At 54.9% G+C, this 57,230-nt stretch carries 46 protein-coding genes, 14 pseudogenes and 3 other annotated features (1 of these 63 running past the window's edge); of the genes and pseudogenes, 31 read left to right on the forward strand and 29 right to left on the reverse strand.

Features of this window, described 5'->3' with window-relative positions; all coding sequences use genetic code 11:
• The 3 genes and pseudogenes from AC4ANE_RS27675 to AC4ANE_RS27685 all read left to right on the forward strand — a co-directional run.
• A partial coding sequence (locus AC4ANE_RS27675; RefSeq protein WP_460409061.1) for a replication initiation protein occupies positions 1–1,314 on the forward strand: 1,314 nt, incomplete at its 5' end.
• A 138-nt stretch (positions 1,315–1,452) separates the two neighbouring features.
• Entirely contained in the window at positions 1,453–1,878 is a 426-nt protein-coding gene (locus AC4ANE_RS27680; RefSeq protein WP_010209623.1) for a LexA family protein, read from the forward strand.
• Positions 1,856–2,098, forward strand: a pseudogene (locus tag AC4ANE_RS27685) (Y-family DNA polymerase); the annotation flags it as partial. The gene AC4ANE_RS27680 and the pseudogene AC4ANE_RS27685, both read left to right, overlap by 23 nt.
• Before the next feature lie 180 nt (positions 2,099–2,278).
• Here AC4ANE_RS27685 and AC4ANE_RS27690 read toward each other — a convergent pair.
• The 7 genes from AC4ANE_RS27690 to AC4ANE_RS27720 all read right to left on the reverse strand — a co-directional run bounded on the left by AC4ANE_RS27690 (position 2,279) and on the right by AC4ANE_RS27720 (position 14,111).
• Entirely contained in the window at positions 2,279–3,487 is a 1,209-nt protein-coding gene (locus AC4ANE_RS27690; protein WP_460409062.1) for an IS91 family transposase, read from the reverse strand.
• 1 nt (position 3,488) lies between these two features.
• The gene (locus AC4ANE_RS27695) at positions 3,489–3,752 is read right to left on the reverse strand and encodes a hypothetical protein (RefSeq protein ID WP_460409064.1); all 264 of its coding nucleotides are present in this window, start codon (positions 3,750–3,752) and stop codon (positions 3,489–3,491) included.
• Between the two features lie 269 nt (positions 3,753–4,021).
• Entirely contained in the window at positions 4,022–11,104 is a 7,083-nt protein-coding gene (xopAD, locus tag AC4ANE_RS27700; RefSeq protein WP_460409066.1) for a XopAD/skwp family type III secretion system effector, read from the reverse strand.
• 535 nt (positions 11,105–11,639) lie between these two features.
• Positions 11,640–12,278 (reverse strand): recombinase family protein, encoded by a 639-nt coding sequence (locus tag AC4ANE_RS27705; protein WP_031597920.1) that lies wholly within the window; start codon positions 12,276–12,278, stop codon positions 11,640–11,642.
• Positions 12,279–12,318: 40 nt separating this feature from the next.
• Positions 12,319–12,738, reverse strand: coding sequence for a type II toxin-antitoxin system VapC family toxin (locus AC4ANE_RS27710; protein ID WP_002556053.1), 420 nt, complete (start codon positions 12,736–12,738; stop codon positions 12,319–12,321).
• Entirely contained in the window at positions 12,735–12,992 is a 258-nt protein-coding gene (locus AC4ANE_RS27715; RefSeq protein ID WP_003381346.1) for a FitA-like ribbon-helix-helix domain-containing protein, read from the reverse strand. The genes AC4ANE_RS27710 and AC4ANE_RS27715 overlap by 4 nt, the downstream gene beginning before the upstream one ends.
• A gap of 372 nt (positions 12,993–13,364) precedes the next feature.
• Positions 13,365–14,111 (reverse strand): hypothetical protein, encoded by a 747-nt coding sequence (locus tag AC4ANE_RS27720; protein ID WP_460409068.1) that lies wholly within the window; start codon positions 14,109–14,111, stop codon positions 13,365–13,367.
• A 95-nt stretch (positions 14,112–14,206) separates the two neighbouring features.
• Here AC4ANE_RS27720 and AC4ANE_RS27725 point away from each other — a divergent pair.
• Positions 14,207–15,429 (forward strand): IS3-like element IS51 family transposase gene (locus AC4ANE_RS27725; protein WP_095178853.1). Its coding sequence is split into 2 segments (ribosomal slippage): positions 14,207–14,492 and positions 14,492–15,429, totalling 1,224 coding nucleotides; the frame shifts between segments, so codons are not numbered across the junction.
• Positions 14,485–14,601: a sequence feature (AL1L pseudoknot), on the forward strand. It overlaps the preceding gene by 117 nt.
• A 36-nt stretch (positions 15,430–15,465) precedes the next feature.
• Here the strand turns inward: AC4ANE_RS27725 and AC4ANE_RS27730 are convergent.
• From AC4ANE_RS27730 to AC4ANE_RS27740, 3 genes are all read right to left on the reverse strand, one after another.
• Positions 15,466–15,597, reverse strand: coding sequence for a hypothetical protein (locus AC4ANE_RS27730; protein ID WP_460409069.1), 132 nt, complete (start codon positions 15,595–15,597; stop codon positions 15,466–15,468).
• Between the two features lie 361 nt (positions 15,598–15,958).
• Complete coding sequence (locus AC4ANE_RS27735; protein ID WP_004666803.1) at positions 15,959–16,240, reverse strand: hypothetical protein; 282 nt, start codon at positions 16,238–16,240, stop codon at positions 15,959–15,961.
• Positions 16,240–16,923, reverse strand: coding sequence for an AAA family ATPase (locus tag AC4ANE_RS27740; RefSeq protein WP_002556051.1), 684 nt, complete (start codon positions 16,921–16,923; stop codon positions 16,240–16,242). The genes AC4ANE_RS27735 and AC4ANE_RS27740 overlap by 1 nt, the downstream gene beginning before the upstream one ends.
• 334 nt (positions 16,924–17,257) lie before the next feature.
• Here AC4ANE_RS27740 and AC4ANE_RS27745 point away from each other — a divergent pair.
• The 3 genes and pseudogenes from AC4ANE_RS27745 to AC4ANE_RS27755 all read left to right on the forward strand — a co-directional run.
• Positions 17,258–17,518 (forward strand): annotated as a pseudogene (locus AC4ANE_RS27745) (TraR/DksA family transcriptional regulator); the annotation flags it as partial.
• A gap of 37 nt (positions 17,519–17,555) precedes the next feature.
• A complete protein-coding gene (locus tag AC4ANE_RS27750; protein WP_005620871.1) occupies positions 17,556–17,777 on the forward strand; it encodes a hypothetical protein in 222 nt (73 codons plus the stop codon).
• 10 nt (positions 17,778–17,787) lie between these two features.
• Positions 17,788–18,084 carry a hypothetical protein gene (locus AC4ANE_RS27755; protein ID WP_031599208.1) on the forward strand — a complete coding sequence of 99 codons (297 nt, stop codon included), beginning with the start codon at positions 17,788–17,790 and terminating at the stop codon, positions 18,082–18,084.
• 635 nt (positions 18,085–18,719) lie between these two features.
• On the opposite strand, the pseudogene AC4ANE_RS27760 reads toward AC4ANE_RS27755, so the two are convergent.
• Positions 18,720–18,938: pseudogene (locus AC4ANE_RS27760) on the reverse strand (recombinase family protein); the annotation flags it as partial.
• Positions 18,939–19,332: 394 nt separating this feature from the next.
• Between AC4ANE_RS27760 and xopAF (AC4ANE_RS27765) the strand changes: the two are divergent.
• From xopAF (AC4ANE_RS27765) to AC4ANE_RS27780, 4 genes are all read left to right on the forward strand, one after another.
• Positions 19,333–20,175: a XopAF/AvrXv3 family type III secretion system effector gene (gene xopAF / locus AC4ANE_RS27765; RefSeq protein ID WP_002556048.1), complete on the forward strand. Its 843-nt coding sequence runs from the start codon at positions 19,333–19,335 to the stop codon at positions 20,173–20,175.
• A 273-nt stretch (positions 20,176–20,448) separates the two neighbouring features.
• Positions 20,449–21,045 (forward strand): recombinase family protein, encoded by a 597-nt coding sequence (locus tag AC4ANE_RS27770; RefSeq protein WP_057425230.1) that lies wholly within the window; start codon positions 20,449–20,451, stop codon positions 21,043–21,045.
• Positions 21,035–24,061, forward strand: a complete 3,027-nt coding sequence (locus AC4ANE_RS27775; RefSeq protein ID WP_085708135.1) for a Tn3-like element ISPsy30 family transposase — start codon at positions 21,035–21,037, stop codon at positions 24,059–24,061. Before AC4ANE_RS27770 ends, AC4ANE_RS27775 begins: the two co-directional genes overlap by 11 nt.
• 593 nt (positions 24,062–24,654) lie before the next feature.
• Entirely contained in the window at positions 24,655–25,002 is a 348-nt protein-coding gene (locus AC4ANE_RS27780) for an N-acyl amino acid synthase FeeM domain-containing protein (protein WP_489981740.1), read from the forward strand.
• Here the strand turns inward: AC4ANE_RS27780 and AC4ANE_RS27785 are convergent.
• Positions 24,969–26,190: pseudogene (locus tag AC4ANE_RS27785) on the reverse strand (IS3-like element IS51 family transposase). The gene AC4ANE_RS27780 and the pseudogene AC4ANE_RS27785 overlap by 34 nt on opposite strands.
• Positions 25,796–25,912 (reverse strand) — a sequence feature (AL1L pseudoknot). It overlaps the preceding pseudogene by 117 nt.
• A 150-nt stretch (positions 26,191–26,340) precedes the next feature.
• Here AC4ANE_RS27785 and AC4ANE_RS27790 point away from each other — a divergent pair.
• The 3 genes from AC4ANE_RS27790 to AC4ANE_RS27800 are packed head-to-tail and all read left to right on the forward strand — an operon-like array spanning position 26,341 to position 28,095.
• The gene (locus AC4ANE_RS27790) at positions 26,341–26,598 is read left to right on the forward strand and encodes a hypothetical protein (RefSeq protein ID WP_460409071.1); all 258 of its coding nucleotides are present in this window, start codon (positions 26,341–26,343) and stop codon (positions 26,596–26,598) included.
• 46 nt (positions 26,599–26,644) lie between these two features.
• On the forward strand, positions 26,645–27,778 hold the full coding sequence (locus AC4ANE_RS27795) for an MFS transporter (RefSeq protein WP_058887150.1): 1,134 nt from the start codon (positions 26,645–26,647) through the stop codon (positions 27,776–27,778).
• Between the two features lie 17 nt (positions 27,779–27,795).
• Positions 27,796–28,095 carry a hypothetical protein gene (locus tag AC4ANE_RS27800; RefSeq protein WP_082301236.1) on the forward strand — a complete coding sequence of 100 codons (300 nt, stop codon included), beginning with the start codon at positions 27,796–27,798 and terminating at the stop codon, positions 28,093–28,095.
• 152 nt (positions 28,096–28,247) lie between these two features.
• On the opposite strand, the pseudogene AC4ANE_RS27805 reads toward AC4ANE_RS27800, so the two are convergent.
• The 3 genes and pseudogenes from AC4ANE_RS27805 to AC4ANE_RS27815 form a co-directional block, all read right to left on the reverse strand.
• Positions 28,248–29,283: pseudogene (locus tag AC4ANE_RS27805) on the reverse strand (IS110-like element ISPsy16 family transposase).
• Between the two features lie 161 nt (positions 29,284–29,444).
• Positions 29,445–29,720, reverse strand: a complete 276-nt coding sequence (locus tag AC4ANE_RS27810; RefSeq protein ID WP_015060661.1) for a type II toxin-antitoxin system RelE/ParE family toxin — start codon at positions 29,718–29,720, stop codon at positions 29,445–29,447.
• Positions 29,720–29,992, reverse strand: coding sequence for a CopG family ribbon-helix-helix protein (locus AC4ANE_RS27815; RefSeq protein WP_015060662.1), 273 nt, complete (start codon positions 29,990–29,992; stop codon positions 29,720–29,722). The genes AC4ANE_RS27810 and AC4ANE_RS27815 overlap by 1 nt, the downstream gene beginning before the upstream one ends.
• Positions 29,993–30,305: 313 nt before the next feature.
• Here AC4ANE_RS27815 and AC4ANE_RS27820 point away from each other — a divergent pair.
• A pseudogene (locus AC4ANE_RS27820) lies at positions 30,306–30,422 on the forward strand (IS110 family transposase); the annotation flags it as partial.
• Between the two features lie 39 nt (positions 30,423–30,461).
• Here the strand turns inward: AC4ANE_RS27820 and AC4ANE_RS27825 are convergent.
• Positions 30,462–31,684 (reverse strand): IS3-like element IS51 family transposase gene (locus AC4ANE_RS27825; RefSeq protein WP_095178853.1). Its coding sequence is split into 2 segments (ribosomal slippage): positions 30,462–31,399 and positions 31,399–31,684, totalling 1,224 coding nucleotides; the frame shifts between segments, so codons are not numbered across the junction.
• Positions 31,290–31,406: a sequence feature (AL1L pseudoknot), on the reverse strand. (Overlaps the previous gene by 117 nt.)
• A gap of 97 nt (positions 31,685–31,781) precedes the next feature.
• On the opposite strand from AC4ANE_RS27825, the gene AC4ANE_RS27830 reads away from it, so the two are divergent.
• The 4 genes and pseudogenes from AC4ANE_RS27830 to AC4ANE_RS27845 form a co-directional block, all read left to right on the forward strand.
• A complete protein-coding gene (locus AC4ANE_RS27830) occupies positions 31,782–32,042 on the forward strand; it encodes a hypothetical protein (RefSeq protein WP_460409073.1) in 261 nt (86 codons plus the stop codon).
• Between the two features lie 12 nt (positions 32,043–32,054).
• Entirely contained in the window at positions 32,055–33,035 is a 981-nt protein-coding gene (locus tag AC4ANE_RS27835; RefSeq protein ID WP_044424202.1) for an IS5 family transposase, read from the forward strand.
• A gap of 387 nt (positions 33,036–33,422) precedes the next feature.
• Positions 33,423–34,019 (forward strand): recombinase family protein, encoded by a 597-nt coding sequence (locus AC4ANE_RS27840; RefSeq protein ID WP_057425230.1) that lies wholly within the window; start codon positions 33,423–33,425, stop codon positions 34,017–34,019.
• A pseudogene (locus tag AC4ANE_RS27845) lies at positions 34,009–34,521 on the forward strand (DUF4158 domain-containing protein); the annotation flags it as partial. The gene AC4ANE_RS27840 and the pseudogene AC4ANE_RS27845, both read left to right, overlap by 11 nt.
• Positions 34,522–34,620: 99 nt before the next feature.
• Here AC4ANE_RS27845 and AC4ANE_RS27850 read toward each other — a convergent pair.
• Positions 34,621–34,893 (reverse strand): annotated as a pseudogene (locus AC4ANE_RS27850) (Tn3 family transposase); the annotation flags it as partial.
• A gap of 214 nt (positions 34,894–35,107) precedes the next feature.
• On the opposite strand from AC4ANE_RS27850, the pseudogene AC4ANE_RS27855 reads away from it, so the two are divergent.
• The 4 genes and pseudogenes from AC4ANE_RS27855 to AC4ANE_RS27870 all read left to right on the forward strand — a co-directional run.
• Positions 35,108–35,269, forward strand: a pseudogene (locus tag AC4ANE_RS27855) (helix-turn-helix domain-containing protein); the annotation flags it as partial.
• A gap of 93 nt (positions 35,270–35,362) precedes the next feature.
• Positions 35,363–35,635, forward strand: a complete 273-nt coding sequence (locus tag AC4ANE_RS27860) for a hypothetical protein (RefSeq protein WP_007253133.1) — start codon at positions 35,363–35,365, stop codon at positions 35,633–35,635.
• 187 nt (positions 35,636–35,822) lie between these two features.
• On the forward strand, positions 35,823–36,503 hold the full coding sequence (locus tag AC4ANE_RS27865; protein ID WP_007253132.1) for an Abi family protein: 681 nt from the start codon (positions 35,823–35,825) through the stop codon (positions 36,501–36,503).
• Positions 36,504–36,544: 41 nt separating this feature from the next.
• Positions 36,545–37,051 (forward strand): hypothetical protein, encoded by a 507-nt coding sequence (locus AC4ANE_RS27870; RefSeq protein WP_460409074.1) that lies wholly within the window; start codon positions 36,545–36,547, stop codon positions 37,049–37,051.
• Positions 37,052–37,133: 82 nt separating this feature from the next.
• Here the strand turns inward: AC4ANE_RS27870 and AC4ANE_RS27875 are convergent, their stop codons facing one another.
• The 3 genes and pseudogenes from AC4ANE_RS27875 to AC4ANE_RS27885 form a co-directional block, all read right to left on the reverse strand.
• Positions 37,134–37,487 (reverse strand): hypothetical protein, encoded by a 354-nt coding sequence (locus tag AC4ANE_RS27875; protein WP_231993712.1) that lies wholly within the window; start codon positions 37,485–37,487, stop codon positions 37,134–37,136.
• Positions 37,488–37,651: 164 nt separating this feature from the next.
• Positions 37,652–37,921 carry a hypothetical protein gene (locus tag AC4ANE_RS27880; RefSeq protein WP_032494242.1) on the reverse strand — a complete coding sequence of 90 codons (270 nt, stop codon included), beginning with the start codon at positions 37,919–37,921 and terminating at the stop codon, positions 37,652–37,654.
• Positions 37,922–38,337: 416 nt separating this feature from the next.
• Positions 38,338–39,127: pseudogene (locus tag AC4ANE_RS27885) on the reverse strand (RHS repeat-associated core domain-containing protein); the annotation flags it as partial.
• A 106-nt stretch (positions 39,128–39,233) separates the two neighbouring features.
• Here AC4ANE_RS27885 and AC4ANE_RS27890 point away from each other — a divergent pair.
• Positions 39,234–40,214: an IS5 family transposase gene (locus AC4ANE_RS27890; protein ID WP_044424202.1), complete on the forward strand. Its 981-nt coding sequence runs from the start codon at positions 39,234–39,236 to the stop codon at positions 40,212–40,214.
• A gap of 139 nt (positions 40,215–40,353) precedes the next feature.
• Complete coding sequence (locus tag AC4ANE_RS27895; RefSeq protein ID WP_460237255.1) at positions 40,354–41,613, forward strand: IS256-like element ISPsy17 family transposase; 1,260 nt, start codon at positions 40,354–40,356, stop codon at positions 41,611–41,613.
• A gap of 61 nt (positions 41,614–41,674) precedes the next feature.
• Here the strand turns inward: AC4ANE_RS27895 and AC4ANE_RS27900 are convergent.
• From AC4ANE_RS27900 to AC4ANE_RS27915, 4 genes and pseudogenes are all read right to left on the reverse strand, one after another.
• A pseudogene (locus tag AC4ANE_RS27900) lies at positions 41,675–43,279 on the reverse strand (RHS repeat protein); the annotation flags it as partial.
• Positions 43,276–44,769, reverse strand: coding sequence for an RHS repeat domain-containing protein (locus tag AC4ANE_RS27905; protein WP_081023342.1), 1,494 nt, complete (start codon positions 44,767–44,769; stop codon positions 43,276–43,278). The pseudogene AC4ANE_RS27900 and the gene AC4ANE_RS27905, both read right to left, overlap by 4 nt.
• 17 nt (positions 44,770–44,786) lie before the next feature.
• A pseudogene (locus AC4ANE_RS27910) lies at positions 44,787–44,990 on the reverse strand (hypothetical protein); the annotation flags it as partial.
• Positions 44,987–46,504: a DUF6531 domain-containing protein gene (locus AC4ANE_RS27915; protein ID WP_460409077.1), complete on the reverse strand. Its 1,518-nt coding sequence runs from the start codon at positions 46,502–46,504 to the stop codon at positions 44,987–44,989. The gene AC4ANE_RS27915 and the pseudogene AC4ANE_RS27910, both read right to left, overlap by 4 nt.
• A gap of 462 nt (positions 46,505–46,966) precedes the next feature.
• Here AC4ANE_RS27915 and AC4ANE_RS27920 point away from each other — a divergent pair, with 462 nt between their 5' ends.
• The 5 genes from AC4ANE_RS27920 to AC4ANE_RS27940 all read left to right on the forward strand — a co-directional run bounded on the left by AC4ANE_RS27920 (position 46,967) and on the right by AC4ANE_RS27940 (position 52,615).
• Positions 46,967–47,542 carry a recombinase family protein gene (locus tag AC4ANE_RS27920; RefSeq protein ID WP_031599078.1) on the forward strand — a complete coding sequence of 192 codons (576 nt, stop codon included), beginning with the start codon at positions 46,967–46,969 and terminating at the stop codon, positions 47,540–47,542.
• A 4-nt stretch (positions 47,543–47,546) separates the two neighbouring features.
• The gene (locus AC4ANE_RS27925; RefSeq protein ID WP_057446565.1) at positions 47,547–50,600 is read left to right on the forward strand and encodes a Tn3 family transposase; all 3,054 of its coding nucleotides are present in this window, start codon (positions 47,547–47,549) and stop codon (positions 50,598–50,600) included.
• On the forward strand, positions 50,551–51,264 hold the full coding sequence (locus tag AC4ANE_RS27930; protein ID WP_002556089.1) for a YecA/YgfB family protein: 714 nt from the start codon (positions 50,551–50,553) through the stop codon (positions 51,262–51,264). The genes AC4ANE_RS27925 and AC4ANE_RS27930 overlap by 50 nt, the downstream gene beginning before the upstream one ends.
• 220 nt (positions 51,265–51,484) lie before the next feature.
• Positions 51,485–51,772, forward strand: coding sequence for an HU family DNA-binding protein (locus AC4ANE_RS27935; protein ID WP_004667956.1), 288 nt, complete (start codon positions 51,485–51,487; stop codon positions 51,770–51,772).
• A gap of 144 nt (positions 51,773–51,916) precedes the next feature.
• Complete coding sequence (locus AC4ANE_RS27940) at positions 51,917–52,615, forward strand: GNAT family N-acetyltransferase (protein WP_031598793.1); 699 nt, start codon at positions 51,917–51,919, stop codon at positions 52,613–52,615.
• Between the two features lie 190 nt (positions 52,616–52,805).
• On the opposite strand, the pseudogene AC4ANE_RS27945 reads toward AC4ANE_RS27940, so the two are convergent.
• From AC4ANE_RS27945 to xopAF (AC4ANE_RS27960), 4 genes and pseudogenes are all read right to left on the reverse strand, one after another.
• Positions 52,806–52,985: pseudogene (locus AC4ANE_RS27945) on the reverse strand (IS91 family transposase); the annotation flags it as partial.
• A 93-nt stretch (positions 52,986–53,078) separates the two neighbouring features.
• Positions 53,079–53,603: a T3SS effector HopA1 family protein gene (locus AC4ANE_RS27950; protein WP_460409031.1), complete on the reverse strand. Its 525-nt coding sequence runs from the start codon at positions 53,601–53,603 to the stop codon at positions 53,079–53,081.
• Positions 53,604–53,673: 70 nt separating this feature from the next.
• Positions 53,674–54,654, reverse strand: a complete 981-nt coding sequence (locus AC4ANE_RS27955; RefSeq protein ID WP_044424202.1) for an IS5 family transposase — start codon at positions 54,652–54,654, stop codon at positions 53,674–53,676.
• A 76-nt stretch (positions 54,655–54,730) separates the two neighbouring features.
• Positions 54,731–55,573, reverse strand: a complete 843-nt coding sequence (gene xopAF / locus AC4ANE_RS27960; RefSeq protein ID WP_002556048.1) for a XopAF/AvrXv3 family type III secretion system effector — start codon at positions 55,571–55,573, stop codon at positions 54,731–54,733.
• Positions 55,574–56,001: 428 nt separating this feature from the next.
• Between xopAF (AC4ANE_RS27960) and AC4ANE_RS27965 the strand changes: the two are divergent.
• Positions 56,002–56,468 (forward strand): annotated as a pseudogene (locus AC4ANE_RS27965) (IS3 family transposase); the annotation flags it as partial.
• A 131-nt stretch (positions 56,469–56,599) separates the two neighbouring features.
• Here AC4ANE_RS27965 and AC4ANE_RS27970 read toward each other — a convergent pair.
• Positions 56,600–57,230 carry the 3' end of an amidase family protein gene (locus AC4ANE_RS27970; RefSeq protein ID WP_002556047.1) on the reverse strand. The gene runs 710 nt beyond the window's last position, so 631 of the gene's 1,341 nt are visible here — the last part of the coding sequence; its start codon lies off the right edge, out of view — the gene reads right to left on this strand; the stop codon is at positions 56,600–56,602.

A 57,230-nucleotide genomic window follows, 5' to 3' on the forward strand; every position in this document is an offset into this window, starting at 1 on the left:
ATGAGCCACGACCACGCGATCAGTCTTGCCCGCGCGACCTCACCCACGGCCAACGCCGATCCGCTGGCCAGCAGCACCCACCTGCCGCCTGCCCGTTTCTTCGAAGACGGCACTGCGCTCAACCGGTTATTGCTGGAAGCGCCGTACATGGCGCGGTGCAGTGACGACAAAACCGCGACTCGCGTCCGTCCTCGTGAATACGCGCTGCGTTATCCCTATATGCAGGTCAATCGCCCCGGCATGGTGTCTTGGCTGGTGTTCGACCTGGACCATGCCAACGCATTAGCCTGGGACGATGCTGGGTTGCCCGCGCCTAACCTGATGGTGCGCAACCGCAAGAGCGGTCACTCCCAGCTGTTCTATGCGGTGCCGTCCGTATGCACCACTGAGAATGCACGGACCAAGCCCATTCAGTACATGAAAGCGATCTATGCCGCGTTTGCCGCTCGCCTCGACGCGGACGTGGACTACCACGGTGGCCCTGTGGCCAAAACACCTGGCCACCCTTGGTGGGAGACGACCGAATTTCATAGCCACGTGTACGAACTGGGCGAACTGGCGAGCGCGGTGGAGTTGACCGTCAAACCCTGGGCCACAGCTCCCAAGCTTGACCAGGTCAGCCATTCGCGGCACTGCATCCTGTTCGAGCAGCTGCGTTATTTTGCGTACAGCATCGTCAATCGCGAGCGCGAGCTGGGTTCGTTTGAGTCCTTCATGCGCTCGCTCGATGCATATGCCTACAACCACAACAGCTTTCTAAAGCAGGGGTTTTCGGAAAACCTGCCGCTGTCATCGATACGTGCCACGGTCAAATCCGTAGGTCGCTGGACGTGGGATCGGTACACCGGTGATCGTCGCTGCCATCGAGGCGCAATGCAGCTCGATGGCAGCTTGTCGCTCACCGAACGGCAGAGCCTGGCGGCCAAGCGCACCAATGAGCTGCGGCACAAAGCCACAGAATCGAAAATCCGTGCTGCGTGCAGGCAGCTTCAAGACCAGGGCAAGGCACTGGTACGTTCTGCCATTGCAACACTTGCCGGCGTTTCGGTGAGAACGGTGGCCAGCTACACGCACATCCTCACTGAAGTCGCCCAACCATCCACTGTGAGTGTTCTCAGGGCTACCCGTCAGCCTGCCAAGGCTGCGACTGGGGCACATGGCCCAGTCGATTCAACTACCCCACAACCCGCTCCGGGCCAGGCTGCAAATCGTCGCGCTCCAGGTGTGCAATCCGGTGTACATCAGATATCTGCGGTGCCGAAGGGGCCGCAAGCTGGAGAGCCGTTAAAAAAGGAACATGACGATTGTTCATGATGGGGAGTGCGCGAATGATTTAAGTGCGGCCTGACAGTGGTCTATGTGCTGTTGGTCGGCTTGAGTTGACGGGTGATGGCAGCGCGCCGTTAACTGTGCGTCCATACAGTTAACTCTGTTCTCAGTCAGGTTTGCTTCATGAACGTCAAAATACTCGGTCGGTTGTGCGAGTCCGGAAAGGTCATACCCTTCTACACTTTCAAAATCCCTGCCGGTTTTCCTAATCCTGCTGCGGACCACATCGAACAGGACTTTTCATTCGACCGACTGATGGATTTGCGTGCGCCTCACATCTACGTGGCCAAGATCGATGGCGACAGCATGGAGGGCGCAAAGATTTTTCATGACAGCCTGGTGGTCGTAGATCGTTCGCGAAAGCCGTCCAGTGGCAGCATCGTGATCGCGGCACTGAATAATGAGCCACTGTGCAAAATTCTCATCCTGCAGGGCGACCATGTGGTGCTGAAGTCAGCCAACCCTGCCTATCCGCCTCGGCATATCCTGGAAGGTGAAGAGCTGTCGATATGGGGCGTTGTGCGACATGGCGTCACAAGCTTTGAGTAACAAGCCAACGCCGGTGTTTGGACTGGCAGATGGGAACGCGTTCTACGCGAGCTGTGAGCGAGTGTTCCGACCCGACCTGGCCAAGGTGCCTATCGTGGTTTTGAGCTCAAATGACGGCTGTGTCATTGCACGCAGCTACGATGCAAAACCTTACGTGAAGATGGGGGCGCCTTATTTTCAGATAAAGGACGTGCTGCGACAGTACGGAATTCAGGCGTTCATGCATAGGAATTTCAAAATGCCTATGCATGAACCTGACGCTGTGAAGGAGGCGTCATGCCTTCATAGCGATGCGTAGGAAGACGCTGATGCGTTACTTATGCAGTGAAAATCCCTATAAATAAGCGTTAACGCAGGTTATTTAACCGCGAAGCTTAGGTGCGGACGCACCTTCCCCCTGTCAGGGCTTCACGTACCTCATCTGCGCGATCGCCTGAGCGTTGAGGATCAGTCCCTGCACCGTCAGCCCGCTGATTGCCGCCGTGTATACCATCCGTGCGCCACACAGCACGCAACGGAACGGATCGACGTTTAGAAAGGCTTTGGCCATCGGCGCAAAATACAGCTTTGGTACCGGTCCTGGCGTCGCCATCTTCAGTGCTTCATACACCTTCGGCAGGTATTTCCCACACACCCGATTGGCCAGAAAACCAAAATACCGGATCATCCGGAAATGCTTTTCCGGGATGTGCTGCACCACCCGGCGCAGCATGTCGGCCTGGCTCAGCGTTTCCTGCTGATAGGTCTGCGTGCGGTGATCCAGGTAGGTAAAGCTCAACGTGGCCCCGCAGGTGTAATGGGCCAGACGACTGCCCGAGATCGGCGGTTTTTTCAGGTAGCGGCCCAGGTAATTGACGGTCTTTCGGCCGTTTTCCGTCTTCTTCGACAAGTGGATGTGCCAGTGCTGGCCGCCAGCGGTCAGTATCAGACGGCGCCAGTCGCTTTCACAGAGGATGTGGGCCAGCTGCGGCGGCATCGTCAATTGCGAAAGCGGCTGTCCCAGCAGGTAATCGCGCACCAGCCACATCCAGCGCCGCCGCAGGGCCTCTTTGTGGAACGACAGATTTTTCCAGACGCCCTGCTCATCCAGGCCGCCCGCGGTCACCGACAGGTGGACGTGGGGATGCCAGTTGAGCCGCCGGCCATAGGTGTGCAGCGCCCCGAAAATCCCGACGCGCAAACCGCGCCGCTTGGCGGCGTAGATCAGGTTATCGGCCGCCAGCCGAAACAGCGCATCGAGCAGCCAGCGGTTGTAGAAGAACAGGGGCCACAGCGTGTCGGGCAGCGTGAACACCAGATGCTGCCAGGGGCAGTCGGGCAGACGGTTGTTTTGCACGGCGATCCACTGGTCGGTGGCCTTTTTGCCGCAGGAGGGACAGGCCCGGCAATGGCAGGTGTTGCACAGGTATTTGACGTGCGGGCAATGCTCATTGGCACAGGTGTAGTGTTTGACGCCCAGTATCGAGGTGCCGCAGGCGAGCATTTTGCTGATCGACTCCACTTCGATGTGGCGCAGACCGCCGGCCTCCAGCAAACCTGCCCAGCAGCCGTTGGCCGTGAAGAGGTTTTTGAGCGGTCGAGGTTTGTAAGCAGGCGGTGCAGAGGCCACGTCAGCAGGATGGCTCCTCATCGTGGTGAATGACGGCGGTGATGGCAAATCCGCCTGGCCCTTCTCTCATCGAAACGCTTACGCAAGAAGCGTCGGGAAACCTGTCGTTCAGATACGCTGTCTGGCAGCAACTACAAAGATCGACATCGAAGGAAAAGTCGGTATCGGGCACGAAGGTAGTATGCCCGGCGCGTTGGAGACGGGTCTGCTTTGCCTTGGCTTTTGCCCGGTTCGCCCGTTTACGTTTTTTGGTTTCTGACGCCATGTGTAAGCCTGTGCTGAGGAGGGATCGACTCAATTTCGGCTATGATAACCGATTTCGAAATCCCACAATTTGCAGCCGCAGGCTGCCCTGTTCTGTAGCTGCTCGATCCGGTCGTCCGTAGCGTTGTAACGAACGTTTCCCCAGAGCCGCGCGTCGAAGTCGTCGGCCAGCTTGTTGAATACAGGTGTAAGCGACTCTTGCTTGCTTGCGGCAACGTCGAACAATATTTGTGCTGGCGATGCGTTTGCATTGAATCGCGTTGGCGTCCTCTACTGTGACAGCGCCACTTGCGGTGTGCTGCTCACGCCTGCACGGAATTTTGCGGCGTCTTTGCGATTGTTTGGTTGGGATTTGAAAGCCGCAGCTTTCATTGCCAAGGCCGGGACGTTCTCCTCCTCCCAGTCGTCGATATCGTCGCACTCTGGCGGCGAAGGCACGAGTCTGAAGGCGTCTTGCGCGGGCGCCTGCACTTCTCGCTGATCAGTCAGTGGGGCGCCCTGAAACTGCAGCGCATGGCTGTGCTTGTAAAGATCATGGAATTGCTCCTTGAGCCTGAAGGTGTCGGGCGTGTGGAACTGGATCTCCCAGAGCGCACCTTCGGGACTGCGCATCGTGACATTGACCGCTTTGAAGGCTGGCCGGTGCTTGGCAAACAGGTTGTTCAGCTTGACGCGCACATGGCCCTGATCGTCCAGCGAGGCCAGCACACCGCGCAAGCCAGCGGTGAAGTGCTGCGGATCCAGTACCACGCTGTAGCGCAGCGCGTCGTTCACGCCGGCCACGGCATCTTCCAGGGTCTTGTTTTTCAAAGCCATCTGCTGCATTAGCTTTTCTTTCAACGAGCCGACCGACTTCAGTTGATGGTCCATGCCCGCCAGTTGCCCAGCATGGGACTCGGCGACGCGCCTCAGCATGCAAGTTACCTTAGGTTCCATCTCGCGAGCACGCGTCAGTAAGCTCTGCGCCTCAAGCGCAATGTCCTCTGGCTGCACGGCGCGCAGGCGCTCGGCGGGCGGTGGCGGTGGGTCGATCAGGCCTGCTTGCTGCAGCGAGTGTAGCGCGTCTTGCATGACGCCCGCAGCCATCGTCGGCATGTTCTGCAGGTCCACCTGGGTCTGCTCGGCGTCGAAGCGACCATCATGCATGGCCCGAGCAGTCACCTTGCCATACGGTACGCTGCGAACCCGATCAGCGAACCCTCGCTCGGATCGTTCGCACGACTCCACGATCTTGGCGAACAGCGCCGTGCCGGTGTCAGACTTCAGCGCATCGGTGCCCACCTTGATCGCGATGGTGAAGAGGTTGCGCATGCTCAGTTCCGGCTCGCCGGGGATGAGCCCCGGTTGCCCGGCCGGGAACTGCGCGTGCGAGAGCCTGCACACCGGGTAGTTGTCGATGATGGCGTGAATCCGTGCCTCAGTATCAGGCGCAGCAAGGTACGCCTGGGCGAGGCGTGGGAAGGCCTCGCCCAGCGCATCCGGCACTTCGGCACGCGATGATGCCCCCGGCTCCAGTCGAAGCAGTTGTGCATGCAGGAGCTCGGCGGCTTCACGTGCCTCGGGCAGGTGGGCGCGCCCGATGGCGTTGTATGCCTGGTTGCGCAGTTCCGTCAACACCTGAGGATCTCTGGCTTTGCCGTCGAGTGCTACACGTAGACCGTTACGCAGGTCGCGCTCAATGCCGTCATAAGTGCCGAACATCATATTGCGCGCCATTGCCTCACGCAGGTGGTCAGGCTGCGCCATGAAGCGCGCTGCCAAGGTGCTGGCCGCCCCCATGATCTGGCCTCCACGTTGCAGAGACATGATCTCGGACAGCCGCCCCGCCTGGTAATGGCCGTTGTCAGGATCAATGGCCGGCGTGGCCGTTTTCGGCGGCTTGAAGGAACGTGGCTGGCCGCGGCGTACCTCGCGATCAGCCATCTCGCGCGAAATCAGCGCGGCCAGCTTGGGGTAGCCCGCGTACACGAACGCGTCGTCGCCGTCGGTGTCCATGTTGCGCTTGCGCAGTTCCGGGATAGGCAGTGCGCCCATGCGTCCGGGCTCCACGATGTCCTTGAGCCGCAGGCTGCCGGTGCTGAGCATGTCCTGCGGCACGGCACTGCGGTCGCGACCGGTCGTCCAGCGCGATAAGGTCTTGAGGTCCTCCTTCGAGCAGGCCAGATCCATGTCCGCAAAATTGGCTGGCCAGTTCTTTGATGGCACCACGATGAGCATGCCCTTGCTGTGCAGCATCTCGGCATCGCTGCCCGATCTGTCGTCGAAGCCTGTGTAGCTGTACTGGATACCAAAGGACTGCGAGAGGAATTCGGCGGTGGCGTCGCTCTGCGCCACTGTCGCGACGCGTTCTTCCGGCACGGGCAGCAGGTTCTCCTTGTCGTAGGGCGGCTTGCCGATCAGCAAGGCGCCGCCTGCGGCGTCGAAGGCCTGGCTGCGCTCGCTCGGTAGGTGCACCTTGTCGTCGGCAGCAGGCACCGCCCTGACTCTTTGGCCCTGGTAGCCGCCGCTGGTGGCCAGTTCGTACAACGTGAGTTGACTCAACTCCGACGGCAGCGCCTGCAACCGGCTCTGCATCGCCTCGCGCGCCTCCTGCAGTGCCGCCTCGTCACGTGGGAAGTGCTGCAGCGCCTGCGGTGCCAGCCGCGTGGGTCCCTTATCCTTGGCAATCAGGTCACGCTGCTTCTGGCTGGCCTCACCGGCCTGCACTGCTTGCCAGGCAGAGAAGTACTCACGGAAGGCCGGTATGCGTAGTGCCACCTCCAGCTTCAGGAAGCCGCAACCATCGTTGGGGCACAGCGCCAATGCATGCCCGTCCGGTGCTGTTGGCTTGAACGGGTGCGCAGGGCCGCTGACGTCTTCAAAAAATCCCAGACGCAGTGTGCCCTCAATGACGTGATCGGTCGGCACCATCTCTAGTAGCGAGCGCTGCATCCGCGACCAGTCTTCGCGCTGCGGGGCAAGCTTGGCGATGAGCTGCATCAGGCTACTGCCCGGCGCGGTGTCTGTATAGCGCATTGCCGGCAGCAGCGACGGTGCTCCGGATGTGCCGGACAGCAACTGGGCGGGGCGACTCGTGTTGCCTCGCGTGGCGCGGCTGCCGCCGAACATGTCAAAGCGCCAGGGTTCGTCCTGGTAGGTGAGCGTACGCGCGAGCATGAACGTCGAAATCGCCCCAGGCAGTTGGACCTCCACCAGCGGCAAGCCCGTCAGCCGTGTAAACAGCGAGTACGGCTTGTTCGTTTCGGTCGCATTGGTCGACACTTCCTTGCCACGCAGATCGACCACGATGTGGGTCGTGCTGCCGTTGCCGGGTGCCGGCGTGACGGGTTCGCCGGGTTCCGACCGCATGCTCAGGCGCCCGGTGTCAAGGTCGAACTGGCTCGGTGGATGGGCCTGCGTAATCTTCTTCGCTTCCTTCGCGAGGCGCAGGTCCAAGGCGTCAAATACGATGTCACCGGCCTCGATCTGCGCGATCAAGTTCCAGCTCATCTCGCCGAGGTCCTCCTCGATGGCCTCGCGTGTCCGCTCCAGCGTCCTGTCAACCCATTTCCCCAACTCTTCGCGACGTTGGCGAATTTCCTGGCGCGAGCCTTCGATGTGGCGCGGCTTGCATTGCCGGCTCACCATGCTGTAAGCCTTGAGCACCTGGAAGAAGGTCAGCGCCGGGCATCGAGTGGCGTACTGTTCGAGGTCGGTCGAAGACGGCGGGACACCGCCGGTAAGGTACAAGTCGATCTTGCGCTCGATGATGGGCTGCAACGTATTGAACACGCGCAATGCGTGCCCCCGATGGCGAGAGGTCAACTCTGGGCTGCGGATCAACGGCAAAAATCCCATGCACAGGCTGCCGAGACCCTCAAGGTTGGTTTCCCGTAATCCGTCGTCCTGCGCGAGCACCGCAACCCGCTCCAGGGCCGACCGCGCCAGCGGACGCATCTGGCGATGGAGTTGCGCCGATGAAAGGGCCTTGAAGAGCATACCAATGTCTTGCGCGGAGGCAGACTCAAAACGCTCACGGTGCAGCTCCAGGTGCCCGGCCATTGCCAGCAGTTTGGCGCGTCCCAAAATCTGGAACTGTTCCTCATCCAGGTGCAGCAGACGGGACATCGCGTTGGCCACCATGGCGAGCTCACCCATCTCGAACTGCTGCCACGGCAACTCTGCCGAGCCGGCGCGTTCGGCGAGCAGCAACACTGCCGGATGACACGCCGGCCTTCCGAGGCATCTGCTCAGCGCATTGAGCAACACAGCCACGTGGTGCCCATCCATGGCTTGTCGCAGATCGTTGTCCTCCGCCAGCCTGCCTGCCAAGACATCGGTGGCCTTCTCGCAGTTCGCACGTTCGGGCCATTTGCTCAAGGCGTTGAGTGCTTGAGTCACGCCGATAGGACTGAGGGCGTTGCACAAACCGCGCTCGTCGGCCAGCCGCCAGGCCAGCGCGTTGGCAGCGTCCGCGCAGTCCGGCGTGTCGGGCCATTTGCACAGGGCGTTGAGCGCGTTAGCCAGTTCTTGCGGGTTGAGGGCGTTGCGCAAGTTGCGATCATTGGCCAGTCGCGAGGCCAGCGCGTTGGCAGCGTCCGCGCAGTCCGGCGTGTCGGGCCATTTGCTCAGGGCGTTGAGCGTGTTGGCCACGCCTTTCGGGTTGAGGCCGTTGAGCAAGTTGCGATCATTGGCCAGTCGCGAGGCCAGCGCGTTGGCAGCGTCCGCGCAGTCCGGCGTGTCGGGCCATTTGCTCAGGGCGTTGAGCGCGTTGGCCATGTGTTGCGGGTTGAGGGCGTTGCGTAACTCGCGATCATTGGCCAGTCGCGAGGCCAGCGCGTTGGCAGCGTCCGCGCAGTCCGGCGTGTCGGGCCATTTGCTCAGTGCGTTGAGCGCGTTGGTTATGTGTTGCGGGTCTAGAGCATTGCGCAATTGGGACTCGACTTCCAGTCGCCCGGCCAGCGCGTTGGCAGCGTTCTTGCAGTCCGGCGTGTTGGGCCATTTGCTCAGGGCGTTGAGCACGTTAGCCACGCCTTGCGGGTTGAGGGCGTTGCGTAACTCGCGATCATTGGCCAGTCGCGAGGCCAGCGCGTTGGCAGCGTCCGCGCAGTCCGGCGTGTCGGGCCATTTGCTCAGGGCGTTGAGCGCGTTGGCCATGTGTTGCGGGTTGAGGGCGTTGCGTAACTCGCGATTGTTGGCCAGTCGCGAGGCCAGTGCGCTGGCGGCGTCCGCGCAGTCCGGCGTGTCAGGCCATTTGCTCAAGGCGTTCAACACGTGGGCTACGTCTTGCGGGTTGAGGGCGTTGCGTAACTCGCGATCATTGGCCAGCCGCGAGGCCAGTGCGTTGACGGCGGCAGTGCAATTCGGCGTGCCAGGCCATTTGCCCAGGGCGTTCAACACGTGGGCCACGTCTTGCGGTTTGAGGGCGTTACGCAAGTTGCGATCATTAGCCAGTTGCGAGGCCAGCGCCTTGACGGCGGCAGTGCAGTCCGGCGTGTCGGGCCATTTGCTCAGGGCGTTGAGCGCGTTGGCCACGCCTTGTGGGTCGAGGGCGTTGCGCAAACCGCGCTCGTCGGCCAGCCGCAAGGCCAGCGCCTTGACGGCGGCAGTGCAGTCCGGCGTGTCGGGCCATTTGCTCAGGGCGTTGAGGGCGTTGCCCAGTTCTTGCGGTTTGAGGGCATTACGCAAGCTGCGATCATTGGCCAGTTGCGAGGCCAGCGCCTTGACGGCGGCAGTGCAGTCCGGCGTGTCGGGCCATTTGCTCAGGGCGTTGAGGGCGTTGGTCAGTTCTTGCGGGTTGAGAGCATTGCGCAAACCGCGCTCGTCGGCCAGCCGCGAGGCGAGTGCGTTAGCGGCGTCCGCGCAGTCCGGTGTGTCGGGCCATTTGCTCAGGGCATTGAGCACGTTGGCCACGCCTTGCGGGTCGAGGGCGTTGCGCAAACCGCGCTCGTCGGCCAGCCGCGAGGCCAGCGCCTTGACGGCGGCAGTGCAGTCCGGCGTGTCAGGCCATTTGCTCAGGGCATTCAATGTGTTTCCGAATTCTTGCGGTTTGAGGACGTAGCGCAAGTTGCGATCATTGGTTAGTCTCAAGGCCAGTGCGTTGGCCGCGTCCGCGCAGTGCGGTGTGTCGGGCCATTTGCTCAGGGCGTTGAGCGCGTTCGCGACGCTCTGCCCATCCATCGCATGACGCAAGCGGCTTTTGCTTGCGAGCATATCAGCAAGCAAGTACGCCATGGATTGGCAGTCCGGATTGTCGGGCCACTTGCTGAAGGCATTAAGTGCCAGGCCGATGTTCTGCGCGTCCAGCGACGACCGGGCAGGATGGTTACGTTGCAGGTGACGTGCCAGACGAGCCACCGCGCGTTCACACCTGCCGCTGTTGAAGTTCTTGGCGAAGGCGTTCAGGAGTAGGACTGAGTGGCGGCCATCCAGTCCCGATAAATCATCTGCCTGATTGAGCTGTCCGGCGATCCACGCGATTGCATCCATGCACGCTTGCTGGTTTGGGTGCTTGCTCAGCTTGTTGCCCACATGGGCCAGCTGCGTCAGAGATGCACCGTCAAACCACTTGGTCTTGCAGAGATACTGCGCCGCAACCTCCGTGCAACGATCGAGCTCGCTATGCGTTACGCCTGCCCCTGTGGCCCGCCTTGCATTGGCAATCATCAGAAGGTATTTGTCGAGCCACTGCGCATTGGTTTGCGCGTTGACGTTCTCATCCAGGAAAGGCAGCGCCAGCCCGCAACTGATGTGACGCGCCAGCGCGTTTTTCTTTGCCACCGACACGCACAAGCGAGCGTTGTGGTTCTGAGGTACTCGGCTGGGGGCACTCAGCCATTTCCGATACTGCTCTCGCTGTTCCTGCAGCTGCTCTTTTGCAGCTGGATCGAGCTGATGTTCGGCCTGGTGAAGATCCGCCGCCGTCCACTCCAAGTCATGCATTGGCCGCTTTGGCTGCCGATACGGCTCTCGCTCTTCCCGAGGTCGTTTTCCTGCCGCCCGGTCGAACGTGTGTTCGGCCAAGCGCGCCTCCCAGCCATGCGTTGTTCTTTGTGGCCTACGATGCGATGACGATGCACTGACGTCAGCGGGCGCTCTGTCATGGGGCCGCTCGGACTTGGTACGATGTCGGTCGGTGATATCGTTGCGCAAGTGCGCGTGAATGGCAGGCTGTTGCCGAGCGTCCCTGTCCCGTGCGCGGCCACCGGCTCCAGGTTCATCCTGCTCCACCCGTCGCCGTTTGGCCGGCTGCCGCTCATTGCAACTGGTGCCGGTACTGGCTTCCGGCTGATCCCCGGTCCGCTTGAGCTGGTCCTCTTCACTGAAAGACCGGTTTGTGCTCAATGCGTTTAGATTGACGTTGGGGATTTTCATGCCTGCAATTAGTCCATCCGAACGTAGTCGTTGTCACGGTTGAGTTGCACTGGGCCGTGGTTCTTGGCGGTCAAGGCGTTGTTTACTGACGCAATACGACCTTTAGCTCTTGCACCTGATCTTCGTACCGACGCTGATATTTGAGCGAGGATCCGCTCCTCCAACATGGCCACCTCAGTGGCGCGTCCAGCCAAGGTGCCGTTTGGCCGCTTCACGCCTCGCGTTCGAACTGCAGTGATGTCTCTGCGCGGCTGTGTAATGAGCGAGCCAGCCTCTTGCCGGGCCTGCTGAGCGGTTGGCTATTTTTGCAGCGTTGCCTTAAAGAAAGAGGGTTTTGACCGCTGACGCTGAAGTTATGTAGCCACCGAATTTTCATTAAAAGTGTCGCGTTGTGTGGCCTTTTGGACGGATTCGGTTCCTTGCGAACGTGGGCCAACGCCAAAGCTTTTAAACGTCGGTGGGTGGCATATCAGGGAGCAACGAAACATCAAACGCGCGACGCCCGGGAGACCGTGCGTGAAAACGAGGGTTCTTGCTACATTCGGACCTTAACTTTAGCCTGGTTCTGTGCCCAGACACGCTTTACCTGGCTGACACTGACCCCGGCCAGCCTTGCAGTTTCCGCAATGCTACATCCACCGCTTTTAAGAGCGATGACCCGTTCATGCATTTTGGTATCCGGTTTACGCCCAGCGTATCGACCGGCGCCCTTGGCCAAGTCGATGCCTTGGCGCTGTCGCTCTCGCCGGTCCTCGAAGTCGTCACGCGCTATTTGCAAGGCCACACGCAACAGCATGTCTTGTACGCCTTGCAACACCACCTTGGCGACACCACTGGACGCCTCGGTCAATTGCGATAGATCGACGATTCCAGGCACTGCCAGGCGTGCGCCCTTAGCCCTGATCGCGTCCACAAGTTTTTCTGCTTCGACCAGAGGAAGACGGCTGATTCGGTCGATCTTTTCCGCAATGACGACTTCACCCGGTTGCAGGTCCTCAATCATGCGCAACAGCTCGGGACGGTCGGATCGAGCGCCCGAGGCTTTCTCGCGATAGACCGCAGCTACGTAGTAGCCTGACTCTCGAGCATTGCCAATAATCGCTTCTTGGCGCTGCAAGTCCTGGTCTTCGGAACTGACACGCAGGTACACCCGCGCAACGTTGAGAGTCGTCATACTTTAATCCTTTAGATACGTTCCTGATTCAACACGACGTTTACGTTTCCCAGGGGTTAATGACGTTCAACCCGGCAGCCTCAAAAGGGCCAGTGTCACGGGTGGCGACGGTGAAGCCGTTGGCGAGGGCGATGGCTGCAATGAAGGCATCTGCCGTTTCGACCGCCAACCCGGCTGCGCGGGACTTGGCCAGCAGCTCGGCATAAGCCTTCGTACAAGTCATATCGAACGACAGCACCCTATTGGCGAACATCGGCAGCAGGTGCTTTTCCAGGTTTTCACGCAAGCTATCCTGGCGTTTTCCGACAGGCATCAGCGCGATACCTGCACGCAACTCGGCTACGGTGATGGTGGACAGATAAAGCGTTTCCAGCGCTTGTGCGTCGATCCAGTCAAGGACGTGGGCATTGGGCTCTCGGCGCTGCGGTTCTGAAATTACGTTCGTATCGAGCAGGATCATTCAAAGCTCACCGCACGGGCCGGAGACGTGATGCGCGTGTTCTCAAACAAGGTATGTTCTTTATCGGTCAGACCACCAACCTCACGGGCAATAGAAGCCAGGAACGAGCCAAGTTTCACACGTCCCTCGGGTCTCGCCGCCCGCTCCAAGATGTCGCGTATTTCGGCCTCGGTGCTGCGCCCGTGCAGGGCAGCTTGGATGCGGATGGCCCGATGCACTTCATCGGGTAGATTTCTTACGTTCACGTTTGCCACTTGGTAGTTACCAGTTTTTGCCATCAGTGCTATCACTATATGCTTTTGATACCATAAATCAAGAATGCTAGGAAGGTCCATTTAGGTACACCCATAGAGCCATAGCTGATAAGCCATGGCTCTATGGGTATAACAGCAAGCCTATAGAGCCATCTTGGAAAGAACCACCCTTTTGAACCATACCGAGCGCGAGTGGCGGGGTTTAGGTTGTTTTTCTGTTCCGTTACTCCCCAAACCCCGTGGTGGAAGATTCCGGCCATTACGACGACTGAAATCAGCTTAACGTACTGTAAAATCCGTTTTTTGAGGCGACCCCTAAAGGGACGGTTTTTTTATAACCATCGTATTCTGTGGTTTAGGCGGGGTGGGGGTCTAGCGTTGGTTGGGTTCGGCAAATACCAGAGATAGATGATCGATACTTGATAGCTCGGCTCGGTATACCTCAAATTGGCTGCCGTCTCTATTCTCCACGGTGCTTCTGAGCGGGTAGGCGCCGACAAAGAACGCATGTACCTGTTCTCCGGCCTTGATCGCTTTCTCCAACTCATCAATTTCTGTCAGAAAAGCCTTTCGGCGTCGGGACTCGTCGATACGCTTCTGTGGAACATACGCCCAGATACGGTATCGCTTCTTGTTCACCCACACCAATTCGGTAAAGCGCAGGCCCACGCCTTTGCCTGCGTATAGTCGTAGATCATCGATCAGGCCGTGATAGATCAGTCCGGTTTCGTCTTGGAAATACTGGATATTCTTGAAAAAGCGGGTAAAGGTTTTGGTCTTGTCTGCAATGGTCAAGAGCTGGTTCTTGCTGGCGTTATCTTCGGACAGGTAGCAATCCACCACCAAATCCAAATAGCGCGTGCGGGTACTCGTCTTTCGCCTGCTGCCTGTCTCGTCATCAGTCCCGCTGGTCGTGGTTTCGCCTCCCCCCGCAGCGCCTTTACGGGGACAAGGAGATAAATCTAGCTCAGTTGGGAAGTCGCTGGGTTTGAAGTCGTCCTCTTGCCCCGCTGGCGAGCGGCTCGGGGCACTGGATGCGCCAGGCTGTAGAAAATCACAATCTGATGCATGTGTATCTTTAGTGCGAAAGTGCAGCGCCCGTTTTGATTTGCGCGCCATGTATATACCGACGGGGGTGAGTAGTGCGCGGCAGCGCTGATCCTCTGAACCGCCCCGGGTTTCTCGGAGACTCCAACCTTTGAGAGGATGGAGCGATGAAAAAACTACCGAAGTATTCCCCAGAGGTCCGTGAGCGGGCCATCAGGATGGTTTTCGAACACCTTCCTGAGTACGAGTCGCAGTGGGCCACCATCAGTGCCATTGCCCCCAAGATCGGCTGCACGCCCGAGACATTACGGCTGTGGGTTCGCCAATCTGAGCGCAACAGCGGCCAGCGTGATGGGCTGAGCACAGTCGAACGTGAGCGAGTCAAGCTCTTGGAGCGTGAGAACCGTCAGTTGCGTCAAGCTAACGAGATCTTGCGTAAGGCCTCAGCCTATTTTGCCCAGGCGGAGCTCGACCGCCCATTCAAACGATGAAGACGTTTATTGATGAAAACCGCCAGTCTTACGGGGTCGAGCCGATTTGCAAGGTGTTGCCAATCGCCCCGTCGACGTACTACCGGTACGCTGCTCAGCAGGCTGACCCCAGCCAGCAGTCAGCGCGTGCGCAGCGTGACCAGGAACTGGGTGAGCACATCCAGCGAGTCTGGGATGAGCACTTCCAGGTATATGGCGTGCGCAAGGTCTGGCGACAATTGCTGCGTGACGGACTGCAAGTCGCCCGCTGTACGGTGCAACGTCTGATGGGAGAGCTGGGCCTGCAAGGCGTGGTACGCGGCAAGCCCGTCAAGACGACGGTCAGCGACCAAGCCAGGCCGTGCCCGCAGGATCATGTCAACCGTCAGTTTGTGGCTGAGTGCCCGAACGCCCTATGGGTATCGGACTTTACCTACGTCAGTACCTGGCAGGGTTTTGTTTACGTGGCCTTCATCATTGATGTCTTTGCCCGATTCATCGTCGGTTGGAAGGTGTCCAGTTCAGCGCGTACCGATTTTGTACTCGATGCACTGGAGCAAGCCCTTTACGCCCGTCGCCCAGTCAAGCAGGGTGGACTCATTCACCACAGTGACCGTGGCGTGCAGTACGTGTCCATTCGCTATACCGAGCGTCTTGTCGAAGCCGGTATTGAGCCATCGGTCGGGAGTGTCGGTGACTCTTACGACAATGCTTTGGCTGAGACCATCAATGGTCTTTACAAGGCTGAAGTGATTCATCGACGCTCTTGGCCCACACGGGGGGCGGTGGAGCTGGAAACCCTGAAATGGGTGGACTGGTTCAATCACCGCCGCCTGCTGGAGCCAATCGGTCATATTCCACCGGTCGAAGCAGAAGCAATCTATTATCAGCAACTCACCGAGTCTGCCCAGGTGGCATGACTCAAACAAAAGGGTCTCCGAGAAACCCGGGGCGGTTCACTCGCAGAGAAAGGTCAACTCTTGTGCATAGTGCTCGCCGTCTTCGTTGGTATAAAGATCGCGTGCTTGGTAGGGCGACAACAATTTTTTGAGTTCTTCGCAGTGGGCGCGGCCAAACTTCATCGCCATGGTGCGGGTCTCCATTCGCCATAGGCGGTAAAAATACATTCTCAGAGCCTGTTCAGTAGGGCTTGAGCAGCTTCTTGATCGAGGGGGCTTTCATGATTCTGGCAGTCTGTTAACCGTAGGAATATTTTATCACGTCTTAGTTAGGGGTCGGTTCCGGCTGGGGGGCGAGATAACACCCTAAGCGTTTTCGCCGTTGGGCCGGAGATATTCGCCAGTCAGCAATATGGGATACGTGAATGCGGTTTTCAGCCTTATGGGCAAGCGAATCGAGCAGCTTGCAGGGTGATAATCAGGTCGTCCTACGGAAATTTAGGCGGTTTGTGATTAAAACCCCATATAGGCCCATTGGGCCTATATGCACCTATTTTTTACCATCCCGCTTCTTAAGGATCTTTTTTATCTGCCAATTAATCCAGGCAGTGCGACTTAGCCCGTCGTCAGCGGCGGCGGCATCGATCTCATCCAACATCGCTTCCGGCAAGGTGTGACTGACCTGTACGCGCTTGCCACGGCGCAGTCGTTTGGGACGCCCTTCTAGGTCAGGCGCGCCTTGGATGTAGAGGTCAGCAGCTACGGAGTCAGTTTTCGAGGCTGGCTTATGAATAGCGTTATCAACCGCTTTAGGGGGGCGTGCAAGTGCCATTACGCTGCATCCTCATTCGGTTTTGATCCGCAATGCATATGTATTAGATATTTAATTAAAGCATCGATTTCGGCGATTGCTTTACCATCTTTGGGGCTGTACTCCCATACCCCCATGCCTTGGCCTGTGGCATTGCTAACAGCCTTACGTGTACGGAGCGGGGTATCCACGTAAGTAAGTTGTGGGTACTCCGAAACCCATTTAGCCGCTTCAATATTGTCGAGTGCCAGAACGCCAGGGTCTGCCTGGCAGAGGACCGCATAGGCGGGGAAGTCGTCGCGAGTGCTACGCGCGTCTTCCAGCAGAGGCAACATCTCGTCAAAGGCCCACATGTCAAACGAGCGAGGACGGAACGGTATGATCACTGCATCGCATAAAACCAATGCCGCACGCATAGCAGAAGAATCGAAGCCACCCACGTCGATCACGATATCGTCATAGTCGCCCTTGCGCAGCATCAGCTGGCTGCGCAGCGTTGGACCATCAATATAAGCGTCGCATGCCAAGGCAGGCTCGATCCCTTTGGTATACCGGTGTGTGATGGCTTTCTGCGCAGTCTTCTGACGGTCGCCATCAATTACCCACACCTTGCGCCCTTTGAGCGTCAAACCGATTCCCAAGCTGACTGCAGTAGTGGTCTTACCTACGCCACCTTTCGTATTTGCCACAGCATAAATTGTCATGTCCACCTGCCTTGATGTTTATATAATATGCTTTTGATATGTATTTTATTGCTCATGACTAGCGGTAAAAAGCGTATTCATGAGCTCAATACATAGTATATGCATATGCATTACAGCGTAAACCCTAATATAGCTCTGGTCATAGATCGTGGTCTGGATTACCCAGTTGCCGCAGCTCACCTCGGGAGATCTCATCCGGTATGGTGAAGGAGTACCTCGGTTGTAGGGGATTTAGGAGCAACGGAACCAAAAATCAACGTAAGGTGTGATTAGCGTTCGCTGATTCCATGAACATTGGCGGTTACCATCTTGTTCCAGGCTGTCGGGTTATCATCCCCACCCGGACGAAGCAGACTTTGCTTCCGATGAGGAAAACAGAGCTGTGGCAGCAAGCATGATAGAAAGGGACAGACAGACGTTGAGCCATGTGCTTAAGGCCCTGGAAATTCTCGCTCTGGGCGACTACGGTTTTTGTCAGGATACTGGCGAGGCCATAGGCGTAAAACGCCTGCTACTGGTCCCCGAGTCGTTGTACTCGGTCGAATCGATGCGGGCGCTGGAAACGAAAGGGATGCACCAACGTCAAGTGACCTAGCAAAGCCGCCGCAGCGAAGCGATCTAGGAGAATTGCGATGACTGCAAAAAATGTCGAGCGCGATGTGGCTATCTCAGAGCTTGCCAACCATTTGGAGCGTGATCTAATGCCTTGTCCAGCAGGGCGTACCGCACTGCTGACGTGGATAGAAAAAAAGCTGGCTCACGTAGCGCTCAATCCTGTACCCACAGCCGCTGATGCTACGTGGTTGATCGAAAGCGCTTATATCCAATGGGCCGCTGCACAGCCAAAGGGCTAAGGAACATTCTATGAACGCGATTGCTACCCCTGTCATGGGGTTCATAACGTGTACTGAGCCGCTTCAGGCCAAAGGCAATGGGTATGACTATCCCATTCTGGTTCGGATCGAATTCGAGCGACAGTCAGATGATTCAGTCCAATTGATTTCTCGGGGAGGGCACACAGGAACACTGATCACAAATGCTAGAAGGGTGAATATCTCAAGCCACGACTGGGACAACCGCCCGTATGACCCGCTTGATAGCCTCGTCCTGAACCGGTGGGCTTTTTCAAAAGCGGGCTGGGTGCTTCGTGACTATGAGTAGGTGTAACGACCTGCAATCGAAATGGCCTCGACCTGCAATCATCGAGTTTTTCGACCGGGATTGATTGCGGCTATTCGAGCCAGCAAACCGGGATTATTTGCGAATGAACCTGCAGTCATCTGGTTAGACCTGCAATCGACCGTCATGAACCGAAATTATTTGCGAGTGACCACTCGCCGTTTCTGTCTCATTTAAGTACACCCTTGCGGGACGCGTGTCTGAGGCGTTTTTAATGTCTAAATAGGGTTGATTTTCATTTTTGATATAGCACGGTCACAAAATCTAGAGCCTAAAGAGATAAAAACGCTATTGGGGTAGAGGGCTGAATCTTGTGACCGCCACTATGGTGCTGTGGAACACAGGGTTTGGGAGTAACGAAACAGAATGTGCACTTAGCCCAGTGCCTGAAGACCACTGTTTGATGGACGCTAAATCATCGGTTTCTCAGTCGCATTTAATCCTGGTCGGTTGCGCTCGATTGCAGGTCGAAGTGGCTGGATGCAGGTTCGTTTGCAGTCAATGCTGGTTCGCGGTGCCGGATAGACGCAATCAATCCCGGTCGAAAAACGCGATGACTGCAGGTCGAGGCCATTTCGATTGCAGGTCGTTACAAGTAGGTCAGTGCCCTTAACCGACTAACGTTGCGCCAGCTCGTCGCGGACCTTCATGACGGTCGTAGTTGAACACGCAGCGTGCCTCGCTACGGCGCGGATCCCGAGACCTGCAGCCAGCAGCTCTCGCACTCGGTTACGCAGTTCTGCGTCTACGGGTCTGCCTTTGTAGACGCCTGAAGCTTTTGCCTTCTCAATCCCTTGTGCCTGGCGCAGTCTTCTTTGCTGATAGGGGTTGTAAGCCGGAATCCCAGAAATTTCCGTCACCCAGTGCCAAGTCCAACCACGAGTACATCCAGGCGGCGGTCTCGACGAAAGCGACAGACCTTATGCATAGGAATTTCAAAATGCCTATGCATCAAGATGGAACTTTTTCTTGCCCGCTACCACCCATTTTTGTTTTGCAGGTTCAGTTTCCTGCAAGCCCGTAAGCGGAGAAAATCAGCATATGGTGGGTATCAGCAGAGCAGGGTCATCTGGCGCTTATTTTGGTGGGTACACAGATCCGCCACGAATGCATCTAGGCGGCGGTTTAGGCGAGAGCGAAGACTTGACAGCGCAACTATTTCTGCATCGAAATTCACCATGAGCTACAGATGATCTAAGAGTTTAACCCTATTCTAAAGAGATAATTGTTATGGGACTATGTATTTCAAGACCGTCTAGTAGTAGCTATCGTGAAAACTTGGAAACTTCTGCAAGTTCTCCGAACACCAGGCCTACTTTTGGTCATCAACCCGCGTCTACGAGCTACAGAGCATCAGACGAGATGAATGAACGTCCTGCAAAGTTTTCTCATTTTCAACTTGCACGACGTGGTGGAAATTATACCCTTAAAATGGTTTCTTTAGACGCTTATCAAGCAGAAAGACGGCACAGTGGCAATGCAATAAAGGATCGCAGTGAATCTACATTCCCGTGGGTCCGTGTCTATCACTCTAAAACAGGTTTGGATTACAGCTTTCAGATCGACAGAACCACTACTGTCAAAGTGGCGGGGTTCAACGGCCTTACACCCAACGACGAAGGGACTCGGCATCTATACAGTGCTGGCACGAGTCAAATAAACATGCCTGTTGTCACAGATAACATGACTGCTTGTATTGCTGTTGCTTGTGCTGCAGAAAACGTGGATGCTGACACGGGTGAACGTATGCGGGGCGCGCAGGTCCGCGTATTCCATCTGCTCCCTTTTTGTCACGAAGACCTTGTGCCAGAAGAGGTTTTAGCGTCTATACGCGATTATCTGCAAAATGCCAGAGCACAGGGTCTGACAATGCGTGTCGCCATGCATGGTGGGGATAGAGAGGGTGATTTTTCAGTTAGCACGGCGGATGCATTGAAACAGCTATTTGCAGATGAAGGGATTCCTCTAGAGTTCGACGAGACCTGCGCAAACAGAACTTCTGACACTCTGCTGGGCGCTGTTATTTTAGATGACAACTCGACTCACTTTATAAAACATTTGGTGACTGGCTAACTAAACCAACACTAGGTGTAACCTTAAAATGAAAAATCCCCAACCTGCAATCAGCGCGGTTTTTGACCAGGATTAATTGCGACTGACCAGATGGGGCAACCAGCATTAACTGCGAATAAACCTGTATTGAACCGCGCTGAAGCGGTAAATCCAACGATCGTATCACCGGCCACCATCTGGCGAATATGATCGTGCAGACGCTCTAGAAATGTGCGGAAAACTCTGTCGCATTCCGCTACCATACGGAAACCTATTCTTGATGGTTATTCGTCTATGTTGGTTGGGTACATGCGCGTGTCGTCGGACTCAGACAGGCAAAACACTGACTTACAACGCGATGCGCTGCTCAGTGCCGGCATCGATGCACGACACCTGTTTGAGGATTACGTCTCCGGCACGAAGGATAACCGCACGGGTTTGGCTCAAGCGCTCCAATTCGTTCGCCCCGGCGACGTACTTGTGGTCTGGAAGCTGGATCGGCTCGGTCGCTCGCTGTCGCATCTGCTCAGCATCGTGACCTCGCTCCGGGACAAACAGGTGGCGTTCCGCTCGCTGACCGAGGGCATGGATACCACCACGGCGTCTGGCGAGCTGCTTTTTCATGTGTTCGGTGCGCTCGCGCAATACGAACGCGCGCTGATCCAGGAGCGCGTCGTCGCGGGTCTGGCCGCCGCCCGGCGGCGCGGTCGCATTGGCGGACGGCCGCAGGCGATCACCGGTGAGAAGCTGGATGCCATCGTTGCTGCGCTGAACGATGGCATGTCTAAGGCCGCCGTGTGCCGTAACTTCGGTGTTAAGCGCACCACCTTGATCGAAACCCTGGCGCGTGTCGGTAGGCAAGGTTACGGAAGAGTTGCTGATGATCCATAAGAACAAGCTGATCAGTGTCCTGTCCGACGCCGAACAGGAAGCCCTATACGGGTTGCCGGATTTCGACGACGGTCAGCGACTTGAATTTCTATCGTTATCGGAAACCGAACTGGCGTTCGCCGGCAATCGTCCCAGCCTACCTGCCCAAGTCTACTGCTTTTTGCAGATCGGTTACTTCAAGGCCAAGCATGCCTTCTTCCGCTTCGACTGGAACGAGGTCGAGGACGATTGCACTTTCGTGTTGAGCCGCTATTTCCACGGCGAGACGTTCGAGCGCAAGCCGATCACCAAACATGAGCATTACACCCAGCGCGAAGGGGTCTCCGAGCTGTTCGGCTATCGGCTTTGGACGGCCGACTTCCTGCCGCAGCTTGGGCAGCAGGCCACGCAAGCCGCAAGGCGTGACATGACGCCAGGGTTCGTGGCCGCCGAGCTGATCGTCTGGCTCAACGAGCACAAGATCATCCGGCCCGGCTACACCACCCTGCAAGAGCTGGTCAGCGAAACACTGTCCGCTGAACGTCGGCGCTTGGGTGGCCTGCTGGCGCAAGTGCTGGACGACGCGGCCAAAAACGCGCTGGCCCAGCTTCTGGTACGTGATGACACCCTGTCTCAACTAGCGGCGCTCAAGCAGGATGCCAAAAACTTCGGTTGGCGCCAGATGATCCGCGAGCGCGAGAAGCGCGCCTTGCTGGAGCCGCTGCACCGAATCGCCAAGGCGCTGCTGCCCAAGCTGGGCGTTTCGCAGCAGAACCTGCTGTACTTCGCGAGCCTGGCAAATTTCTACACCGTCCACGATCTGCGCAATCTCAAGGCGGATCAGACCCAACTTTACCTACTGTGCTACGCCTGGCTGCGCTACCGGCAACTCTCCGACAATCTGGTCGATGCAATGGCTTACCACATGAAGCAATTGGAGGAAGAGAGTAGCGCGGGTGCGCAGAAGTCTTTCGTCGCAGAGCAGGTGCGTCGTCAGCAGGACACACCGCAAGTAGGGCGCCTGCTGTTGATCTACGTCGATGACACGGTGGCCGATGCCACACCGTTCGGCGACGTGCGCCAGCGCGCGTACAAGATCATGCCGAAAGATACGCTCCAACTCACCGGCCAGCGCATGAGCGTGAAGCCGGTGAGCAAGCTGTCCCTGCACTGGCAGGCAGTAGACGGCCTGGCCGAACGCAACCGCCGCCATTTGCGACCACTGTACGTCGCACTCGATTTTTCTGGCACTGTCCCCGACAGCCCTTGGCTAAAGGCGCTGGCCTGGGCCAAGAGTGTGTTCGCCAAGCAACAGCGCCTGTCCCAACGGCCCCTAGCTGAATGTCCGGTGGCCACGTTGCCGAAACGGCTGCGGCCGTACCTGCTGACCTTCGATGCCGACGGCAAACCGACCGGTCTGCACGCCGACCGCTACGAGTTCTGGCTGTACCGGCAGATTAGGAAGCGTTTCAAGTCGGGGGAACTCTACCTCGACGACAGCCTGCAACACCGCCACTTATCAGACGAGCTGGTCTCGATGAACGAGAAGGCCGACACGCTTGCGCAAATGGACATCCCCTTCCTACGGCAGCCGGTGGACGCCCAGCTCGATGCGCTGACGCGGGAGCTGCGCGCGCAGTTGCTGGCATTCAACCGCGAGCTGAAGCGGGGCAAGCTGACGCACCTCACCTACGATAAGGACGCGAAGACGCTGATCTGGCACAAGCCCAAGGGCGAGAATCAGAAGGTGCGCGAGCAGTCGTTCTACGAGCAATTGCCGTACTGCGATGTTGCCGACGTATTCCGCTTCGTCAATGGTCAATGCCATTTTTTGTCCGCGTTGACGCCATTGCAGCCGCGCTATGCGAAGAAGGTGGCCGACGCCGATAGTTTGATGGCGGTCGTCATCGCGCAGGCGATGAACCACGGCAATCAGGTCATGGCACGCACCAGCGACATTCCTTACCACGTGCTAGAGACGACCTATCAACAGTACCTGCGCCAAGCATCGCTCCAGGCCGCCAACGGCCGGATCAGCAATGCCATCGCCGCGTTGCCGATTTTCCCCCATTACTCGTTCGACCTGGATGCGTTGTACGGTGCCGTCGATGGTCAGAAATTCAGCATCGAGCGCCCAACCGTGAAGGCGCGCCACTCGCGCAAATACTTTGGCCGTGGCAAGGGTGTCGTCGCCTACACGTTGCTGTGTAACCACGTGCCGCTCAACGGCTATTTGATCGGCGCACACGACTTCGAGGCGCACCACGTGTTCGACATCTGGTATCGCAACACGTCGGACGTCGTGCCGACCGCGATTACCGGTGATATGCACAGCGTCAATAAGGCCAACTTCGCCATCTTGCACTGGTTCGGTCCACGCTTTGAGCCGCGCTTCACCAATCTCGAAGACCAACTCCAAGAATTGTACAGCGCCGATGATCCGGCGCTTTACGAGAAGTGCCTGATCCGGCCGGTCGGCCAGATCGATCAGCAGCTCATCATCAGTGAAAAACCGAACATCGACCAGATCGTTGCCACGCTAGGCCTCAAAGAGATGACGCAAGGCACGCTGATCCGCAAGCTTTGCACCTACACCGCGCCGAATCCGACACGGCGCGCGATCTTCGAGTTCGACAAGCTCATCCGTAGCATCTACACGTTACGTTACCTGCGCGATCCGCAGTTGGAACGGAACGTACATCGCTCGCAGAACCGCGTCGAGTCCTACCACCAGCTACGCTCGACCATCGCACAGGTCGGTGGAAAGAAGGAATTGACCGGGCGCACCGACATTGGAATCGAGATCAGCAACCAGTGCGCTAGGCTGATCGCCAACGCCATCATCTACTACAACTCGGCCATCCTGTCGCACCTGCTGACGAAGTGCGAAGCGAGCGGCAATGCCAAGGCCGTGGCGCTAATCACCAAGATTTCACCGGCGGCCTGGCGGCACATTCTGCTGAATGGGCACTACACCTTCCAAAGCGACAAAATGATCGACCTGGACGCACTACTGGCAGGGCTGGAGTTGGGGTGACGGAATTTTCTGGGGTTCCGGCTTACAACCCCCTACTGGGTCAGTTTTCGGTCAGCGGCAACAGACGTGCTAACCGGCGCGGGTTCAGTTGCAGCTAATGTGAGCCGGAAACGATGGAATGCAAGTCGATGCGGCTGAATGCAAGCTCGCTCGCAATTAATCTGAGCCAGACGGCTCCGTCAGTCGCAGTTAATCTGAGCCGAAAATTGCGCTGATTGCGAGCACGGCTGTTTTCGATTGCAAGCCGCTACACCTATGCATGAACGCCAGGCTGGCATTGCTGTAATCGAGGTGGCGGCTGGTGACACTACTGTTACCCCATCAAAATGGAACTTTTTCTTGCCCAGTTGCCACTCAGTTGTCCTGCAGTTCAGTATGCGTTGGTGGGTATCAACAGAGCAGGTTCACATGGCGCTTATTCTGGTGGACACAGAGTCTGAACCAGCACGCGCAACTCCAGCAACGCGAGCCCTAGTTGGTTTTGCTGTTTTTTAAACGAACCCTTGCCATCCCTCAAGATGGGGCGACGGAAATATCTGGGGTCCCGGCTTACAACGTCCACAACGAATGATCAATCGAAATTTATGAAAAACATGTTCTCTGGCATAACCGTACGGCTCTCTGAATCACATCAAGACAAGCAAGCTGTCCATGAGTTGAGAATCAATGCATACGCAAAATATGAGTGGAGCAACAATGGCAAGCGCATGGGGTTCGATGCTACGGACGAAAATCCTTGGGTGGACTCGCTCATTGCATTCCAAAAGAATGAGCCGATTGGCACGATGCGGATCATTCGAGCGAACAGGGACACGATTGATAGGCTGTTGAGCTATGAGCTCTGGAAAGATCATATAGACCAATGCATTGAACCGCCCCGGGTTTCTCGGAGACCCTTTTGTTTGAGTCATGCCACCTGGGCAGACTCGGTGAGTTGCTGATAATAGATTGCTTCTGCTTCGACCGGTGGAATATGACCGATTGGCTCCAGCAGGCGGCGGTGATTGAACCAGTCCACCCATTTCAGGGTTTCCAGCTCCACCGCCCCCGTGTGGGCCAAGAGCGTCGATGAATCACTTCAGCCTTGTAAAGACCATTGATGGTCTCAGCCAAAGCATTGTCGTAAGAGTCACCGACACTCCCGACCGATGGCTCAATACCGGCTTCGACAAGACGCTCGGTATAGCGAATGGACACGTACTGCACGCCACGGTCACTGTGGTGAATGAGTCCACCCTGCTTGACTGGGCGACGGGCGTAAAGGGCTTGCTCCAGTGCATCGAGTACAAAATCGGTACGCGCTGAACTGGACACCTTCCAACCGACGATGAATCGGGCAAAGACATCAATGATGAAGGCCACGTAAACAAAACCCTGCCAGGTACTGACGTAGGTAAAGTCCGATACCCATAGGGCGTTCGGGCACTCAGCCACAAACTGACGGTTGACATGATCCTGCGGGCACGGCCTGGCTTGGTCGCTGACCGTCGTCTTGACGGGCTTGCCGCGTACCACGCCTTGCAGGCCCAGCTCTCCCATCAGACGTTGCACCGTACAGCGGGCGACTTGCAGTCCGTCACGCAGCAATTGTCGCCAGACCTTGCGCACGCCATATACCTGGAAGTGCTCATCCCAGACTCGCTGGATGTGCTCACCCAGTTCCTGGTCACGCTGCGCACGCGCTGACTGCTGGCTGGGGTCAGCCTGCTGAGCAGCGTACCGGTAGTACGTCGACGGGGCGATTGGCAACACCTTGCAAATCGGCTCGACCCCGTAAGACTGGCGGTTTTCATCAATAAACGTCTTCATCGTTTGAATGGGCGGTCGAGCTCCGCCTGGGCAAAATAGGCTGAGGCCTTACGCAAGATCTCGTTAGCTTGACGCAACTGACGGTTCTCACGCTCCAAGAGCTTGACTCGCTCACGTTCGACTGTGCTCAGCCCATCACGCTGGCCGCTGTTGCGCTCAGATTGGCGAACCCACAGCCGTAATGTCTCGGGCGTGCAGCCGATCTTGGGGGCAATGGCACTGATGGTGGCCCACTGCGACTCGTACTCAGGAAGGTGTTCGAAAACCATCCTGATGGCCCGCTCACGGACCTCTGGGGAATACTTCGGTAGTTTTTTCATCGCTCCATCCTCTCAAAGGTTGGAGTCTCCGAGAAACCCGGGGCGGTTCACATCTCGAATTCCAGCCCAAACATTCTGGAGTTTAATAGATTCGCCATCACGGAGGGTGGAAATTTCCCAATTGCTGCCTGCGCACTTCTTAAGGCAGCGATGGCCATACAAGCCATTGACGATATTGATTTTATCACCGGGGAAGTGCGTGCTGATCATGCTGGCTTCTATCAAAAATTCTTAGGCATGGCTGTTTCTGAAGAAGTTCGGACTGACCGCATCCTTCAAGTTGACTACAGTCTTCTGACTGGCTATCCAAAATCAGGAATCGGAAAGCTTCAACAACGAAAACCGTGGATGGTGCCGACTCGAGCTGATATCGACTCTTGGAAGCAAGTCGCCTCAATTTCTTGGTGAACTCAATATATTTTGCGGTTGCCGAAGCCAAATACAGGGCTGAAAAATGGATTATTCGGGTGTTAGGGTGTGGCTGCCGAACATAGCAACGTTCCTGCTTTTGGGCAGTATCGGCTGCACCATCCCTTTGTTATCAAGATCCTTGGAGGATACAGGCTTGACCCAAGCCAGGATTGGAATTGTTAGCGGGGCTTTTTGGCTTGCTCCGATACTTTTTAGAGTTTACATTTCCCGCCTGCTAGAATATAAAAAAAAGAAAATGCTGATTGTTTTTGGGCTCGTGACGACGGCGTTTGCATATCTCATCACAAATGAAGTTGAAGGGATTTTTCAGTTGGTGTCAGTGCGCTTCGTTCAGGGTATAGGCTACACGATTTCAATTATTGGAATACTGGCCTTTGCTGTTAATTCTGCGCAGGCTCGTGAGCGCGCCAGCCAGTTTTCAATCAACAGTATATTTAGCTTTCTTGGTTATGCGCTAGGCCCTGCATTAGGCGAATTTGTTATTCAGCGTTTAGGTTACGCACGCACTTTTGAGATGGCTTCTGCCATGTGTTTTTTGGCTGCGGCATTTATTTGCGCAGGTCGCGAGCCTCTCTTGAATTCCCCATCAGGGCCGACCATTAGTACGAAGAGCAAGAAACCTCCGCCACTGCGCTCGACATGCATCCAACTGATGCTGGTCGCTGCCCCCCTAGGTATGGCAGAAGCATTTGTTCCGATTTTTTCGCGGCAGGAGGGTTATGGGTCTGTGAGCGCCTTCTTCCTCATATTTGCTTGTGCCACACTTGCTATCAGGGTGAATATGTCGAAACTGAGCTGTTGGCGAAGTTTCACTTGGCTCGCTCAGGCAGGCGCTCTGTTATGCACGCTGGCGCTCACGGTGCTCGCAGCATCCAACTCGAAATCTATGATGCTTGCGGCTTCGTCTTTCATGGGCCTCGGGTGGGGGCTGGTTTTCCCCTCATTAATAGGATTGAATGCGGAACAAAATCCCGAAGCAAGCTCAACTCAACTTTCTATTTTCAGCTCAGTGTACGATTTTTCTTTCTTCTTCGGTCAGGTGCTCTTTGGTTTGATTATCTCCAGCTTTGGTTATCGACTCTCTTTTATGTTGGCAGGTATAGCTTGTTTGGTATCGTTTGCGTCGATAAAATTTCGTCTGTTTGAAGGCGGCTAACTAAAGGAGTTCACGCAATGGCTGCTGCCTACGAAGGTCTGGCTGAGGTCACCATAAGTGCTGAGTATTTCGGTGCCGAGGCGGTAAAAAGCGAAAATCCCCAGGTATCTATTGCCCTAAGGGGAGCCCGCAGAATTCGGAAAAAATCGTACTACAAGGGCTTCCCCATTGAGCACAAGCCCAATAGTTTCTGTTTGACTCCGCTGCATATGCCGGATCGACGTAAGAAGGTGAAGGACTGCGGTACTACAAACGGTCATCTTGAGCTGATCGCTCGGACCCTGATGAAAGACGCACGTGAGGGCCTCGTTCGCTAACCGGGACTGAATTTCCCATACGATTTTTCAGGTATCCCCCACGCAGGTCCAACCCGCTTCACATCAACGACGGCAGTGCACATTGATCCTTTTATCCGCTCATGATCCTCGCCCTAACGCCTTACAAGGTGATCAGTCATGACCTCTGGTGTTTACGCGCCCGTTGGTTCTGCCTGTTCAGGCTTGAACGTGTCGCCGTAATGCAGAACGGCCCAGGCCATCCTCGCATTCTTGGCGGCAATCGCCACGGCCGCACGCCAGTAACCCCGTCGCTCCATGAGGTTGCGGATCCAGCGACTGAGAGGGTCTTGCTTATCGCCCAGGTTGGCCATGACAGATCGAGCTCCAAGCACCAGTAGACTGCGTAAATAGGCATCCCCCGGCTTTGGTGATACTCCCCAGGCGCTGCTTGCCGCCGCTACTGTATTGGCCTGGCGTCAAACCGAGCCAGGCAGCCACTTGGCGTCCGTTTCTGAAGTCGTGCCCATCTCCAATACTGGCCACTAAAGCACTTGCAGTGGTCGAGCCAACCCCACGCAATTGCAGCAGCCTACGGCTACGATCATCTTCGCGAGCGATCTGATTGATGGCTCGATCAAGTTCCACCAGCCGATCCTCGATATGGCTGGTGTGCTCCAACAGTTCACTCATGCACCGTCTTGCCCAGCCAGGCAAGGTGTCCAGACAGGGACCAATCTCTTTTCTCAATCGCTCTGGGCTTTGTGGCAGGACCACGCCGAATTCAGAAAGTAATCCGCGCAGTCGGTTGTACGTAGAGGTGCGTTCTTCGATGAATCCCTGGCGGGTTCGATGAAGGCAAAGAGTGGCCTGCTGATGCTCGTCTTTAACAGGGACAAACCGCATGCTGGGTCGGGTCACTGCCTCACAGATCGCGGCAGCATCTGCGGCATCGTTCTTGCCGCGCTTACCCGACATTCGATAAGGCGAAACGAGTTTAGGAGCCATCAACTTGACCGTATGGCCGTGCTCGGCGAACACCCTCGCCCAATGATGAGCGCCTGAGCAAGCCTCCATACCAATCAAGCACGGGGGCAACTGGGCGATCAATGGCACCAGTTGATCCCGCGCAACCTTGGGCTTCACCAAGGTGGCTTTACCAGCCTCATCGACGCCGTGAACGGCGAATACGGCCTTGGCTAGATCGATTCCCACGGTAATAATTGGCATGGACTTCCCCTCCTGTGGTTTTGATGCAGGTTTGACACTTCATCATGGCACTTCGATGCCGATTCGCGACTTTCGCCGCGCCCTCTGGACGGGGAAGTCCCTTTCATTCGCTAAGGTTTTCCGATCAGTCGTAGGCCCGCCAGTTGGTGTGTTCCGTTCCTCTATCGGTCTTCGCGGGTGTGCCACAGGCGCAGCAGGTAAATAGTTGAATCCGCTATCTCGTAACGCATCTCGTATTGGCCGATCTGAATTCGGCGTACGTCCTTTGGCTCGAACTCCTCTAGGCGTTCGCCAATGCGCGGGTTAGTCAGAAGCGTGGTAGGTGCTGTGGTGAGTTGCTGCACTACTCGTGCTGCGGCAGGTTGATTCGCCAAGGCCAGAAACTCGTATAGCCTGGTAATGTCGGAAAGCGCCTTGCTTGTCCACTTCAATTCCATCAGCGCGGCACCGGCAACGGAGTGTCGGTGCTAAGACTGTCAGCCCAGGCCTGGACGGCTTGGTGATCAATAACGCGTCCAGCGTCAACATCAGCCAAGGCCTCACGGGTCAGGCGACTACGCTCTTCTTCCTGGTCTATCCAAGCAGACAGGGCTTGCTTGACGATCCAGTTTTTAGAGCGCTCCAGACGCTCAGCCATCAAATCGACTTTTTCCGCCAGCTGAACCGGAACGTGAGCTGTGACAGATCGGGTTTTGGCGGTGGTTGCCATATGCGGTTAGTCCTGATTCGTTTCGATTTAAATATAATCATAGTGAATAATAATGTGTCGTCAAGCGTGATGCCAGGTTGGGCTACACCTCAACCCGGCGTCAGGCCGCTCACCAGCCCCCTGTCAGACTAGGACGGTTTTCTGTATTTCCTGACGGATCGCCGTCAACTTCTATGACCTCAACCTGACAAAATTCACGCTAGCGAATGAAAGGGACTTCCCCGTCCAGAGGGCGCGGCGAAAGTCGCGAATCGGCATCGAAGTGCCATGATGAAGTGTCAAACCTGCATCAAAACCACAGGAGGGGAAGTCCATGCCAATTATTACCGTGGGAATCGATCTAGCCAAGGCCGTATTCGCCGTTCACGGCGTCGATGAGGCTGGTAAAGCCACCTTGGTGAAGCCCAAGGTTGCGCGGGATCAACTGGTGTGAACCGCCCCGGGTTTCTCGGAGACCCTTTTGTTTGAGTCATGCCACCTGGGCAGACTCGGTGAGTTGCTGATAATAGATTGCTTCTGCTTCGACCGGTGGAATATGACCGATTGGCTCCAGCAGGCGGCGGTGATTGAACCAGTCCACCCATTTCAGGGTTTCCAGCTCCACCGCCCCCCGTGTGGGCCAAGAGCGTCGATGAATCACTTCAGCCTTGTAAAGACCATTGATGGTCTCAGCCAAAGCATTGTCGTAAGAGTCACCGACACTCCCGACCGATGGCTCAATACCGGCTTCGACAAGACGCTCGGTATAGCGAATGGACACGTACTGCACGCCACGGTCACTGTGGTGAATGAGTCCACCCTGCTTGACTGGGCGACGGGCGTAAAGGGCTTGCTCCAGTGCATCGAGTACAAAATCGGTACGCGCTGAACTGGACACCTTCCAACCGACGATGAATCGGGCAAAGACATCAATGATGAAGGCCACGTAAACAAAACCCTGCCAGGTACTGACGTAGGTAAAGTCCGATACCCATAGGGCGTTCGGGCACTCAGCCACAAACTGACGGTTGACATGATCCTGCGGGCACGGCCTGGCTTGGTCGCTGACCGTCGTCTTGACGGGCTTGCCGCGTACCACGCCTTGCAGGCCCAGCTCTCCCATCAGACGTTGCACCGTACAGCGGGCGACTTGCAGTCCGTCACGCAGCAATTGTCGCCAGACCTTGCGCACGCCATATACCTGGAAGTGCTCATCCCAGACTCGCTGGATGTGCTCACCCAGTTCCTGGTCACGCTGCGCACGCGCTGACTGCTGGCTGGGGTCAGCCTGCTGAGCAGCGTACCGGTAGTACGTCGACGGGGCGATTGGCAACACCTTGCAAATCGGCTCGACCCCGTAAGACTGGCGGTTTTCATCAATAAACGTCTTCATCGTTTGAATGGGCGGTCGAGCTCCGCCTGGGCAAAATAGGCTGAGGCCTTACGCAAGATCTCGTTAGCTTGACGCAACTGACGGTTCTCACGCTCCAAGAGCTTGACTCGCTCACGTTCGACTGTGCTCAGCCCATCACGCTGGCCGCTGTTGCGCTCAGATTGGCGAACCCACAGCCGTAATGTCTCGGGCGTGCAGCCGATCTTGGGGGCAATGGCACTGATGGTGGCCCACTGCGACTCGTACTCAGGAAGGTGTTCGAAAACCATCCTGATGGCCCGCTCACGGACCTCTGGGGAATACTTCGGTAGTTTTTTCATCGCTCCATCCTCTCAAAGGTTGGAGTCTCCGAGAAACCCGGGGCGGTTCACTGCAGAAGCTGAAGCTCTTCCGCACAAAAGCGTAAAGGTTGTTTACATGATCTACAAGAATGACACGCCCAAAACAACACTCATGAATGACGCAGCGCAAAGAAATTATTTTCAGACGCTCATTGATCTCGACCACAAAAAAAATATTATCGTACGCCCGCAGGCTCAAGATGAACTTAATGAAGACCAGCTTGATCTTGGTAGATATATCGCAAACGAAAACAATGCCAGAACCGATTTTTTCAGAATTACTCCTAAGGAATCTCCGAACAAGTCCCGGTTATGCGAAAATCGCCTGACCACCTGATCCGAGCCTCCCATGAGCCAGATGAGCTTTTCCGATTTCGAATATGCCAGCAAGCGCAAGCAGACACGCCGCGAACGCTTCCTCGCCGAGATGGATCAGGTCGTCCCCTGGACAGGTCTGCTGGGCCTGATCGAACCGTTCTACCCCAAGGCCGGCGGTGGCAGAAAACCTTATCCGCTGGAAACCATGCTGCGCATTCACCTGCTGCAGAACTGGTTCTCCCTGAGTGATCCGGCCATGGAAGAAGCGCTCTACGAAATCACCCCCATGCGCCAGTTTGCACGCCTGACGTTGAGTGCGCCGATACCGGAAGACACCACGATCATGAACTTCCGGCACCTGCTGGAGAAACATCAACTGGCTCCTGCAATCCTCGCGGTCATCAACGGTTATTTGCAGGAAAAAGGCCTGTCGCTGCGCCAGGGCACCATCGTCGATGCCACCATTATTCATGCCCCAAGCTCGACCAAGAACAAAGACGGCGAGCGTGATCCCGAGATGCATCAGACAAAGAAGGGTAACCAGTATTTCTTCGGTATGAAGGCCCACATCGGCGCTGACGTTGAGTCTGGACTGGTTCATCACGTCCATGGCACTGCGGCCAATGTGGCCGATGTCACTCAAGTCGCCGAACTGCTCCACGGGGAAGAAAACGCGGTCTATGCGGACGCTGGCTACACCGGTGTCGAGAAGCGTGAAGAGCACGAAAATCGTAACGTGATCTGGCAAATCGCGGCGCGGCGCAGCACGTATTCCAAGCTGAACAAACGCAGCCTGTTGTACAAAGCCAAGCGCAAGATCGAGTACTGCAAAGCGCAGACACGCGCCAAGGTCGAGCATCCGTTTCGGGTCATCAAGCGCCAGTTTGGTTACGTGAAAGTACGCTTTCGTGGGCTGATGAAAAACACGGCCCAACTGACCACGCTGTTCGCCCTGTCGAACCTGTGGATGGCTCGAAAGCGACTAATGGGTTTGGGTGAGTTGCGCGCTTAACACGGAAAACCGAGCGAAAAACGCGCTCGACTCACACTGCATCAGACCGTTTTCAGAAAAATAGCGCTATGTGCCTGGCAAATTACGGCTTGCCACCGCTGCGCGGCAAGTTGATCGGAGCATCCCTAGGTGTAACCTTAAAATGAAAAATCCCCAACCTGCAATCAGCGCGGTTTTTGACCAGGATTAATTGCGACTGACCAGATGGGGCAACCAGCATTAACTGCGAATAAACCTGTATTGAACCGCGCTGAAGCGGTAAATCCAACGATCGTATCACCGGCCACCATCTGGCGAATATGATCGTGCAGACGCTCTAGAAATGTGCGGAAAACTCTGTCGCATTCCGCTACCATACGGAAACCTATTCTTGATGGTTATTCGTCTATGTTGGTTGGGTACATGCGCGTGTCGTCGGACTCAGACAGGCAAAACACTGACTTACAACGCGATGCGCTGCTCAGTGCCGGCATCGATGCACGACACCTGTTTGAGGATTACGTCTCCGGCACGAAGGATAACCGCACGGGTTTGGCTCAAGCGCTCCAATTCGTTCGCCCCGGCGACGTACTTGTGGTCTGGAAGCTGGATCGGCTCGGTCGCTCGCTGTCGCATCTGCTCAGCATCGTGACCTCGCTCCGGGACAAACAGGTGGCGTTCCGCTCGCTGACCGAGGGCATGGATACCACCACGGCGTCTGGCGAGCTGCTTTTTCATGTGTTCGGTGCGCTCGCGCAATACGAACGCGCGCTGATCCAGGAGCGCGTCGTCGCGGGTCTGGCCGCCGCCCGGCGGCGCGGTCGCATTGGCGGACGGCCGCAGGCGATCACCGGTGAGAAGCTGGATGCCATCGTTGCTGCGCTGAACGATGGCATGTCTAAGGCCGCCGTGTGCCGTAACTTCGGTGTTAAGCGCACCACCTTGATCGAAACCCTGGCGCGTGTCGGTAGGCAAGGTTACGGAAGAGTTGCTGATGATCCATAAGAACAAGCTGATCAGTGTCCTGTCCGACGCCGAACAGGAAGCCCTATACGGGTTGCCGGATTTCGACGACGGTCAGCGACTTGAATTTCTATCGTTATCGGAAACCGAACTGGCGTTCGCCGGCAATCGTCCCAGCCTACCTGCCCAAGTCTACTGCTTTTTGCAGATCGGTTACTTCAAGGCCAAGCATGCCTTCTTCCGCTTCGACTGGAACGAGGTCGAGGACGATTGCACTTTCGTGTTGAGCCGCTATTTCCACGGCGAGACGTTCGAGCGCAAGCCGATCACCAAACATGAGCATTACACCCAGCGCGAAGGGGTCTCCGAGCTGTTCGGCTATCGGCTTTGGACGGCCGACTTCCTGCCGCAGCTTGGGCAGCAGGCCACGCAAGCCGCAAGGCGTGACATGACGCCAGGGTTCGTGGCCGCCGAGCTGATCGTCTGGCTCAACGAGCACAAGATCATCCGGCCCGGCTACACCACCCTGCAAGAGCTGGTCAGCGGGGGTCGCCTCAGAAAACGGATTTTAAAGTACGCTAAGCGATTTCAGTCGTCGTAATGGCCGGAATCTTCCTCCACCCACCTTGACGGTGCTGCGTCACAGGTAATCACCAGTTAGGTTGATGTGCTCCCAGCCCAGCGGCGACAGGTACTGCAGCAGCGATTCATCGACAGCGGTGCCATGTCCGCGTAATGCGTTTGCGGACCGCTCCAGGTAAACCGTGTTCCACAGCACTATTGCAGCAGTCACCAAGTTGAGGCCGCTGGCACGGTAGCGTTGCTGTTCGAAGCTACGGTCTCGGATTTCGCCCAGCCGGTTAAAGAAGACAGCCCTGGCCAGCGCATTGCGCGCTTCGCCCTTGTTCAGTCCTGCAATCATGCTAGCTATGTCGTCATTTGGCCGGGTCAGTTCCCCCCAAGCAAGTTCCCTAATCTATGCCATAGCCGCTGAAGCAACATTAATCTGCGCGCAGAGCTTTCACTGATGGAGAAATCCAGCTTTAGCGGCAACAGCGCGGGGAAATTCTGACCATTACGACGAGTGAAATCGCTTAGCGTACTTTAAAATCCGTTTTCTGAGGCGACCCCTATATAGAGGACGCAAGCCGAATGCTAAAGTGCATGAACAGATCATTGCTCTTAAAGGCGGCGGGTGTAGCATTGCAGAGACTGCTCGGCTGGCGGGGGTCAGCGTCAGCCAGGTAAAACGTGTTTGGGCGCAGCACCTGGCGGCTAAGGCAGATGTCTGAAATGCTGCTTGGACCAGTACCCGTCTGTGACCTGGCTGAAGCATTTTCAGTCTCCTGGTCAACAGGATCGACCCCTTTTCATTAGGTAGAACAATGCTCGATTTATCCGCAGAGCTACACCAACTGGCGAAGACAGTCCACGATTATGCCAGCCGATTTCCATCGACAGAAAGTGGCGATAGTCAGCTATTACAGGGCTGCTATGACTACATGAATGCTTTCAAACAGGTGCTCGACAGCTCATCAAAAATCCAGATGGACTACATTTGTCTACAATATCCGGGATTCTTTCGCTTCGCGCAGATGATGGAGTTGCTGGCCCAAGGTATTGCTGATGGCGTCATTCAGGTACCGAAAGAACAATAAAAGTGACAGACCGGAATTTTCGGCATTTTAGGCGTACAACCATGAGATGCAAAAAGCCCGCCAAAAAGCGGGCTTTTCTTGAATCTGGGTGGCCCCGTATAACGGGGCCAAGAACTGACCTAGAGTCATCACCAGTATAGTGGCTGGGAGAGAACATAGCCTAGGGCTGCACACGCAGTATATCATCATGATCCTAATATTCCAAATGATGCCAATGAACTGGTCTGACCTTGAAAAACATTTTTCATCCGCACGGCTAAGCCGCTATCGCGCTTCATGCGCCGGCGATGAGGTGAAAGCCGCAACGGCCTACGTGAATAATATGCTCTTGGCTGAAGCCATGATGCCTATGCTCAGCGTTTTGGAAATCGCACTCAAGAATGGTATCCATCGTCGCCTGTCAGCGCTCTACCACCGGGCCGACTGGTGGGAGGCATGGGCTAGCGATCAGGCGTTCGCATGGCAGAGCAGGGAAGTGGCAAGCGCGAAGAATAAATTGCAACGCCGGTCAGAAGCTGCCACCACTGACAAAATTGTAGCAGAGCTCGCCTTTGGTTTCTGGAGTTCACTATTCAACGGCAGCTTTCAGACTGTACTTTGGAAAGACCTGCGGTTGGTCTTCCCTCGTTGCCCCAAGCACCAGCGCAAACGTCAAACTATCTCATCAGCCTTGAACCTGATACGTAACTTGCGAAACCGGGTGTTTCACCATGAACAGCTCTTGTGGCTTACGCCTTCTCTGCTTGATCTGCACATGAAGGGAACAGAAGTCATTGGCTGGCTTGACCCTCAATTGGTGCCTTGGCTCGCTCAATATGATCGTCTTCCTGCTACGTGGGCCATCTCCCAGGGGTACGGTTTCGGCTGACGCCGTGATGCAACGCATACGTCTCGGATCGGAGAGCGAGCTTGGCTTGTAAGCACCAGCGCTGCCCTTGTAGTACGATTTTTTCCGAATTCTGCGGGCTCCCCAAAATCATCGCCTCAAAAATTCCTAAGCAACTCAGACTGAAAACATTGGACTTGACACTGCAGGACGAACAATGCATTGAACTCTATGCCCAGCTCTTTACGGGCGACGTAATTCGCAAGCTTGATTACGGAGAGAGTATATTCACTGCACGAGTTGATGAGATAGACAGCAGGGCAATCAAGGCTTTCTCTTCAGAGGAGCAAGCTGAAGTAATAATTGCTAAATCCCCGATAATAGATTTTTTTGGCAATATCATTAGATTGCCTAGAATGTCGAAAAAAGTTACATGTTTCGATTTGGTTTTCTTTTCAAGCATTAGAAAAGACGATAGACAGTCGCTGTGGTGTACTGGAAGGGCTAATAATTCTAGCGATTCGGTAATTTCCATTGCCCCTTATGAAATTCCGCTGCTTTGTGATGATGAGGACGTTTCACATGGATGAGCTTAAGCTTAGCCCTCATTGATATCTCCAATAAAGTCGGCGGCGTTGTGCTTCACTCGGCGCGCCGACAGCCACTCTGTAATTACAGTAAGTCGCCCAGCACCTCTTTGGCTAGGTAAACTTTCTCCATCCTACGACGGGGATCATCATCGGGCATCTGGATTAGGTTATCGAACCATCGAGTCTCGAATGGCAGCTCCTGGTTAAAGACATCCGTGAGCACGCCTTTTTGGCTGTGCGACACTACCAATACCATGCTCTCTTTCAGACCAGATGCCTCACTTTCTTTGACGATCCGATGCTGGATAAAGCTCATCTTCAGATCGATGAAAGCACCTTTGCCCGCGGGCTGAAGTGCCGCACCCAGCCGGCCTTTGGCATCGACATTCGCAGCCGGAACCTGAGTGCGAATCGCATTTGTCAGCTCGGTGTCCACCACCGCTGCTACAGAGCCTATCATCGCCTGTAGCAGCAGTTAGTTACGGCCTCTCCCGAGATCCCAGCTCACCTCGATCCCGCCAATCCCAACCTTCGCCGGGAGATTGACGCGAACGTTACTTTATCTACACTTGACACATTCTCATAACCAACGAAAAACCGCTATAATGAAAATACTAAATCATGATCTGCAACAGCTTCTAGTAATTCATCAAACCAATTACATCGTTCTAATGGGCTCGTGTCAATGAAAAGCTCTATACCATTAACGTCAGCTTCTAATAAGCGCTGACTATTGATAGGCAAGTAAAAAAACTCTGCGTTTTGTACAGCGTATTTTTTGCTGGAAAGATCAAAGAAGCAAAAATACCGGACAGCACGATTTTCATCAATCTTCTTCCAAACAAATTGTGAAGTGTAGTATTTACTCATAAAGTCTTACCTAGGTATCCACTTTCCAGAGTTGACTCGCGAATTGGTATTCGCGCGTGTGTTTTTAAACTGGGTTACGGGTCTTCCTTGGCTATCTGTGATTACAACCCGATCTCCGTCTACATGGACGGTATGACCGGTATCTGCATCCTCATAGGTCTTTCCATTTTCCATCACTTTGTTTTTGTCCCCAACTTGGCGATCAGCATTGGTTTTCGCATCCTCTGCCCTTCCGGCCGCATGGTCGGCACGCCCCTCATCAGCAGACTCATTAAAAAATTTATCGTTGAGGTACCAACCTAATCCTACACCGACGCCGGCACCTAACGCTGCCCCTACAACTGTCCCTACTCCCGGGCATACAAAAGATCCGGCTGTAGCTCCCGCTTCAGCAGCAGGCGCGATCCATATACTTTGCCCTTTTGGATCGATGAATCTAATGGGGTTGCCTTCCACATAGGCATAGGTGTTAAGCCCGCCCCCTAGCCCAATCGGATCACTCTGCACATACCGCCCTGTGTCCGGATTGTAATCCCGGTGATAGTTATAGCTCAGCTGCGTTTGCGCATCGTAGATCTGTCCTGGAAACCGCAGCGCGATGCTTGTAGCTTTGCCATCACCGTCCACATCCTCTTCAGGCGCGCCTACACCATACGCGTCGCTGTTCCAACGCCACAGCAGTGCCTGGGAACTGTCTGTCGCCAGTCTTGGTGTGTTCAGGTGATCGACATGCAGGTAAATCAGTTTGCTGCTGCTCACTTCACCTAGCGAAGAGAAGTTCGCCGTCAGCTGTGCCAGCGGCATGTTGTCCAGCCAGAACCAATATTGACCGCTGGTTTTCTGGCCGTTTCCGTCATAAAACGTTTGGCCGAGGAGTTTGCCGCTTGAGTCATAGAGGTAGGTGGTTGTGCCAGCTACCGTTTGGCTCCCCATCGCATAGATGCGTTTGATGATTCGTTGGCCTAATGCGTTGTACTTGTAGTCGGCAATTTTGTAGATGTTTGCTTGATAGACCTCGCTCAGACGGCCTTGGCTGTCGTAGGTGAATCGACGGCCGTTGATCTGAGTGTGGTTACCCGCAGCGTCCATAGGCAGTGTCGAGCCATTGACGCTGGTCAGTCGGTTGCTATCGCTAGCATAGGTTAACGACTGGGTGTCAGTGGCATCGCTTGTGGTCAGGCTGGTGGTAGTACGTTGCGTCCTGTTGCGAGACTGTCAGAAATTTTGTGTTCGGGCATAACATGTAGCTAGGGAATCTCCGAACAAGTCCCGGTTATGCGAAAATCGCCTGACCACCTGATCCGAGCCTCCCATGAGCCAGATGAGCTTTTCCGATTTCGAATATGCCAGCAAGCGCAAGCAGACACGCCGCGAACGCTTCCTCGCCGAGATGGATCAGGTCGTCCCCTGGACAGGTCTGCTGGGCCTGATCGAACCGTTCTACCCCAAGGCCGGCGGTGGCAGAAAACCTTATCCGCTGGAAACCATGCTGCGCATTCACCTGCTGCAGAACTGGTTCTCCCTGAGTGATCCGGCCATGGAAGAAGCGCTCTACGAAATCACCCCCATGCGCCAGTTTGCACGCCTGACGTTGAGTGCGCCGATACCGGAAGACACCACGATCATGAACTTCCGGCACCTGCTGGAGAAACATCAACTGGCTCCTGCAATCCTCGCGGTCATCAACGGTTATTTGCAGGAAAAAGGCCTGTCGCTGCGCCAGGGCACCATCGTCGATGCCACCATTATTCATGCCCCAAGCTCGACCAAGAACAAAGACGGCGAGCGTGATCCCGAGATGCATCAGACAAAGAAGGGTAACCAGTATTTCTTCGGTATGAAGGCCCACATCGGCGCTGACGTTGAGTCTGGACTGGTTCATCACGTCCATGGCACTGCGGCCAATGTGGCCGATGTCACTCAAGTCGCCGAACTGCTCCACGGGGAAGAAAACGCGGTCTATGCGGACGCTGGCTACACCGGTGTCGAGAAGCGTGAAGAGCACGAAAATCGTAACGTGATCTGGCAAATCGCGGCGCGGCGCAGCACGTATTCCAAGCTGAACAAACGCAGCCTGTTGTACAAAGCCAAGCGCAAGATCGAGTACTGCAAAGCGCAGACACGCGCCAAGGTCGAGCATCCGTTTCGGGTCATCAAGCGCCAGTTTGGTTACGTGAAAGTACGCTTTCGTGGGCTGATGAAAAACACGGCCCAACTGACCACGCTGTTCGCCCTGTCGAACCTGTGGATGGCTCGAAAGCGACTAATGGGTTTGGGTGAGTTGCGCGCTTAACACGGAAAACCGAGCGAAAAACGCGCTCGACTCACACTGCATCAGACCGTTTTCAGAAAAATAGCGCTATGTGCCTGGCAAATTACGGCTTGCCACCGCTGCGCGGCAAGTTGATCGGAGCATCCCTAGAGGTGCATGTATGCCGACCAAAAAGAAGTCCGCCAATGCAACAGCGAGGGAGTTGCCCTCGATTCCCCAAGAGCTGATCGAGCAGTTTGTTAAAGGCCCGATGAGCGCCGAAGCCATTCAAGACGCGTCCATGGCGTTCAAGAAGGCTCTGATCGAGCGTGCGCTAGGCGCCGAGCTGGGTCACCACCTTGGTTGCCCTCAGGGCGCGGAGCGCCCTGAGGAGTCGACCAATCAGCGTAATGGCAAAAGCAGCAAGACGGTTCTGACCGACGACGGGCCGCTTCGCCTGGATATCCCCAGAGACCGCGATGGTAGCTTCGCCCCGATCCTGATTCCCAAGCACGAACGCCGTTTTACAGGCTTCGACGACAAGATAATTGCCATGTACGCCCGGGGCATGACGGTGCGTGAGATCCGCGCTTTTCTGTCTGAGCAGTATGGAACTGACGTGTCCCATGACTTCATCAGCTCAGTCACCGATGCGGTCATGGAAGAGGTGAGCGCTTGGCAGCAACGACCCTTGGAACCGATGTATCCGGTGATCTTCTTCGATGCGTTACGGGTCAAAATCCGGGACGAGGGGTTAGTGTGCAACAAGGCTATTTATCTGGCGCTGGGGGTATTACCTGATGGCACGCGCGACATTGTGGGTATATGGATCGAGAGCACCGAGGGTGCCAAGTTTTGGATGAAGGTGTTCAACGACCTCAAGACTCGTGGCGTTGAAGATGTTCTGATCGCCGTCACGGATGGCCTCAAAGGAATACCGGAGGCGTTGGGGGCGGTTTTTCCTGCCACGACGCTGCAAACCTGCATCGTGCATCTGATCCGCAACAGCTTGGACTATGCCGCTTGGGATAAACGTCGGGCACTGGCCAAAGCACTCAAGCCGATCTACCAGGCGATCAATGCAGATGTGGCTGAGCAAGAGCTTAACGCCTTTGAAGCGGGCCCCTGGGGCAAGCAGTATCCGACTGTGGTTGCTGCATGGCGTCGCGCCTGGGATCGGGTTATACCGTTTTTTGTTTTCCCGGCGGGCATCCGCAAAGTGGTTTACACGACCAATGCCATCGAGAGCATCAATGCCCAGTTACGCAAGATCATCAAGACTCGAGGGCACTTCCCGACCGATGAGGCCGCGACGAAACTGATATGGCTTGGGTTGCGCAACATCACCGCCAACTGGGGTCATGCGGCACACGACTGGAAAGTGGCAATGAATCAATTTGCGATCCTGTACGGAGACCGATTTACCAGACCGAGCTGGTAAAACAAGGGCCTGCCTGACGGCAGGCCCTAACCAGCCCGAACACAAAAAAACTGATACTCCCCCTGTTGCCTGTAGCGTCGAAGCTGTATGCCTTTTTGAGGCTATTGGTCTGCTCCTGAGTCAAACGACCCAGTGCATCGTATTCATACTGCACCGCACCCCACAGACTTGTGGCTGTCTCGGCGATGTTGCTGTCAGCGTCATAACGATAAGTGGTCTGCCAGTTACCGACCTGCTGCTGGGTCAGCTGATAATCTTGGTCATAGGTTCTCGATAGCAGGATGCCGTTGCCCCAGGTCAGAGAATTGACTGGACCAAAAGGCAGGTAGGAAATGTTGCTTGCCAGTGTGGCTGTCTTATTGCCAATGGCCAGTTTGACGCCTGTTACCTGTGCCGCGCTATTGCGGGTGTAGGTCAGGTTGATACTTGATGGATAGCCGATTTGCACCAGATTACGGGCGGCGTCATACCCGTAATTCAGCATTTCGTAATAGTCGCCGCTGTTAACGCCCACTGAGCGATACTGCCTGACCAGATTGCCCTTGGCGTCGTAGGTATACGTCAGAACCCCGGCACTGTCCTGTAGGCCGGTGAGGTGGCCAAGTCCGAGATTGCCATCAGCGGTCTGGTCGTAAAGAAACTTGATGTTAAGCGCAGGCGTGGCTGGATAGCTTTTACTGGTCAGACGATTGAGTGCGTCGTAGGCGTACTCCGTCACAACCCCACGTGCATCAGTGCTGCGAATGAGATTGTTGGCCTCGTCGTAGGCGTAAGTGCTGGTGCCGCCATCGGGGCTTTTGCTGCTGATGCGGTTGCCTAAGCTGTCGTAGGTGTACAGCGTCGTCACGCCACGCGGGTCGACTACTTTGGTGACTTTGTCGTCCGAGTTGTAGCCTAAGGCCGTCACTCCCTGCAAAGGATCGACGATCTTGCTGACCCGATTCAGAGCGTCGAACGCCTGATGCGTTTTATGATTACGCGGCGTGGTATCGCTCGACTGATTGTCGTTCAGGTCATAGCCGTAGCGCTGCGTCTGATCACCAGCACCCACAACCCGGATCAGACGACCTAACTCATCGAACACCCGTCGCTGAAGATGGACCACGGCTCCATCGGCGTCCTTGGTCCGCTCCGCCGTCCGGTTACCCATTGGGTCGAGGGTGTAATTGATGCTTTCACCCAGGCGGTTACGCACGCCGATAAGCCGACGTGCATCGTCATAGCTGTACTTGACCCAGTTGCCATCCGCCGTCGTCACTTGCAGCAGATCACCGACTTCATTGTAAGTGTATTGGGTAGTTGATGAATCAACAGTCAGGCTGGCCAGCCAGCCTTGAGGGGTGTAGCTGAGGGTCGTCACCACCCCGTTTGGGTCAGTGACACTTTGCGGATTGCCGTAGCTGTCGAAACTGGCAAGCGTGTAGACCTGACCCAGCGCGTTGGTCACCGTTGTAAGGTTGCCTTGGGCGTCGTATGCATACCGAGTAACATCATCCACGTCAGTACGCGCGCCATCCACACTCGCAACCTGCCCCAAGGCAGTATAGGTCCGGCTGATCGTGCCGGCCTGGGCAGAACATGCCAGCCAGGCGCAGGCAATACCTACTGCAGTTTTACGCAAGAAAGAAACGGTCATGCTCAGATCCTTGAAATAGGGAGTGCTCATCGGGATGTGCTCTGCCGAGTGAGCTCGCGTCCTTGATTGTCATAGCTATACACAGTCACGCGATTGGGTTCAATTACCCTGATTGGCAGAAAACGATCAGGGTCCCATTCCGTTGTAGTGGTGCGTGCCAAGCTAGTACCGCTGGCCTCGGTGCGGCTGATTTCCAGGCCCCTGTCGTTGTACTCATAAGTGGTAATCAAGCCTTTGGCATCGGTTTTGGTCAGTACGAGGCCGCGGTCGTTATAGGTGTAGGAGGAGTTGGTAGCTGGGCAGTCGGGGGTAGGTTCGCCTTTAACTTCGACCAATCGCTTCACGCCGGAAATAATTTCGTACCTATATGTTGTATCTTTACCAAGCTCATTTGTTACGACACTGGATAAGTCAGATGTATAAGATATCTTGACCGCACCCGCATTACCTGCATGCTGACTGGAAATAGCCCTACCTGCCCTGTCATAAGCCCAAGTGGCAAAGCGAACACCTCGCTCATCTGTAATCCCTGTAAGTAGATTACGGCTTAAAGAGTCTTCGTAGTGATACTTTCTGATAGAGACACTACCGTTAGAAGTCAGTTGCCGCTCGGTCAAATTTTGATTATCATCATATACGAAAGTAATATCTTGCGTAGTTGTCTTTACTGATTTAATCCTACGTCGCGCGCCTTCTACCAAGACAACAGACTCGCCATAGTTATTGCTTACAACTATCTCACGCCCTGTACCTCGCTTACTGTAAACCAACTTATATATAATCCCTTGCGGATCATTAACTTGAGTCAGATCACCCGAAGCTGAAAAAAATAATACCTCATGATTTAAGCCGTCATATCGCCACGAATCGTTTTCCTTTTTTAGAATTCCGACATCAGTTTCGGAAATGTAATTTTCAGTACTCGGCGAAAATAGATTTTCTTTACCGTCCGCTCTTACCATAACCGCAGATCGATCCGAAAAGAAAAGGTAGCTAGAAAAATTATGTCTCCAAAGACTGTCCGAGCTATTATAGAAACGCGAAATCCTCATGGTTTTCGATTCAAAGTCAGTTTCATCTTGAATCTTATTTCCATATGTGACATTGATAGGATTCCCTGCTAGAGTTGATGGGCTCGAGCAACTCATAGAGTGATCATCGCGCCCTTTAGCAGACTCCTTTGTACAAGCACTGTACCGTGGATTTGGTCTCTCTCCCTCAGGACAGTTTAGTGTAATCAACACTCCATCGCCAAACGTAGTTGGATAAGAAGAGTTAAAACCACATGCGTAATAGAACTGAGATATATATCGATTATTTTCGGGTTTATAGAACTGTGTCATATGCGGCCACGACTCATATAGTGTTTCGCACATCTGCTCTGGCGTTTCAAAATAAGCGTCAGGAAGGTTGCCGTCCGTCCTCCAAGTTTTATAAACGTCTGCACGAACAGGCGACAAGTATATAGCTTGAGCAATAAAGACAAAAAAAATCTTGAAAAAAATCTTTTTACTTTTCATGAAATGCCTTTTTCAATTTGAGCGTCGTATGCGTAACGAGTGACGTCATCCACATCAGTACGCGCACCAACGATACTTGCGAGCTGCCCAAGGGCTGTATAAGTGCGACTGATGGTGCTTGCTTGCACAGAGAATGCCAGCCAGGTGCAGGCAATTCCCACAGTGGCTTTGCGCAAGAAAGAAACGGTCATGCTCAGACCCTTGAAATAGGGAGTGCTCATCGGGATGTGCTCTGCCGAGTGAGCTCACGTCCTTGATTGTCATAGCTATACACGGTAACTCGATTGGGTTCAATTACCCTGATAGGCAGAAAACGATCAGGGTCCCATTCCGTTGTAGTGGTGCGTGCCAACGTAGTACCACTGGCCTCGGTGCGGCTGATTTCAAAGCCCCTGTCGTTGTACTCATAAGTGGTGATCAAGCCTTTGGCATCGGTTTTAGTTAGTACGAGGCCGCGATCGTTGTAGGTATAGGTGGAGTTGCTGTAGGGGCAATTAGGCGTAGGCTCTCCTTCAATAGATGTAATCTTCTGTATGCCTCCAATAACGTCGTAATGATAAATCGACTTGCGTCCCAAAGAGTTTATAACCGTAGAATAACCTGTTCCGTAGGTAATCTCAGTTTTCTGAGATTCATTTGCATGCTTTGAGGAAACGGCACGACCAAGGCTGTCGTACTCCCAACTGGCATAAACGATTCCTCGTTCATTAAGTATCCCTGTTAGGAACTTATCAGAGCTAGGGCTTTCATACTTATAAGAGCGCACCATCTCGACACTCCCGTTTGACTTAGCTACACGAGATAGCATGCCACTTGAATTATAAGTGTAGTTTACCATGAGGTCTTTGCTTTTCATGCTTAACAACTGGTGCCTAGAGTCTTCCTCTAGTTCAACAATATTTTCATACTCGTCTGATAACTGTATTCTAGTACTCGAACTACCAACTACGTAATTCAGAGTCACATTTCCGCCGTCAGGGTTGGAAATCTTTATTAATTTCCCAATGGCGGAGTAAAAATATGTTGAGCGGTCTACAGAATTATAGATCCATTGGCTATTGACTCCGTCATAGCTCAATTTTCCGATATCTGAAACGGAGGTATAAACGCCTGGCTTTTCTGTATAAGCTGATGCTCCGGAATCTCCTTTTATCACAACCACAGAGCCGCTAGCGAAATCCAGGCGTGAGGAAAAATTATGGACCCAGGCCCCATTCAAGCTATTATAAGTACGAAAAACTTTTATGCTATGGGCCCCGCCAGCTGTAAAGTCAATCTCCTGTTGCATTTTGTTTCCGGAAATAACATTTACTGGGTTACCTACAAAAACATCCGGCGTGCTTGTTGGTACATCACAAGTAGAAATTTCAGTTGCACGCCCAATGGCACCAATTCGCTTACACTGCATGCTAGGAAAGTCTAGAACCTCCGAATCATCACATGTCACTTCCCCATAGTCTACAGATCCAAAATATCCTTGATTCAAATCAGAGCCGCATTGAAAACGCTTAAATTTGAAGTCGGGATCATAAAAACTCTTTTCCGGACGATAATACGAGGAAATCCCCGGAAGCTCGACATAATATATATATTCACAGCCCTGTTCCGGAGTTTGGAATATAACAGGAGGGATGTATCCTTCCCACCAAAATTTATAGGTCCGAGCTTGGGCTGACTCTTCGCCTACCAAAGCTAAAGTTATTAGTGCAGCAAAAAACCTTGTAAAATTATTCAATGTCATAATCCACACGATAGATGAATTGCAAGAGTCCAAAAGTCTTAACCGGTCTAAAAGACAGTAGGCCGCTCTGCGAAATCACGGTTCGACCTGGAAAGTGGCGGCGGCTATCCAGATCGACCACACCGACAAGGCGAACCGGCTGATACGAGAGCAAGGCAAGGTCATGCACAGATCCTTCTGGTAGAGGGTATTCAATAGCTAAAGGGTCATGTCAGCGAGGACTGACTTGCCGGCCGGTTTCCGGGGTCCGGGGAGCAATGGAACAGGGAAGTCAGTTAAGGCCTCCCACCATACAAACAGCCGGCTGCCTCGTTAAATCTTGTCCGTAAGAGGGTCGCTCAACGGACGCTAAGCAATCGATCGTTCAAGACCCGTAAATACGCCACACTAGGCGTCTCATTTAGCTGGTACTAAATTTATTGCGTTGAAGGGGGGCTTTACGTTACATTTTTGGGCATGACTCAGACTCTGATTGGCTATGCTCGTTGTTCGACCGACAAACAGGACCTTACTGCACAGCATGATGCCCTGCTGAAACTCGGTGTGGCACCAGATCGTATTTACACTGATCCTGGTTTTACCGGGACGAACAGAGCGCGCCCTGGCCTTGATCAGGCCCTTGCGGCTGTGCGCAATGGCGATATCCTCGTTGTCTCAAAACTCGATCGGCTCGCCCGCTCTGTTCCCGATGCTCGCACGATCGGCGACAGTCTTGCGGCACGTGGCGTGAAACTACAGCTTGGGTCCAGCATCCATGACCCGACTGATCCCATGGGCAAGCTGTTTTTCAACATCCTCGCTACCTTCGCCGAGTTTGAGGCCGATCTGATCCGACTGCGTACTCGCGAGGGCATGGCCGTCGCACGAGCCAAGGGAAAACTAAGAGGTAAGAAGCCCAAGCTCTCCGATCGTCAGCAAAAGGAGCTACGGCGGATGTACGATACGAGTAAATATTCGATCAGCGACCTGGCTGAACTGTTCTCGATCTCACGACCAACCGTCTATCGTACCCTCGCCCGACAGCCGGTTTGATGTCATGCCCGTTAGCTTCCTGTCCGCCACACAACGGGAACGCTACGCTCGCTATCCAGAGACACTTTCCAGTGAAGAGCTGACGCGCTACTTCCACCTGGACGATGATGACCGCGAGTGGATCGCCACCAAACGTCGTTACAGCAGTCGTCTGGGCTATGCACTACAACTGACAACCGTGCGCTTTCTTGGCACCTTTCTGGAAGACCCAACGGCCGTGCCAGAAGCCGTACTGCGCACCCTCGCAACCCAGCTCAATATTCCTGAATTTGCCGATTGCGTCGCAGCTTATCGCAGAACCAGACAACGCTGGCAGCACACAACAGAAATTCGCGCACGCTATGCCTACAGTGAGTTCACAGACACCGGCAATCAATTTCACCTTGGCCGCTGGCTATGCGCCCTGTGTTGGACAGGCACCGACCGTCCGAGTGTGCTTTTCGAGCATGCCAACAGTTGGTTGATCGGTCACAAGGTACTGCTGCCTGGCGTCACCCTTTTGGAGCGGTTCGTTGCCGAGGTGCGGTCGCGCATGGAGTCGCGCCTTTGGCGGCTGCTGACGCGTGACGTGACAGATGTCCAGCGCCAACGCCTCGACGATTTGCTGGACCCTGTCGAGGGCAGTCGCCAATCCTGGCTTGATCGATTGCGCAAGGGGCCGGTACGCGTGAGTGCCCCTGCACTGGTACAAGCACTGTTGCGCATCGAAACGATACGTGATCTGGGAATCAAACTGCCTAACACCAAGGTGCCGCCCAGTCGCATCGGGGCATTGGCACGCTTTGCCAGCACAGCCAAAGTCTCAGCCGTGGCCAGACTTCCATACGCACGGCGCATGGCTACCCTGGTGTCTTTTGTCCACAGCCTAGAAGCCAGTGCTCATGACGATGCCCTTGATGTGCTCGACCAGTTGTTGCGCGAACTGTTTAGTAAGGCGCAAAAGGAAGATCGCAAGACCAGGCAGCGTACGTTGAAGGACTTGGATCGGGCTGCTTCAACGCTGGCCAGCGCATGTCGAATGCTGCTCGACCCAAGTCTGCCAGACGGCGAATTACGCGAGCGAGTGTATGCCGCTATTGGACAAGACGAACTGAGCCAGGCCCTGAACGATATTGGTACGCTGGTGCGTCCGCCAGACGATGTTTTTTACACCGAACTGGCGGCCAAACAGGCGACTGTGACGCGTTTTTTGCCGACGCTGCTGCGTGTCATCCAGTTCGATGCCAATCCGACAGCACGCCCACTGGTACAGGCACTGCAATGGTTGCATCAGAGGCCAGATCATGATCCAGCCATCACCATTGTGGACAAGGCGTGGCAACGCCATGTCGTGGGAGAGGACGGCAAGATCAATGCTAAAGCCTTTGCCTTCTGTGTCCTCGCCAAGTTGCGTGTAGCGATTCGTCGGCGCGACGTATTTGTCAGCTCCAGCTGGCGATATGCCGACCCGCGCGCGGGCCTATTAGAAGGGACCGAGTGGGAGGCTGCGCGGCCTGTCATTTGTCGCTCACTGGAGCTGAGCGTGCAACCGCAGGCCACCTTAGCCGCGTTGGCGCAGGAACTAGATGAAACCTATCGGCGTGTCGCTGAACGCCTGCCCGACAACGACGCGGTTCGCTTTGAAACGATTGGCGACAAGATAGAGCTCGTGCTTAGCCCTCTGGAAGCACTGGCGGAACCGGCGTCGCTGATTGCTTTGCGTAATGAGATCAAGACCCGCATGCCGCGCGTCGATCTGCCGGAAATCCTACTGGAGATCACCGCCCGCACCGGCTGCATGGAGGCGTTCTCGCATCTGACCGAACGCACAGCACGTGCCACCGATCTAAACACCAGTCTGTGCGCGGTGCTCTTGGCCGAAGCCTGCAACACTGGCCCCGAACCGTTTGTACGCCAGGACACACCAGCACTGCGGCGGGACAGACTGCTGTGGGTTGATCAAAACTACGTGCGTGATGACACCCTGACCGCCTGCAATGCCGTCCTGGTAGCCGCACAAAACCGCATCGCACTGGCCCGCACTTGGGGCGGCGGCGATGTGGCTTCGGCTGATGGCATGCGTTTTGTGGTGCCTGTGCGCACCGTGCATGCCGGACCAAACCCAAAATACTTCAATCGTGGACGCGGCGTGACTTGGTATAATCTGCTGTCCGATCAATACTCGGGGCTGAACGCGATTACCGTCCCCGGCACCTTACGCGACAGCCTGGTGCTACTGGCGGTCGTGCTAGAGCAGCAGACCGAATTGCAGCCCACGCAAATCATGACCGACAATGGAGCCTATAGCGATGTAGTGTTCGGCCTGTTCCGGCTTCTGGGCTATAGGTTTAGCCCACGCTTGGCCGACATCGGTGGCACGCGGTTCTGGCGAGTTGATGCGCAAGCCGACTATGGCGAACTCAATGCACTGGCAAAACAATGTGTCAACCTTGACCGCATTACACCGCATTGGGACGACGTACTGCGTTTGATTGGATCACTCAAACTTGGCTTGGTGCCAGCGATGGGAATCATGCGCACCCTGCAGGTCGATGAGCGACCGACACGATTGGCCCAGGCCATCGCTGAAATTGGTCGCATCGACAAGACCATTCACACACTGAACTTCATTGACGACGAGTCGCGCAGGCGCGCAACGCTGCAGCAACTCAATCTCGGCGAGGGTCGCCATAGTCTGGCTCGCGAGGTCTTCCACGGCAAGCGCGGCGAACTGTTCCAGCGCTACCGCGAGGGGCAGGAGGACCAGTTGAGTGCGCTCGGCCTGGTCGTAAACATGATCGTTTTGTGGAACACCCTGTACATGGACGCGATACTCACGCAGTTACGCCACGAAGGCTATCCGGTGCGCCCCGAAGACGAGGCGCGGCTTTCGCCGTTTGGTCATGAGCATATCAACATGCTTGGGCGCTACTCATTCTCCGTGCCGGAAGCCGTCGCACGCGGAGAACTGCGCCCACTTGGGAAAGCATCAGAATCTGAATTACTCAACTCTATTGGAACAAACACCCATGAGCCATCCACCTTTCCAACAAGCGCTGACCGAGGCCGAACTCGATAGGCTGACTGGTTTTCTTGATGCCATTGGCTCACCGGCCATGAACATTGAAATGCTTGACGGCTATTTTGCGGCACTGATCTGTGGTCCGGAGATGGTGCCTCCCAGCGAGTACCTGCCACAAATCTGGGGCGAGAATTTCAGTTTTGAGAGCAACGCTCAGGCTACCGACATGATGGGGCTCATCATGCGCCACTGGAATACGATTGCATCGGTATTGCTTCACACGCTGGAGGAGCCTGACGTGTATTTGCCAGTGCTGTTGGAGGATGGTGATGGCATTACTTACGGCAACGATTGGGCTCTGGGCTTTATGCGCGGAGTTCAGGCCCGACCTGGAAGTTGGCGTGACCTGATCGACAGCGACGAACATAGCGGGCCGATGCTCCCCATCATGGTCTTGGCCTATGAGAATGACCCCGATCCAGCGCTGCGACCACCGTCGGTTACTAACGAAAAGCGTGAAGAAGTGATTGAGATGATGATCGCCAGTTTGACGATAATCTATCGCTTCTTCGAGCCTCATCGATGGCCGCTGGCACAGACACCACTCGATGTACCACTACGCAGAGAAGGACCGAAAATTGGACGCAACGCCCCCTGTCCGTGCAGCAGTGGACGCAAATTCAAGCATTGCTGCGGATCCAACTCCCCAACGATGCACTGACCATCAGGAAATTGCGCTTAACTGACTTCCCTGTTCCATTGCTCCCCAGACCCCGTCTTGCGCTGCAGTCAGTGAGTGTTCGGGCCGAACTCAAGCCTGGTTCGTGTCTCTACCTTTTGTGATCAATGGGGGCTGCTACTGGAGAGCTGGGCTCTTGCCTGCCCAAAGCTGACGCCTTACTCTGCAATCCAAATGAATTTGATCTGGAAGGAACACCACCATGGCTCTGACGAAAGACCAATTGGTTGCTGGTATTGCAGAAGCTATCGATGCGCCAAAAACCACCGCGCGTAAGGCTCTTGAGCAATTGGGACAGATCGTTGCCGACCAACTGGAAAGCGGTGCAGAAATCACTCTACCGGGCATCGGCAAACTGAAAGTTGCAGAGCGTCCAGCACGCACTGGCCGCAACCCTTCGACTGGTGCCGCTATCGAAATCGCTGCCAAGAAAGCCATCAAGTTCGTCCCGGCCAAAGTGCTGAACGACTCGATCAACAAGGGGTTGTAAGCCGGAACCGCCGAAATTTCCGTCATGGGCGGAAAGCCCGTAATGGTGCGGATTGACGCCAAACATTTGTTTCCCGGCAGTAATGCCGCCAAGCGGAAAACGGCCTTGGATTAGCCCCCTTACACGTTATCCTAAGGTTTCATAATGATTATTACCCGATACGACACACATCCCATTCCGTATGGCGTTGGTGACCAGGTTATCCAGTTGGTCACCGACAACGTTACTGAGCTGAGCTTGAATTCGGTGCCGCCAAGCAATCTCATGTACGAGGTTTTTCGTTGGGCTCTGCCTACAGAGGTGGGCGTATATCTGAGTCGAATTTCAGAAGAGCCAGGCAAACCCGTAGAGCTTTTAGTGGCATTTGATGAGGTAGATACAGAGGTTGTGACCGGTTTTGTTCTGTACTTGCCTGTGGCTACTCATCCCGAGGCTTGCGGAGTCAATTACATGTGTGTGAGGCAGTCTCATCGATGCCGTGGTATAGGTCGTGAATTGATGAGAGCGCTGATCGGGTTGTACCCCCACACTGAGCTGACGTGCACGATCAAAAAAGTGCCATTTTACGAGTCAGCAGGCATGCAAGTTATTGATTCACACAACACCCAGATTGTGATGAATACACGGTCTGAGAGTACGAAAGGGATGATGCAGATACTCAACGTTCAGCCAATTTACGATTCTCCAGAAGCTGGAGCAATCTACGACCGCCTTGTGCAGAAGTGGGGTCTCAAGGAGATGCGCAAAGCAGAGAAGCAACTCGCGCGTCATACCGATCAACTCGAACGACAAGCTCGGGAGTACGTTGAAAGTCGCCTGAAGGACCGTCAGGCGACCGTCTGACTGCAGGTTCATGCATAGGAATTTCAAAATGCCTATGCATCAGGCTGACGCTATGAAGGAGGCGTCATGCCTTCATAGCGATGCCTAGGAAGCCGCTGATGGGTTACTTATGCAGTGAAAATCCCTATCAGTAAGCGTTAATGCAGGTTATTTCACCGCGAAGCCTAGGTGCGGACGCACCTTCCCCCTGTCAGGGCTTCACGTACCTCATCTGCGCGATCGCCTGAGCGGTGAGGACCAGTCCCTGCACCGTCAGCCCGTTGATTGCCGCCGAGTATACCATCCGCGCGCCACACAGCACGCAGCTGAACGGATCGACGTTTAGAAAGGCTTTGGCCATCTGCGCAAAATACAGCTTCGGTGTCGGTCCTGGCGTCGCTATGAAGGCATGACGCCTCCTTCCATAGCGTCAGCTTGATGCATAGGCATTTTGAAATTCCTATGCATGAACAGCCGGCTAATTTTAGTTTTTTCTTAGCGCCGGATTTTCCGGATCATAGCCTCTTGCTTCCAGCGCCCTCTTGAGCCTGACTTCCATCGGGCCCTGGTCGTTCAAAGCGTCCAAGATGACGTGTGACCTAGCCTCTCCATGACTAACCGATTGCCCTGGAACTTTTTCAGCATAGGAAAGACCACGACCTGTCGAATGCATACACAGCGGTGTGTGTTCGACGAATCCCTCCGAGGGGATTCCGCTCATTTTTTTCAGCTTTTCGCCCAGTTTTGCTGATTTTGCAAGATCGCCATTTATGTAAAGAATGGCAGAATCAGTTTGCTTACCGTACTTCGCCGGGCCTACGACTTTACCTTGCGCTATCGCTTTTTCCTTGTCCATCAGACTGGCCATTGCGCGTGTCAACTGTGCTGCATATCTAGGTTCAACACTGATAGTAAGCCGTCCCCAGTTTGGTTCAATTGCGCGCTGTTCCTTAGGGATGCTCCGATCAACTTGCCGCGCAGCGGTGGCAAGCCGTAATTTGCCAGGCACATAGCGCTATTTTTCTGAAAACGGTCTGATGCAGTGTGAGTCGAGCGCGTTTTTCGCTCGGTTTTCCGTGTTAAGCGCGCAACTCACCCAAACCCATTAGTCGCTTTCGAGCCATCCACAGGTTCGACAGGGCGAACAGCGTGGTCAGTTGGGCCGTGTTTTTCATCAGCCCACGAAAGCGTACTTTCACGTAACCAAACTGGCGCTTGATGACCCGAAACGGATGCTCGACCTTGGCGCGTGTCTGCGCTTTGCAGTACTCGATCTTGCGCTTGGCTTTGTACAACAGGCTGCGTTTGTTCAGCTTGGAATACGTGCTGCGCCGCGCCGCGATTTGCCAGATCACGTTACGATTTTCGTGCTCTTCACGCTTCTCGACACCGGTGTAGCCAGCGTCCGCATAGACCGCGTTTTCTTCCCCGTGGAGCAGTTCGGCGACTTGAGTGACATCGGCCACATTGGCCGCAGTGCCATGGACGTGATGAACCAGTCCAGACTCAACGTCAGCGCCGATGTGGGCCTTCATACCGAAGAAATACTGGTTACCCTTCTTTGTCTGATGCATCTCGGGATCACGCTCGCCGTCTTTGTTCTTGGTCGAGCTTGGGGCATGAATAATGGTGGCATCGACGATGGTGCCCTGGCGCAGCGACAGGCCTTTTTCCTGCAAATAACCGTTGATGACCGCGAGGATTGCAGGAGCCAGTTGATGTTTCTCCAGCAGGTGCCGGAAGTTCATGATCGTGGTGTCTTCCGGTATCGGCGCACTCAACGTCAGGCGTGCAAACTGGCGCATGGGGGTGATTTCGTAGAGCGCTTCTTCCATGGCCGGATCACTCAGGGAGAACCAGTTCTGCAGCAGGTGAATGCGCAGCATGGTTTCCAGCGGATAAGGTTTTCTGCCACCGCCGGCCTTGGGGTAGAACGGTTCGATCAGGCCCAGCAGACCTGTCCAGGGGACGACCTGATCCATCTCGGCGAGGAAGCGTTCGCGGCGTGTCTGCTTGCGCTTGCTGGCATATTCGAAATCGGAAAAGCTCATCTGGCTCATGGGAGGCTCGGATCAGGTGGTCAGGCGATTTTCGCATAACCGGGACTTGTTCGGAGATTCCCTAGTGTTGGTTTAGTTAGCCAGTCACCAAATGTTTTATAAAGTGAGTCGAGTTGTCATCTAAAATAACAGCGCCCAGCAGAGTGTCAGAAGTTCTGTTTGCGCAGGTCTCGTCGAACTCTAGAGGAATCCCTTCATCTGCAAATAGCTGTTTCAATGCATCCGCCGTGCTAACTGAAAAATCACCCTCTCTATCCCCACCATGCATGGCGACACGCATTGTCAGACCCTGTGCTCTGGCATTTTGCAGATAATCGCGTATAGACGCTAAAACCTCTTCTGGCACAAGGTCTTCGTGACAAAAAGGGAGCAGATGGAATACGCGGACCTGCGCGCCCCGCATACGTTCACCCGTGTCAGCATCCACGTTTTCTGCAGCACAAGCAACAGCAATACAAGCAGTCATGTTATCTGTGACAACAGGCATGTTTATTTGACTCGTGCCAGCACTGTATAGATGCCGAGTCCCTTCGTCGTTGGGTGTAAGGCCGTTGAACCCCGCCACTTTGACAGTAGTGGTTCTGTCGATCTGAAAGCTGTAATCCAAACCTGTTTTAGAGTGATAGACACGGACCCACGGGAATGTAGATTCACTGCGATCCTTTATTGCATTGCCACTGTGCCGTCTTTCTGCTTGATAAGCGTCTAAAGAAACCATTTTAAGGGTATAATTTCCACCACGTCGTGCAAGTTGAAAATGAGAAAACTTTGCAGGACGTTCATTCATCTCGTCTGATGCTCTGTAGCTCGTAGACGCGGGTTGATGACCAAAAGTAGGCCTGGTGTTCGGAGAACTTGCAGAAGTTTCCAAGTTTTCACGATAGCTACTACTAGACGGTCTTGAAATACATAGTCCCATAACAATTATCTCTTTAGGATAGGGTTAAACTCTTAGATCATCTGTAGCTCATAGTGAATTTCGATGCAGAAATAGTTGCGCTGTCAAGTCTTCGCTCTCGCCTAAACCGCCGCCTAGATGCATTCGTGGCGGATCTGTGTACCCACCAAAATAAGCGCCAGATGACCCTGCTCTGCTGATACCCACCATATGCTGATTTTCTCCGCTTACGGGCTTGCAGGAAACTGAACCTGCAAAACAAAAATGGGTGGTAGCGGGCAAGAAAAAGTTCCATCTTGATGCATAGGCATTTTGAAATTCCTATGCATAAGGTCTGTCGCTTTCGTCGAGACCGCCGCCTGGATGTACTCGTGGTTGGACTTGGCACTGGGTGACGGAAATTTCTGGGATTCCGGCTTACAACCCCAGTCTCCGAGAAACCCGGGGCGGTTCAGCCCGACATCCCTAATGTTTTGAACCGGGAGTTTGATGTGCCCGCTCCTGACCACGTCTGGTGTGGCGATATCACTTACATCTGGGCTCAAGGGAAATGGCAGTATCTGGCGGTTGTGCTAGATCTTTTTGCCCGCCGTGTTGTGGGCTGGGCGTTGTCGGGAAAGCCGGATGCCGACTTGGTCATCAAGGCCTTGGACATGGCTTACGGGCAGCGAGGGAAGCCTCAGGGTTTGCTGTTCTACTCCGACAGGGCTCGCAATATGGAAGCCGGAGTTTTCGCCAGCGCCTTCGGCGATATCGCATGCGTCAGAGCATGAGCAGGCGAGGGAACTGTTGGGATAATGCGCGGATGGAGCGGGTGTTCAGGAGTCTGAAAACCGAGTGGATACCGACCATAGGCTGCACGACGGTCCAACAAGCTCAGCGGGATATCAGCCATTTTCCTGCACTTTTAGACCATCTAGCGCACCAGTAACTGTCTAGAGTACGATTTTTTCCGAATTCTGCGCTCCCCAAAAAGGCCCCGTCGCTCAATGCACGCGAGGGGGCCGACACCGCGAACCGCATCAACCATCGTCGGCCACTGAATCCTCAACGTTCTAATACCTGCTCTATGGCACTGACTCTGCTCAGCAAAAGTGCGTCTCGCCCTCTTAGAGCATCAAAGCTCAAGCCGACCGGCAATCGCCCTTCTGGCCCGACAGGAATAGTAATGGAGGGGAGCATCGCATTGCTGGCCAGGTCGGTATTGCGAATTGCCTGACTGAAAAACTCTGGTCGGTCAGCATGATCCAGATGAGGTACCCGGCAAGGTACCGTGGGGTACCCCAGGAGCTCGATATTATGACGAGCAAATAGCTCATCCATTTTTCTTTTCAACAGCTCGCCATTTTGCAGTGAACTCAAATAGTGAGCCGGTTTTATAGCGCCCTCCCCAAGGTGGTGATTGATGATGCCTTTCACGTTGGCATCATCAACCTGTGCAAAAATATGATGGATACCGTGCTTCCAGCCCAAGGAGAGCAATGACTGAGCAAGGTCGGCAAAGAATTCGTAAAGCGGAACGGTGAACGTGAGTGTCTGGTTCAGTTCGACAATATCGGCATCATCAATTTCAATAAACTCGAACCCTGTCTTGCGCAGCAGGCTGAGTGCATTCACGCATGCCCTCTCCACCTCGCCATCCAGATCGGACCACATGGAGACCGGTAGGCCGATTCGA

It is taken from the genome of Pseudomonas sp. Pme6b, from assembly GCF_058129925.1.

What these genes read in the sequence shown, in the direction of transcription:
- AC4ANE_RS27815 (WP_015060662.1), bottom strand. Translation starts at nt 29,992, where the DNA reads ATGGCAACCACCGCCAAAACCCGATCTGTCACAGCTCACGTTCCGGTT.
- AC4ANE_RS27735 (WP_004666803.1), bottom strand. Translation starts at nt 16,240, where the DNA reads ATGGCACTTGCACGCCCCCCTAAAGCGGTTGATAACGCTATTCATAAG.
- AC4ANE_RS27730 (WP_460409069.1), bottom strand. Translation starts at nt 15,597, where the DNA reads ATGGCGATGAAGTTTGGCCGCGCCCACTGCGAAGAACTCAAAAAATTG.
- AC4ANE_RS27695 (WP_460409064.1), bottom strand. Translation starts at nt 3,752, where the DNA reads ATGGCGTCAGAAACCAAAAAACGTAAACGGGCGAACCGGGCAAAAGCC.
- xopAF (WP_002556048.1), top strand. Translation starts at nt 19,333, where the DNA reads ATGGGACTATGTATTTCAAGACCGTCTAGTAGTAGCTATCGTGAAAAC.
- AC4ANE_RS27810 (WP_015060661.1), bottom strand. Translation starts at nt 29,720, where the DNA reads ATGGAATTGAAGTGGACAAGCAAGGCGCTTTCCGACATTACCAGGCTA.
- AC4ANE_RS27750 (WP_005620871.1), top strand. Translation starts at nt 17,556, where the DNA reads ATGACTGCAAAAAATGTCGAGCGCGATGTGGCTATCTCAGAGCTTGCC.
- AC4ANE_RS27940 (WP_031598793.1), top strand. Translation starts at nt 51,917, where the DNA reads ATGATTATTACCCGATACGACACACATCCCATTCCGTATGGCGTTGGT.
- AC4ANE_RS27930 (WP_002556089.1), top strand. Translation starts at nt 50,551, where the DNA reads ATGAGCCATCCACCTTTCCAACAAGCGCTGACCGAGGCCGAACTCGAT.
- AC4ANE_RS27865 (WP_007253132.1), top strand. Translation starts at nt 35,823, where the DNA reads ATGATCCTAATATTCCAAATGATGCCAATGAACTGGTCTGACCTTGAA.
- AC4ANE_RS27920 (WP_031599078.1), top strand. Translation starts at nt 46,967, where the DNA reads ATGACTCAGACTCTGATTGGCTATGCTCGTTGTTCGACCGACAAACAG.
- AC4ANE_RS27710 (WP_002556053.1), bottom strand. Translation starts at nt 12,738, where the DNA reads ATGATCCTGCTCGATACGAACGTAATTTCAGAACCGCAGCGCCGAGAG.
- AC4ANE_RS27680 (WP_010209623.1), top strand. Translation starts at nt 1,453, where the DNA reads ATGAACGTCAAAATACTCGGTCGGTTGTGCGAGTCCGGAAAGGTCATA.
- AC4ANE_RS27895 (WP_460237255.1), top strand. Translation starts at nt 40,354, where the DNA reads ATGCCGACCAAAAAGAAGTCCGCCAATGCAACAGCGAGGGAGTTGCCC.
- AC4ANE_RS27880 (WP_032494242.1), bottom strand. Translation starts at nt 37,921, where the DNA reads ATGAGTAAATACTACACTTCACAATTTGTTTGGAAGAAGATTGATGAA.
- AC4ANE_RS27720 (WP_460409068.1), bottom strand. Translation starts at nt 14,111, where the DNA reads ATGGCGCGCAAATCAAAACGGGCGCTGCACTTTCGCACTAAAGATACA.
- AC4ANE_RS27830 (WP_460409073.1), top strand. Translation starts at nt 31,782, where the DNA reads ATGATCTACAAGAATGACACGCCCAAAACAACACTCATGAATGACGCA.
- AC4ANE_RS27770 (WP_057425230.1), top strand. Translation starts at nt 20,449, where the DNA reads ATGTTGGTTGGGTACATGCGCGTGTCGTCGGACTCAGACAGGCAAAAC.
- AC4ANE_RS27890 (WP_044424202.1), top strand. Translation starts at nt 39,234, where the DNA reads ATGAGCCAGATGAGCTTTTCCGATTTCGAATATGCCAGCAAGCGCAAG.
- AC4ANE_RS27780 (WP_489981740.1), top strand. Translation starts at nt 24,655, where the DNA reads ATGTTCTCTGGCATAACCGTACGGCTCTCTGAATCACATCAAGACAAG.
- AC4ANE_RS27955 (WP_044424202.1), bottom strand. Translation starts at nt 54,654, where the DNA reads ATGAGCCAGATGAGCTTTTCCGATTTCGAATATGCCAGCAAGCGCAAG.
- AC4ANE_RS27935 (WP_004667956.1), top strand. Translation starts at nt 51,485, where the DNA reads ATGGCTCTGACGAAAGACCAATTGGTTGCTGGTATTGCAGAAGCTATC.
- AC4ANE_RS27790 (WP_460409071.1), top strand. Translation starts at nt 26,341, where the DNA reads ATGGCCATACAAGCCATTGACGATATTGATTTTATCACCGGGGAAGTG.
- AC4ANE_RS27835 (WP_044424202.1), top strand. Translation starts at nt 32,055, where the DNA reads ATGAGCCAGATGAGCTTTTCCGATTTCGAATATGCCAGCAAGCGCAAG.
- AC4ANE_RS27755 (WP_031599208.1), top strand. Translation starts at nt 17,788, where the DNA reads ATGAACGCGATTGCTACCCCTGTCATGGGGTTCATAACGTGTACTGAG.
- AC4ANE_RS27840 (WP_057425230.1), top strand. Translation starts at nt 33,423, where the DNA reads ATGTTGGTTGGGTACATGCGCGTGTCGTCGGACTCAGACAGGCAAAAC.
- AC4ANE_RS27860 (WP_007253133.1), top strand. Translation starts at nt 35,363, where the DNA reads ATGCTCGATTTATCCGCAGAGCTACACCAACTGGCGAAGACAGTCCAC.
- AC4ANE_RS27795 (WP_058887150.1), top strand. Translation starts at nt 26,645, where the DNA reads ATGGATTATTCGGGTGTTAGGGTGTGGCTGCCGAACATAGCAACGTTC.
- AC4ANE_RS27800 (WP_082301236.1), top strand. Translation starts at nt 27,796, where the DNA reads ATGGCTGCTGCCTACGAAGGTCTGGCTGAGGTCACCATAAGTGCTGAG.
- AC4ANE_RS27775 (WP_085708135.1), top strand. Translation starts at nt 21,035, where the DNA reads ATGATCCATAAGAACAAGCTGATCAGTGTCCTGTCCGACGCCGAACAG.
- AC4ANE_RS27740 (WP_002556051.1), bottom strand. Translation starts at nt 16,923, where the DNA reads ATGACAATTTATGCTGTGGCAAATACGAAAGGTGGCGTAGGTAAGACC.
- xopAD (WP_460409066.1), bottom strand. Translation starts at nt 11,104, where the DNA reads ATGAAAATCCCCAACGTCAATCTAAACGCATTGAGCACAAACCGGTCT.
- AC4ANE_RS27925 (WP_057446565.1), top strand. Translation starts at nt 47,547, where the DNA reads ATGCCCGTTAGCTTCCTGTCCGCCACACAACGGGAACGCTACGCTCGC.
- xopAF (WP_002556048.1), bottom strand. Translation starts at nt 55,573, where the DNA reads ATGGGACTATGTATTTCAAGACCGTCTAGTAGTAGCTATCGTGAAAAC.
- AC4ANE_RS27705 (WP_031597920.1), bottom strand. Translation starts at nt 12,278, where the DNA reads ATGACGACTCTCAACGTTGCGCGGGTGTACCTGCGTGTCAGTTCCGAA.
- AC4ANE_RS27905 (WP_081023342.1), bottom strand. Translation starts at nt 44,769, where the DNA reads ATGAAAAGTAAAAAGATTTTTTTCAAGATTTTTTTTGTCTTTATTGCT.